At 53.0% G+C, this 57,671-nt stretch carries 49 protein-coding genes and 1 tRNA gene (2 of these 50 running past the window's edge); 34 read left to right on the top strand and 16 right to left on the bottom strand.

Annotated elements, in window-relative coordinates:
* A protein-coding gene (locus EP25_RS0109850; RefSeq protein ID WP_051906535.1) for a transglycosylase SLT domain-containing protein crosses the window boundary here: on the bottom strand, window positions 1-857 show its start. 1,312 nt of this gene lie to the left of the window's left edge; only the first 857 of its 2,169 coding nucleotides appear in the window; the start codon lies at window positions 855-857; the stop codon falls past the left edge of the window.
* Window positions 858-974: 117 nt separating this feature from the next.
* A complete protein-coding gene (gene putA, locus EP25_RS0109845; RefSeq protein WP_031433713.1) occupies window positions 975-4,073 on the bottom strand; it encodes a bifunctional proline dehydrogenase/L-glutamate gamma-semialdehyde dehydrogenase PutA in 3,099 nt (1,032 codons plus the stop codon).
* A 233-nt stretch (window positions 4,074-4,306) separates the two neighbouring features.
* Here putA and EP25_RS0109840 point away from each other — a divergent pair, with 233 nt between their 5' ends.
* Window positions 4,307-4,981, top strand: a complete 675-nt coding sequence (locus tag EP25_RS0109840) for a zinc ribbon domain-containing protein (RefSeq protein WP_031433712.1) — start codon at window positions 4,307-4,309, stop codon at window positions 4,979-4,981.
* Window positions 4,982-5,110: 129 nt separating this feature from the next.
* Here EP25_RS0109840 and EP25_RS0109835 read toward each other — a convergent pair whose 3' ends face one another.
* Both EP25_RS0109835 and EP25_RS0109830 read right to left on the bottom strand, forming a co-directional pair.
* Window positions 5,111-5,302: a hypothetical protein gene (locus tag EP25_RS0109835; protein WP_031433711.1), complete on the bottom strand. Its 192-nt coding sequence runs from the start codon at window positions 5,300-5,302 to the stop codon at window positions 5,111-5,113.
* A gap of 506 nt (window positions 5,303-5,808) precedes the next feature.
* Complete coding sequence (locus tag EP25_RS0109830; RefSeq protein WP_031433710.1) at window positions 5,809-6,591, bottom strand: enoyl-ACP reductase FabI; 783 nt, start codon at window positions 6,589-6,591, stop codon at window positions 5,809-5,811.
* 46 nt (window positions 6,592-6,637) lie between these two features.
* On the opposite strand from EP25_RS0109830, the gene EP25_RS0109825 reads away from it, so the two are divergent.
* From EP25_RS0109825 to EP25_RS21905, 6 genes are read left to right on the top strand one after another with little or no spacing between them, the layout of a single operon-like run.
* Window positions 6,638-8,806: an ABC transporter substrate-binding protein gene (locus EP25_RS0109825; RefSeq protein ID WP_235185876.1), complete on the top strand. Its 2,169-nt coding sequence runs from the start codon at window positions 6,638-6,640 to the stop codon at window positions 8,804-8,806.
* Window positions 8,803-9,780, top strand: coding sequence for an ABC transporter permease (locus EP25_RS0109820; protein ID WP_031433708.1), 978 nt, complete (start codon window positions 8,803-8,805; stop codon window positions 9,778-9,780). The genes EP25_RS0109825 and EP25_RS0109820 overlap by 4 nt, the downstream gene beginning before the upstream one ends.
* On the top strand, window positions 9,780-11,123 hold the full coding sequence (locus tag EP25_RS0109815) for an ABC transporter permease (protein WP_031433707.1): 1,344 nt from the start codon (window positions 9,780-9,782) through the stop codon (window positions 11,121-11,123). Before EP25_RS0109820 ends, EP25_RS0109815 begins: the two co-directional genes overlap by 1 nt.
* The gene (locus EP25_RS0109810) at window positions 11,116-12,723 is read left to right on the top strand and encodes an ABC transporter ATP-binding protein (protein ID WP_031433706.1); all 1,608 of its coding nucleotides are present in this window, start codon (window positions 11,116-11,118) and stop codon (window positions 12,721-12,723) included. Before EP25_RS0109815 ends, EP25_RS0109810 begins: the two co-directional genes overlap by 8 nt.
* Window positions 12,720-13,316, top strand: coding sequence for a DUF2780 domain-containing protein (locus EP25_RS0109805; protein ID WP_036300425.1), 597 nt, complete (start codon window positions 12,720-12,722; stop codon window positions 13,314-13,316). Before EP25_RS0109810 ends, EP25_RS0109805 begins: the two co-directional genes overlap by 4 nt.
* 37 nt (window positions 13,317-13,353) lie before the next feature.
* A complete protein-coding gene (locus EP25_RS21905; RefSeq protein ID WP_051906533.1) occupies window positions 13,354-14,481 on the top strand; it encodes a right-handed parallel beta-helix repeat-containing protein in 1,128 nt (375 codons plus the stop codon).
* Between the two features lie 16 nt (window positions 14,482-14,497).
* Here EP25_RS21905 and EP25_RS0109795 read toward each other — a convergent pair whose 3' ends face one another.
* Complete coding sequence (locus EP25_RS0109795; protein ID WP_051906531.1) at window positions 14,498-15,859, bottom strand: LysM peptidoglycan-binding domain-containing protein; 1,362 nt, start codon at window positions 15,857-15,859, stop codon at window positions 14,498-14,500.
* A gap of 150 nt (window positions 15,860-16,009) precedes the next feature.
* Between EP25_RS0109795 and EP25_RS0109790 the strand changes: the two genes are divergently transcribed.
* The 6 genes from EP25_RS0109790 (at window position 16,010) to EP25_RS0109755 (ending at window position 19,512) form a co-directional block, all read left to right on the top strand.
* Window positions 16,010-16,732 carry a class I SAM-dependent methyltransferase gene (locus tag EP25_RS0109790; RefSeq protein WP_031433702.1) on the top strand — a complete coding sequence of 241 codons (723 nt, stop codon included), beginning with the start codon at window positions 16,010-16,012 and terminating at the stop codon, window positions 16,730-16,732.
* Window positions 16,725-17,168 carry a ribonuclease HI gene (rnhA, locus tag EP25_RS0109785; protein WP_031433701.1) on the top strand — a complete coding sequence of 148 codons (444 nt, stop codon included), beginning with the start codon at window positions 16,725-16,727 and terminating at the stop codon, window positions 17,166-17,168. The genes EP25_RS0109790 and rnhA overlap by 8 nt, the downstream gene beginning before the upstream one ends.
* 8 nt (window positions 17,169-17,176) lie before the next feature.
* Window positions 17,177-17,620: a universal stress protein gene (locus EP25_RS0109780; RefSeq protein ID WP_031433700.1), complete on the top strand. Its 444-nt coding sequence runs from the start codon at window positions 17,177-17,179 to the stop codon at window positions 17,618-17,620.
* Window positions 17,621-18,237: 617 nt separating this feature from the next.
* On the top strand, window positions 18,238-18,519 hold the full coding sequence (locus EP25_RS0109765; RefSeq protein ID WP_031433698.1) for a hypothetical protein: 282 nt from the start codon (window positions 18,238-18,240) through the stop codon (window positions 18,517-18,519).
* Between the two features lie 18 nt (window positions 18,520-18,537).
* Window positions 18,538-18,804 carry a GIY-YIG nuclease family protein gene (locus EP25_RS0109760; protein WP_031433697.1) on the top strand — a complete coding sequence of 89 codons (267 nt, stop codon included), beginning with the start codon at window positions 18,538-18,540 and terminating at the stop codon, window positions 18,802-18,804.
* Window positions 18,805-18,837: 33 nt separating this feature from the next.
* Window positions 18,838-19,512, top strand: a complete 675-nt coding sequence (locus EP25_RS0109755; protein WP_327036925.1) for a metallophosphoesterase family protein — start codon at window positions 18,838-18,840, stop codon at window positions 19,510-19,512.
* Window positions 19,513-19,624: 112 nt separating this feature from the next.
* Here EP25_RS0109755 and EP25_RS0109750 read toward each other — a convergent pair whose 3' ends face one another.
* Window positions 19,625-20,983 carry an OprO/OprP family phosphate-selective porin gene (locus tag EP25_RS0109750; protein ID WP_051906529.1) on the bottom strand — a complete coding sequence of 453 codons (1,359 nt, stop codon included), beginning with the start codon at window positions 20,981-20,983 and terminating at the stop codon, window positions 19,625-19,627.
* 494 nt (window positions 20,984-21,477) lie between these two features.
* Between EP25_RS0109750 and EP25_RS0109735 the strand changes: the two genes are divergently transcribed.
* The 13 genes from EP25_RS0109735 (at window position 21,478) to greA (ending at window position 36,748) form a co-directional block, all read left to right on the top strand.
* Window positions 21,478-22,857 carry a hypothetical protein gene (locus EP25_RS0109735; RefSeq protein WP_031433693.1) on the top strand — a complete coding sequence of 460 codons (1,380 nt, stop codon included), beginning with the start codon at window positions 21,478-21,480 and terminating at the stop codon, window positions 22,855-22,857.
* 350 nt (window positions 22,858-23,207) lie between these two features.
* Entirely contained in the window at window positions 23,208-23,639 is a 432-nt protein-coding gene (gene tnpA, locus EP25_RS0109730; protein WP_031433692.1) for an IS200/IS605 family transposase, read from the top strand.
* A gap of 261 nt (window positions 23,640-23,900) precedes the next feature.
* The gene (locus EP25_RS0109725; RefSeq protein WP_031433691.1) at window positions 23,901-24,449 is read left to right on the top strand and encodes an FMN-binding protein; all 549 of its coding nucleotides are present in this window, start codon (window positions 23,901-23,903) and stop codon (window positions 24,447-24,449) included.
* Entirely contained in the window at window positions 24,449-24,958 is a 510-nt protein-coding gene (locus EP25_RS0109720; RefSeq protein ID WP_031433690.1) for a hypothetical protein, read from the top strand. The genes EP25_RS0109725 and EP25_RS0109720 overlap by 1 nt, the downstream gene beginning before the upstream one ends.
* A gap of 151 nt (window positions 24,959-25,109) precedes the next feature.
* A complete protein-coding gene (locus EP25_RS0109715) occupies window positions 25,110-25,745 on the top strand; it encodes a DUF3047 domain-containing protein (RefSeq protein ID WP_031433689.1) in 636 nt (211 codons plus the stop codon).
* A 117-nt stretch (window positions 25,746-25,862) separates the two neighbouring features.
* The gene (gene hrcA / locus EP25_RS0109710) at window positions 25,863-26,903 is read left to right on the top strand and encodes a heat-inducible transcriptional repressor HrcA (protein WP_031433688.1); all 1,041 of its coding nucleotides are present in this window, start codon (window positions 25,863-25,865) and stop codon (window positions 26,901-26,903) included.
* Window positions 26,904-26,953: 50 nt separating this feature from the next.
* A complete protein-coding gene (gene grpE / locus EP25_RS0109705) occupies window positions 26,954-27,610 on the top strand; it encodes a nucleotide exchange factor GrpE (RefSeq protein WP_031433687.1) in 657 nt (218 codons plus the stop codon).
* Between the two features lie 69 nt (window positions 27,611-27,679).
* Window positions 27,680-29,611: a molecular chaperone DnaK gene (gene dnaK, locus EP25_RS0109700; protein WP_031433686.1), complete on the top strand. Its 1,932-nt coding sequence runs from the start codon at window positions 27,680-27,682 to the stop codon at window positions 29,609-29,611.
* A gap of 94 nt (window positions 29,612-29,705) precedes the next feature.
* Window positions 29,706-30,848 carry a molecular chaperone DnaJ gene (gene dnaJ / locus EP25_RS0109695; protein ID WP_031433685.1) on the top strand — a complete coding sequence of 381 codons (1,143 nt, stop codon included), beginning with the start codon at window positions 29,706-29,708 and terminating at the stop codon, window positions 30,846-30,848.
* 2 nt (window positions 30,849-30,850) lie between these two features.
* Window positions 30,851-31,657: a 4-hydroxy-tetrahydrodipicolinate reductase gene (dapB, locus tag EP25_RS0109690; RefSeq protein WP_031433684.1), complete on the top strand. Its 807-nt coding sequence runs from the start codon at window positions 30,851-30,853 to the stop codon at window positions 31,655-31,657.
* 191 nt (window positions 31,658-31,848) lie between these two features.
* On the top strand, window positions 31,849-32,979 hold the full coding sequence (gene carA, locus EP25_RS0109685) for a glutamine-hydrolyzing carbamoyl-phosphate synthase small subunit (RefSeq protein ID WP_031433683.1): 1,131 nt from the start codon (window positions 31,849-31,851) through the stop codon (window positions 32,977-32,979).
* Between the two features lie 26 nt (window positions 32,980-33,005).
* Window positions 33,006-36,221 carry a carbamoyl-phosphate synthase large subunit gene (gene carB / locus EP25_RS0109680; protein ID WP_031433682.1) on the top strand — a complete coding sequence of 1,072 codons (3,216 nt, stop codon included), beginning with the start codon at window positions 33,006-33,008 and terminating at the stop codon, window positions 36,219-36,221.
* Between the two features lie 50 nt (window positions 36,222-36,271).
* Entirely contained in the window at window positions 36,272-36,748 is a 477-nt protein-coding gene (greA, locus tag EP25_RS0109675; RefSeq protein WP_031433681.1) for a transcription elongation factor GreA, read from the top strand.
* A 46-nt stretch (window positions 36,749-36,794) separates the two neighbouring features.
* Here greA and yhbY read toward each other — a convergent pair whose 3' ends face one another.
* Window positions 36,795-37,061 (bottom strand): ribosome assembly RNA-binding protein YhbY, encoded by a 267-nt coding sequence (gene yhbY, locus EP25_RS0109670; protein WP_031433680.1) that lies wholly within the window; start codon window positions 37,059-37,061, stop codon window positions 36,795-36,797.
* 49 nt (window positions 37,062-37,110) lie between these two features.
* Here yhbY and rlmE point away from each other — a divergent pair, with 49 nt between their 5' ends.
* The 6 genes from rlmE to EP25_RS0109640 all read left to right on the top strand — a co-directional run bounded on the left by rlmE (window position 37,111) and on the right by EP25_RS0109640 (window position 42,574).
* Window positions 37,111-37,728 carry a 23S rRNA (uridine(2552)-2'-O)-methyltransferase RlmE gene (gene rlmE / locus EP25_RS0109665; protein WP_031433679.1) on the top strand — a complete coding sequence of 206 codons (618 nt, stop codon included), beginning with the start codon at window positions 37,111-37,113 and terminating at the stop codon, window positions 37,726-37,728.
* A gap of 170 nt (window positions 37,729-37,898) precedes the next feature.
* Complete coding sequence (ftsH, locus tag EP25_RS0109660; RefSeq protein WP_031433678.1) at window positions 37,899-39,812, top strand: ATP-dependent zinc metalloprotease FtsH; 1,914 nt, start codon at window positions 37,899-37,901, stop codon at window positions 39,810-39,812.
* A 74-nt stretch (window positions 39,813-39,886) separates the two neighbouring features.
* Window positions 39,887-41,227, top strand: coding sequence for a phosphoglucosamine mutase (gene glmM, locus EP25_RS0109655; RefSeq protein WP_031433677.1), 1,341 nt, complete (start codon window positions 39,887-39,889; stop codon window positions 41,225-41,227).
* Window positions 41,228-41,283: 56 nt separating this feature from the next.
* Entirely contained in the window at window positions 41,284-42,030 is a 747-nt protein-coding gene (tpiA, locus tag EP25_RS0109650) for a triose-phosphate isomerase (RefSeq protein ID WP_031433676.1), read from the top strand.
* Between the two features lie 26 nt (window positions 42,031-42,056).
* Window positions 42,057-42,479, top strand: coding sequence for a preprotein translocase subunit SecG (secG, locus tag EP25_RS0109645; protein ID WP_051906525.1), 423 nt, complete (start codon window positions 42,057-42,059; stop codon window positions 42,477-42,479).
* A 10-nt stretch (window positions 42,480-42,489) separates the two neighbouring features.
* Window positions 42,490-42,574 (top strand) — tRNA-Leu (locus EP25_RS0109640).
* A gap of 458 nt (window positions 42,575-43,032) precedes the next feature.
* Here the strand turns inward: EP25_RS0109640 and EP25_RS0109635 are convergent.
* From EP25_RS0109635 to mgtE, 9 genes are all read right to left on the bottom strand, one after another.
* The gene (locus EP25_RS0109635; RefSeq protein ID WP_031433674.1) at window positions 43,033-44,382 is read right to left on the bottom strand and encodes a nicotinate phosphoribosyltransferase; all 1,350 of its coding nucleotides are present in this window, start codon (window positions 44,380-44,382) and stop codon (window positions 43,033-43,035) included.
* Window positions 44,382-44,966 (bottom strand): isochorismatase family protein, encoded by a 585-nt coding sequence (locus tag EP25_RS0109630; protein ID WP_031433673.1) that lies wholly within the window; start codon window positions 44,964-44,966, stop codon window positions 44,382-44,384. Before EP25_RS0109630 ends, EP25_RS0109635 begins: the two co-directional genes overlap by 1 nt.
* A gap of 117 nt (window positions 44,967-45,083) precedes the next feature.
* Window positions 45,084-45,407, bottom strand: coding sequence for a hypothetical protein (locus tag EP25_RS0109625; RefSeq protein WP_031433672.1), 324 nt, complete (start codon window positions 45,405-45,407; stop codon window positions 45,084-45,086).
* Between the two features lie 124 nt (window positions 45,408-45,531).
* Complete coding sequence (locus EP25_RS0109620) at window positions 45,532-46,176, bottom strand: PilZ domain-containing protein (RefSeq protein ID WP_031433671.1); 645 nt, start codon at window positions 46,174-46,176, stop codon at window positions 45,532-45,534.
* Between the two features lie 88 nt (window positions 46,177-46,264).
* Window positions 46,265-46,813 carry a DUF2937 family protein gene (locus tag EP25_RS0109615; RefSeq protein ID WP_031433670.1) on the bottom strand — a complete coding sequence of 183 codons (549 nt, stop codon included), beginning with the start codon at window positions 46,811-46,813 and terminating at the stop codon, window positions 46,265-46,267.
* A 21-nt stretch (window positions 46,814-46,834) separates the two neighbouring features.
* Complete coding sequence (mltF, locus tag EP25_RS0109610; protein ID WP_235185875.1) at window positions 46,835-48,184, bottom strand: membrane-bound lytic murein transglycosylase MltF; 1,350 nt, start codon at window positions 48,182-48,184, stop codon at window positions 46,835-46,837.
* Between the two features lie 24 nt (window positions 48,185-48,208).
* On the bottom strand, window positions 48,209-51,688 hold the full coding sequence (locus tag EP25_RS0109605) for a translocation/assembly module TamB domain-containing protein (protein ID WP_031433668.1): 3,480 nt from the start codon (window positions 51,686-51,688) through the stop codon (window positions 48,209-48,211).
* On the bottom strand, window positions 51,685-53,412 hold the full coding sequence (locus tag EP25_RS0109600; RefSeq protein WP_031433667.1) for an autotransporter assembly complex protein TamA: 1,728 nt from the start codon (window positions 53,410-53,412) through the stop codon (window positions 51,685-51,687). Before EP25_RS0109600 ends, EP25_RS0109605 begins: the two co-directional genes overlap by 4 nt.
* Window positions 53,413-53,420: 8 nt before the next feature.
* The gene (mgtE, locus tag EP25_RS0109595) at window positions 53,421-54,776 is read right to left on the bottom strand and encodes a magnesium transporter (RefSeq protein ID WP_031433666.1); all 1,356 of its coding nucleotides are present in this window, start codon (window positions 54,774-54,776) and stop codon (window positions 53,421-53,423) included.
* A gap of 176 nt (window positions 54,777-54,952) precedes the next feature.
* Here mgtE and EP25_RS0109590 point away from each other — a divergent pair, with 176 nt between their 5' ends.
* Together EP25_RS0109590 and EP25_RS0109585 are read left to right on the top strand one after the other, a co-directional pair.
* Window positions 54,953-55,993, top strand: a complete 1,041-nt coding sequence (locus EP25_RS0109590; protein ID WP_051906521.1) for a transporter substrate-binding domain-containing protein — start codon at window positions 54,953-54,955, stop codon at window positions 55,991-55,993.
* A gap of 87 nt (window positions 55,994-56,080) precedes the next feature.
* Window positions 56,081-57,671 carry the 5' portion of a TIGR00341 family protein gene (locus EP25_RS0109585; RefSeq protein WP_160172717.1) on the top strand. The gene runs 350 nt beyond the window's last position, so the window shows 1,591 of its 1,941 coding nt (coding positions 1-1,591); the start codon lies at window positions 56,081-56,083; the stop codon falls past the right edge of the window.

Genomic DNA, 57,671 nt, shown 5'->3' with positions numbered 1-57,671 from the left:
AGCGCCGTCACCAGGCGATAACGGGCATCCAGGAGGATATCGAACAAGGTTTGTCGGAGTTCCGCGAGTTCGGTGGCGGCCGCATAGTGTTTGATGGCATGGGTCAATAAAGCGTCCATACTTTGCCATTTTTGTTGCCATAGTAATTGTTCCTGCTCCGTTAGCGGTCGTTCGGGACGTTCCGGCAGCGCGATAGTTTCGATAGTGAAATTCAGGTCGCCGTGTATGCCATCGGCCATAACCTGGATATCGGATAACTGCAGCGAGGACAGCATGGCTTGTATTTGTTCTTGCGAATGCTTGGGCAAGAACAAGGGAATGAAGCGTTGCAGTTCATCGAGCGACGAGGTCAAGTCGAGGCGGAATCGATTGAACAGGGGATGGATATGTTCTCTGGCCCGGTCCCATAAGGGGCCGGAAGTCAGTATTTCATTGTCCGTACTGAGCAGATGGCTGTCGATGACTTGCAAATACACCATCCTGGGATTGTCGGCCTTGATCACCGGATCGCTGATGACTCTGGCATAGCCATCCCAGGTCATCAGCGGCATGCAACGATTCAGCATGTTGACCGCCAAACGCGCGTGAAGACGGCTGTCGATGCGTAAATGCCGGTCCGTTTCGCTCAATCGCGGATCGGACAGAACGATTTCGCTACAACCGCTGGGGTCGTGCAATAATTCCGTCGATTGCGTGTCGTTATTGAACAATTGGTTGACCAACAATTGCCTGAGCAATGGAAAATCGGCTTGCAACGGGACCTTGATGGTTTTCGCCTGAAGCAATTGCCCGGCCAATAATAATATGACCGTAGCGAGCAGGCGGCAAAGTTTAGGGTTGATGTTGTTTATGGGCATGGGCGTAGTGGGCTTGAGCCTAGTGGATATTGTCGTCTCTCTGGTTTCGACTATGGCAAGTATGAAACATAGTCGGAATCGGCGCTAAGTTTTCTGCGCGTTAGCAATTCGCTTAATTCAAAATAAATGGCGCGATAACAAACTGACATTGCCGCCCAGGGCTGCGCTATTGACCGTGACGGTCTGTTCCACGGCGAAACGCTGCAGATAATGGGGGCCGCCGCCTTTCGGTCCCGTGCCGGACAGCCCCATGCCGCCGAAGGGTTGTACGCCGACCACGGCGCCGATCATGTTGCGGTTGACGTAGATGTTGCCGACCCGCGCCCGAGTTTGAATCGTGTCGATGGTTCGCTGGATCCGGCTTTGTATGCCCAAGGTCAGGCCATAACCGCATCGGTTGACATCCTCGACGATCCGTTCCAGTTCTCTCGAACGAAAGCGGATGATATGCAGTATCGGGCCGAATACCTCCTCGTGGAGCTGTTTCAGCGAGGACAACTCAATCAGCGTCGGCGGAAAAAAACTGCCTTTGGTACAGGAATCAGGCAAGTCAATTTGTAACAAAATCTTGGCTTCCCTACGCATGCGTGCGACGTGCTGTTCGAGTCGATCGGCCGCTTGCCGGTCGATGACCGGGCCTATGTCGGTAGCATAATCGTTGGGATCGCCGATTCTGAGTTGTTGCATCGCCCCGCTGAGCATGTCGACGACCCTGTCGGCGATATCCTGTTGCACATATAACACGCGCAGCGCGGAACAGCGTTGACCGGCGCTGTTGAAGGCGGAAACGACGGCATCCTGCACCAATTGTTCGCAATGGGCCGAACTGTCGGCGATCATGACATTCTGGCCGCCGGTTTCGGCGATCAATGGCACGATGGCGGGATTGTCCTTGGCCAATTGCCGGTTGATGATTGCGGCCGTGGCCGTCGAACCGGTAAACGCCACGCCAACGATGCGCGGATCGCCGAGCAGAACGGAGCCGATCGCCGCGCCCTCGCCGGGCAGAAAATGCAATACATCGGCAGGAACGCCGGCGCGCTGCAGCAGGCGGATACAGAGCATGGCGGTCAACGGGGTTTGTTGGGCCGGCTTGGCGATGACGCAGTTGCCGGCGGCCAATGCCGCCGTGATCTGGCCGATGAAAATGGCGAGCGGAAAATTCCACGGGCTGATGCAGGCGAAAACGCCGCGGCCTTGGCACAGTAACACGTTCTTTTCGCCAGTCGGACCAGGCAATTGCGCCGGCCGGCCGAAGCATTCGAGGGCCATGGCGGCATAATAACGGCAAAAATCGACCGCCTCGCGGACTTCGTTCAAGGCATCCTTGATCGTGCGGCCTCCCTCGCGGACGCATAACGAAACCAGTTCCAGACGGTGGTTTTCCAATAGCTCGGCCGTCTTTTGCAGGGCCAGGGCGCGCTCCTCGACCGGCGTCGAACGCCAGCGGGGAAAAGCGGCGGCGGCTGAATCCAGGGCGGCCTGTATCGATTCCCGAGTTGCCTCGGTGACGTCTCCCAGCGTGCTATGGCGATCGGTCGGACTGTACGCGGTATAGTCGTTGCCGGCCCGTTCCTCGCCGTTCACCAACGGCGCGGCTTGCCATGGGCGTTCGGTCAGCTTTGCCAGTTCCTGTTCGATGACTCGTAATTGCCTTGGGTCGGCCAGATTCAAACCGGCCGAATTCAGGCGTTGTTCGCCGAACATGGCGCTGGGTAAGGCGATTTCGGGTTTCTCTGGCGAGCGGCTGTTATACACCGCGACCGGGTCGCGGATAATGGATTCTATAGGAATGTGCGGATTTTCGATCTGGTTGATGAACGACGTGTTGGCGCCGTTTTCCAATAGCCGCCTGACCAGATATGGCAATAAATCGCGGTAGTTGCCGACCGGTGCGTAAATACGGCAGTGAAGCGGACGCTGTTCGGTCTCCATTAATTGGCGATACAGGCTTTCTCCCATGCCGTGCAGGCGCTGGAATTCGAATTCCCGAGCGCCAGCCAGTTGGCGAATGGCGCATACGGTATGGGCATTATGGGTCGCGAATTGGGGATAGAACGCGTCGCCGTGGCGCAAAATGAGTTCGGCGCAGGCCAGATAGGAAATATCGGTGGCCGACTTGTGGGAGAACACGGGATAACCGCTGAGTCCGTTTTCCTGAGCGCGTTTGATCTCGCTGTCCCAGTAAGCGCCCTTGACCAGCCGCAGCGGAATCCGCTTACGTTCCGATTCGGCCAGCGCCGCCAACCATTCGATCAGCGGATAAGCCCTTTTTTGATAGGCTTGCACGGCCAGGCCGAGACCGTGCCAGCCTTGTAGTTCCGGATGGATAAACAGGGCCTGAAAGATATTCAGCGACATGTCCAGCCGTTCCGATTCCTCCGCGTCCAGCGTCAAGCCTATATTGGCGGTCCGGGCCAAGCGGGCCAATTCCAGCAATCGTTCGCTCAGCCGCGGTTCGGCCTGCCGATGTTGCAACGGTTCGTAACGGGGATACAGCGCGGACAGTTTGACCGAGATGCCCGGGTTGGCAAAGATGTCGTCGTGTCGGGCTTTTTCGGCCAAGGTTTCGATGGCGGCGCGATAAGCTGCAAAGTAGCGTTCCGCATGGTCCGCCGTAATGGCCGCCTCGCCGAGCATGTCGAAGGAGTAGCGATAACGTTCGTCGCAGTGCGCCAGGGCGCTGTCGATTCTTTCGGCGATGACGAACTGGTAGGCCATCAGCTGCATGGCGCGTTTTACGGCATTTCGGATCAATGGCGCGCCCAGACGAGATAATACGTGACGATAAACTTTGCCGGGATTGGTCAATTGCTGTTCGACTGCGCCCGCCAATTGCAGGGCATGATGGGAGAGACTGATCAACAGTGAATGAGGGTTGTCGTCGCTCTCTTCCCACAAGTTCGCCGTTAACTTGTCCTGCAGTAACAGGTCCTGGGTTTCTCGGTCGGGGATGCGCAGCAGGGCCTCGGCGATACTCATCAAGACCACGCCTTCGGCAGAATCGAGCCGGTATTCATGCAGAAAGCTGTCGAGCAGCGATTTCTGGTCTTTGTTGGATCTTATCGCCGTGACTAGCTTCCCGGCAGCGATACCGACATCGGCGGGACGGTAAAAGACTAGATTGGAGGCCAAACGTTCGCTGACGGCTGTTTCCTCGGCAAGATAAGAGGTATTGATGGCATGGCGTAGCGCAGTCAGTTTTTCTGAGTGCATGGGCATTCTCCTGGCGAGCCTGTCATCTCTTCGGCAAGAGTAAAATGAATAAAGTTCAGGGTTATTTTTGCATTGAATTCCTAGTGCTCACTATTTTTGTTCCAACAACTCGAAAAAATCGGATTCGATAACCTTCAAATGCTGAGGCATTGATTAAGCGCTTTACTATTGTTGCAATAATAATTTTGCGGGCGCATCATGCCTGTGTCTTTCGCTAAAGAGGGGAGGCCGTCATGAATTCATTGGCCGATCAAACAAGCAATAAATGTTATCGCGCGGCGCAATGGCTTATTGCGATGCTATCGGTATTGCTGCTTGGCCATTTAATCGCATTGGTGCCGGTGATGAGCCAGCTTGAATTGTTCAAAGCTTTAATGGCTGGGGAAGTCGTGCGGTTGTGTAGCGAAGCGGCCGCGCTGGTTTTGTTTTTCTATTTTGTTCGCTATGCGGGAGAGGCAATGCCCGATAAAGGCGGGGTCTTTGCTTTTTTCAAAGCGACAGCAGAGCCAATTGCCATACTCATTATCGCCATCCTCGGACAGGCTTTACTTTGGCGACTCATCGATCCTTTCGTCGGAACAACCGGCAGGACAGTCTACTATAGTGTGGCTGTTGTACTGATAGTTTCTGTCAGCGTTTGGCTGGTATGGGTGGCACACCGGAATGCGGGGTATCTTGTCGATGCGGCCGGTAAGACCGTGTCTTTCGCCAGGTTATTGTTTAGGCAGCCAGATCGACATATGACCTGCAAGCATTGCGGCGCCGAAATGTCCAAGGATGCCAATTATTGTAGCCGGTGCGGGCATAAACGCCCCGAAACGCTAAGTTGCAGCGCATGCGGCAAAGAAATAGCGGCCGGGCAAAACTATTGTCAATACTGCGGAGCAAAAACTCAATTTCATTCTTGAAAGAGTGCCGGGCTCTTACATGTCTATGAAGGCTGTTAAGAGGATTGAGTGCTCGGACCGCTGCAATCAACACAATAAGCGGTTCGAGCAGGATTTCGGGCGATTTTGGGGAGAAAAACTTACGCAAGTTTAACCGTAGTACCGTTTGAAAAATGCTTTAATGAAGACATCCGCCGGTTCGGATTGCTCGATAAAACGCTCGAATAAATTCACGCCATCACATGTCGATAGATAGGCATAGGCACCGTACCCAGTATTGGACAGGAATTCCTCGTTAAGCATTTCTATGAATGTCATTCTTGCGATTGCCAAATTATTCATTTTTGTTCTCCTTGAAAGTGATAAATAAAAGCATAATGATTTAGGTATGAAATTTCTGCGAACCGGGTGTAACAAGCACTATTCCGCTGGAGTTAGGCGGTCTGATTAACCTTAATCTGTGAGCCTTTTAACGGAATTCGTCAAGATCTCAAGCCGATAGCCAGATTACGCCTGCACCAGTTGCGCAATGAATCGACGATCGGAGTGGAAGTCAGCTCCCTTAATCGAGAACATTTGCTTGTTCCCTACAATAAAACGGCAGCTATGAAAGCCGCCGTCGGTAAGACCTCGTCGCTGAAATGGAGTTCCGCGCGTGTGACATTCTAGTCAGCGAATATTTCAAGGCAGCCTCTAGAAATAACGTTATGCGAATTTGGCTGTTCTACATTTTCAATAACTTACACACATCAAAATAGCCAAATTTTGAATTACTAGAGACTGCCTCAATAAGATGAAAGGGAGGGTATAACGAATAATTCGTCGCTTTAGGGCATGATTTTTCGAGATTAACCCGCCGCCAATCCGGCGATGTTGTAGCCGCAATCGACATAAGTGATCTCGCCGGTCACGCCGGAGGCCAAGTCGGAGCAGAGAAAGGCCGCGACGTTGCCGACTTCGTCGATGGAGACATTTCTTCTCAATGGGGCGGTGTCGGCCGCTTTGCTCAGCATGGACTTGAAGTTGTTGATGCCGGAAGCGGCCAGCGTTCTGATCGGGCCGGCCGAGACCGCGTTGACGCGAATACCTTCCGGTCCCAACGCGGCGGCCATGTAACGGACATTGGCTTCCAGGCTGGCCTTGGCGACCCCCATGACATTGTAATTGGGTATCGCTCTTTCCGCGCCCAGATAGCTCAAGGTCAGCAAAGAGCCATTACGGCCTTTCATCATTTCCCGCCCGGCTTTGGCCAACGCGGTGAAACTATATGAGCTGATGTCGTGGGCGGTGGCAAAATTCTCACGGGTGGTCGCGTCGACATAATCGCCGTCCAGCGCATCGCGCGGAGCAAAAGCGACCGAATGGACGATACAATCCAGGCCGTCCCAGTGATTGCTCAGTTCGGCGAAGACATTGGCGATTTGTTCATCGCTGCTGACATCCAGTTCGACAGTAATGTTGGAATCGCATTCTGCGGCCATCTCTTCGACGCGGCTTTGCAGTTTCTCGTTTTGGAAGGTAAACGCCAATTCGGCGCCTTCACGATGCATGGCTTGGGCGATGCCCCAGGCGATGGAACGATTACTGGCCAAGCCGACTATCAAGACACGTTTGCCCTGCATAAAACCCATTAGTATCTCCCATAGAATTTATTGTTTAGAATAGGCGCCAGTATCTATGACCCCATTAATGATGTCCAGTATTTTGTCAGTGAAAATCAGCAGAATCTCGGTTTTTGTCGTCTTGGCAACGCTAGTCTACGGTTGCAATCTATCGCAGTTGAATAATCCCTACCGGGAAAAAGATGAAAGCGCTAATATCTTGTATTCATATTTTTCCGAAAGGCCCAAGCATTTGGACCCCGCCAAGGCCTACAGTTCTAACGAATACAGCTTTATTGCTCAGATTTACGAACCGCCTTATCAATATCACTACTTGAAAAGGCCTTATCAATTGGTGCCATTGACGGCGAAGAGCATGCCGCGAATTTACTATTACGATCAACGGGGAAGGCGACTTGCGAAGGGGTTTTCCGCTGCCGATATCGCCTACAGCGATTATGTCATAGAAATTTCGCCCGGTATCATGTACCAACCCCACCCCGCATTCAGCCAAAATGAAGAAGGGCGATACCTGTACCATGATCTCACCAACACGCAAATCGCCCGGATCGAAAAGCTTAGCGATTTTTCAATCCATGCTAGCAGGGAATTGACGGCGGAAGACTATGTTTATCAGATTAAACGCCTGGCTCATCCCAAGGTGCAGTCGCCCATTGCCGAAATCATGAAGCAGCACATCGAGGGGTTTGCCGAATTTTCCCGCCAGGTTGCCCAAGTTGGTTTGGTGGACTTGAAGAATTATCCGATTAGCGGCGTCGAAGCGTTGGACCGTTATCGCTACAAAGTCCGAATCAAGGGCAAATATCCGCAGTTCAGGTTTTGGCTGGCGATGCCTTTTTTTGCGCCGATGCCCTGGGAAGCCGATGTGTTTTATCAACAGTCCGGGTTGAAGAAAAAAAATATCACGCTCGATTGGTATCCGATCGGGACCGGACCGTATTTTCTAGAGGAAAACAATCCCAACCGGCGCATGGTGCTGCGCAGAAACCCCAATTTCCATGATGAGTTTTACCCTGCCGAAGGCGAGGAATTCGATAAAGATAGCGGATTGTTGGACGATGCCGGCAAAAAACTGCCTTTTATCGAAAAAGTCATGTTCATGCTGGAAAAGGAAACGATCCCGTATTGGAACAAGTTCTTGCAAGGCTACTACGATGCCTCCGGGATTTCATCGGATAGTTTCGACCAGGCCGTTCAGTTTACCGGCGGCAGCGATGCGAAACTGACGCCGGCCATGTTGAAAAAAGGCATTCAATTGCAAACGGCGGTGACGACATCGATATTTTACATGGGATTCAACATGCTCGACCAAGTGATCGGCGGAGATTCCGAACGGGCGCGCAAGTTACGACTGGCCATCTCCATCGCCATCGATTACGAGGAATATATCGCCATTTTCATGAATGGCCGCGGCCTGGCGGCTCAAGGCGTATTGCCTCCGGGTATTTACGGCTATGAATCCGGTCAAGCGGGTATGAATCCCTATGTCTATGAATGGGTCGAAGGCCAGGCTAAACGCAAGGGGATTATCGTAGCGCGGCAATTGATGGAGGAAGCCGGTTATCCGATGGGAGTCGATCCGCAAACCGGCGAGGCACTGGTGTTGTATTTCGACACGACCTCGGTCAGCGTCGACGACCGCCCCCGCATGAACTGGTTCAGAAAACAATTCGAGAAATTGGGTATTAAGTTGATTATCAGGGCAACCGACTACAACCGTTTTCAGGAGAAGATGCGTAACGGCGACGGCCAATTGTTCCTGTGGGGATGGAACGCCGATTATCCCGATCCGGAGAATTTTTTCTTTTTATTGTATGGTCCGAACGGCAAGGTGAAACATGGCGGGGAAAATGCGGTCAATTACCACAACGATAAATACGACCGATTGTTCGAAAAAATGCGCAATATGGACGATGGCCCGGTTCGTTATCGCATCATTCAGAAAATGCAGGAAATACTGCGCCATGACGCGCCCTGGGTATTCGGATTGTATCCCAAGGATTTCGCGCTTTATCACAGCTGGTATAAGAACATTAAACCCAACCTCATGGCCAATAATCGATTGAAATACACCCGCATCGACGCGGAGGAAAGATTGCAGAAAAGGAAACAGTGGAATCATGCCGAATTCGGCCCTCTGATCATCGTGGCGGTAGTGATCGTGTCGTTGATCTTCCCCGCGCTGGTCGCTTACCGCCGCCGCTTACGGGAGCGTCTGCAATGATTCATTACATTATCCGGCGATGCCTTTATGCCGTGCCGTTGTTGTTAGGGGTCAACGTGTTGACCTTCGTGCTGTTCTTCGTCGTCAACAGTCCCGACGACATGGCGCGGATGCAATTGGGGCAGAAACATGTTACCGAGCAAGCGGTACAAAACTGGAAGCACCAACACGGTTACGACCGGCCGTTGCTGTGGAATGATGCGAAAAGCGGCCTGGAAAGGATCACCGACACCATTTTTTACCGTAAATCGGTGGGGCTGTTTTTATTCGATTTCGGCATCTCCGACAGCGGCCGCAATATCGGTGCCGATATCGGCCAGCGCATGTGGCCCAGTTTGGCTCTGGCCATACCGTCGTTGCTGGTGGGGTTGATGGTCAATATTACCGTTGCCTTGCTGATGGTGTTGTTCCGCAGTACTTATTTGGAATTCGGCAGTATCGTGTTGTGCGTGATCCTGATGTCGATATCCTCCCTGTTTTATATCATCGGCGGTCAATTCCTGATCGGTAAGCTGCTGAAACTGGTGCCGATCTCCGGTTACGATACCGGTCTGGAGGCGATCAAGTTTCTGATATTGCCGGTGCTGATCAGCGTTATCGCCGGCATCGGTTCCGGTGCGCGCTGGTATCGCACGCTGTTTCTCGAGGAAGTGGAAAAGGACTACGTGCGTACCGCGCGGGCGAAGGGGTTGAGCGAGCCGCGGGTATTGTTCAAGCATGTGCTCAACAATGCGATGATTCCCATTCTGACCGGCGTTGTCGTGATTCTGCCCTTGCTGTTTATGGGCAGTCTGATCATGGAGTCGTTTTTCAGCATACCGGGTTTGGGCAGCTATACGATCGATGCGATCAACCGGCAGGATTTCGCGATTGTCCGCTCCATGGTTTTCCTCGGTTCCGCCCTCTATATACTAGGGCTGCTGTTGACTGACATTTCCTATACCCTTGTTGATCCGCGAGTCAGGTTGTCGTAATGATTGTGCTATGGACCGACGCATTATTGTTCCTCCTGGTTCTGACATTGTCGGGCATGGTGGCCTATATGGGCCGCAAACCGCATATGCGCAGACCGTTGAAGAAAATCGCCCACAGTAAAAGCGGTATGGTATCGCTGGTCGTATTGCTGTTTTTTTTGTTAATCGGTTTGCTCGATTCGATTCATTTCAAGGATGAGGGCAGCCATCTTAACGATGTCATCAGCGTGCTGGATTATCTCGCCAGGCCGATACAGGAAAACAGCGAAAAAACCTATTCCGCTCCGTTTTCGGCTTATCAATATAGTAAAGAAAACATCATGATGGCCGACGGCAGCAAATTTTGGGGTTATCCTCGATTGAAATACGGCGGGGCCCATTTGGACCGGCCGGAAGAGCAATTGGCCGGCGATATCGCTTTGAAGGCATTTATCGGCTTCAGCAAGGGAGCGGCGCTGATGTTGTTTTTTCTATTGTTGCTATGGAGTTTCTACAAGGACCGGCATCGCCATTTATGGGTGCACGGAACCACTAAGGCGGTGTTGGCGACATTGTTCATCATAGTGACGAGCTTTTATACCTTGGTTTATTTGTCGGCTTTTTACCATGTTCTGGGTACCGATAAGGTCGGCGAGGATGTGTTTTACCAGGCGATCAAAAGCATCCGCACCGGCCTGGTGATCGGCACGTTGACGACCATGATCATGCTGCCCCTGGCGATCTTGTTCGGCATCATGGCCGGGTATTTTCGCGGTTGGGTCGACGATGTCATCCAATACGTCTATACCACCTTGAACTCGATTCCCAGCGTGCTATTGATCGCGGCATCGATATTGATGGTGCAGGTCTATATGGCCAACCATCCGGAACAGTTCAATAGTCTGTTGTTGCGCGCCGACATGCGTTTGCTGTTCTTGTGCATGATTCTCGGCGTCACCAACTGGACCGGTTTATGCCGGATGCTACGAGCGGAAACGCTGAAGCTGCGCGAGATGGAATATGTGCAGGCGGCCCAGGCGCTGGGCGTGACTCGGACGATGATACTGTTTCGCCATATCCTGCCCAATGTCATGCATATCGTATTGATTTCGGTGGTGCTGGATTTCAGTTCATTGGTGCTGGCGGAGGCGGTACTGTCTTATATCAATATCGGGGTCGATCCGACCACCTACAGTTGGGGCAACATGATTAACGGCGCGCGTCTGGAAATGGCGCGTGATCCGGTGGTCTGGTGGTCGTTGCTGGCGGCGTTTTTATTCATGTTTACCCTGGTGTTGGCCGCCAATTTGTTTGCCGATGCGGTTCGTAACGCTTTCGATCCACGGAGGGCCGAACATGGCTGAGCCGGTGCTGAGCGTGAACGATCTTAGCGTATCGTTCAAACAGAATGTCGTTGTCGACCAGGTCAGTTTTACTATCAACCAAGGGGAGACCTTCGCATTGGTCGGCGAATCAGGCTCCGGCAAATCGATAACCGCCCTGTCGGTGTTGCGGCTGTTGCCCAATGGCGCGCGCCTGCATGCCTCGTCGATCAACTTGCAGGACGAGAACCTGTTGTCGATACCGGAAATCGAATTCTGCCAGGTCCGCGGCAAGCGCATCGCCTTGATTTTTCAGGACCCGATGTCGTCGTTGAATCCGGTCATGACCGTCGGCGAGCAGATTGCCGAAGTGATGAGGATACATTTTAATTATCGGAAGAAGGAAATCCGGGCCCGCGTCCTGCGCTTGTTGGAACAGGTGGAGATACCGGAACCTCAGCGTCGCGTCAACGAATATCCCCATCAATTATCCGGCGGCCAGCGGCAACGGGTGATGATTGCGATAGCCCTGGCCGGCCAACCCGATTTGTTGATCGCCGACGAACCGACCACGGCGCTGGATGTGACGATACAGCAGCAGATACTGGATTTATTGAAGAATATTCAACGCCGCAACGGTATGGCGCTGTGGCTGATCAGTCATGACTTGGCACTGGTCGCGAGCATGGCCGACCGTATCGCCGTGATGCAAAACGGCCGGATCGTGGAAACGGCCGCGACGCAGATATTCTTTCAACAGGCCAATCATCCTTACAGCCTGAGATTGCTGGATGCGCTGCCGGATATGGACAGTTGCCGCGGCAAGAAAGCGCATGAAGGAAAAGCTTTATTGCAAGTGACGGATTTCAAGGTTTATTATCCGATCAGAAAGGGTGTGTTCAAACGGGTGGTCGATCACGTCAGAGCCGTCGACGGCGTCAGTTTTCAACTGCAAAAAGGCAAGACGTTGGCGCTGGTGGGCGAGTCGGGGTGCGGCAAAACCACGCTGGGCAAGGCGTTGTTGAACCTGACGCCGACCATGGCCGGGCAGGTGACGTTCAACGGCAAAGATTTGACCGCCTTGCGGGGCGAAGCGTTGCGCCGGCAACGGGCGGCGATGCAAATCATTTTCCAGGACCCGTTCGCGTCGATGAATCCGCGCATGCTGGTCGGCGATATCATCGCCGAGGGTATCAGGGCATTGCATCCGCGCATCGGTTCAGCGGAAAGTCAGGAACGGGTCGCTATGCTGCTGCGTCAGGTCGATTTGCCGGAGGATTCGGCGTTGCGCTATCCGCACGAGTTTTCCGGTGGACAGCGGCAACGGATTTGCATCGCCCGGGCGTTGGCGGTGGAGCCGGAACTGATCGTTTGCGACGAGCCCACCAGCGCATTGGATGTGTCGGTGCAGGCGCAGATTATCGAACTCTTGAAGTCGCTGCAGCGACAGCAGGGATTGAGTTATTTGTTCATCACCCACGACTTGGCAGTCGTGGCCGAAATCGCCGATGAAGTCGCCGTCATGTATCAAGGGAAGATCGTCGAACAGGGCGGAGTGGAGCAGGTGCTGACGCGGCCTGCCCACGAATACACACAAAAATTGTTAAACGCGGTACCTCGTCTCAGTAGGAGTCAATCATGAAAATCAAATCATCGTTATTGTTTTGTTCGTCGTTCACCGTCGCTTTGGTCATGAGCGCGTCCGCTCAAGCGGGCTGGCTGGATTTCTTGACGGGCACGGAGGAAGCGGCGGAGACCGTGCAGCAAGGGGCGCAAACGGTCGATAAGGTCAATCAGGCCGTGCAGACCGGTGCCGCGGCGACCCAATCCCTGCCGACGGCGCAACAGAGCCTGACGGGCATTTTGATGAATCGTCTCGGCGTTTCCCAGGCGCAGGCCGAGGGCGGCGCCGGTGCCCTGTTTCAGGTCGCCAAGCAGCGCATGACGGATAGCGCCTTCGGGCAAGTGCGGCAAGCCGTGCCGGGCATGGATGCACTGCTCGCGGCCGCGCCCCAGCAACCCTCCTCGGTCGATAGTCTGGCCGGCGGCTTGGCCACGGTCGTGGGTAAGGACAGCGCGGTCGGCAGTGCCGCGTCGTTGATTTCGGCGTTTCAGCAATTGGATTTGTCGCAAGGCATGATTTCCCAATTTACGCCGATAGTGGTCGACTATATCAAACAGCAAAGTGGGCCGGAATTGGCGAATCTGTTGCAAATCGCCCTGACCGGTTCTTAATTTTTATTCGGCGCAACCGGACGTTGGTGGTGAAGCCATGCGGGTAAAGAACACGCTGGTATCTTTGGTTTTACTGCTGCCTTTGTGCTCTTCCGCGGTATTCGGCAAGGTCTATAGGGTAGGGCCGAATGAGCGCTTTCAACGGCCGAGCGAATTGGTTAACCGGGTCGTTTCCGGCGATGTCGTGGAGATATTATCCGCTACCTATCTTAACGACGAGGCGGTTTGGCGCACCGACAATTTAACCATACGCGGCGTCGGCCAGCGGCCGCGCCTGCATATCGGCGAACGATACAAGATCGCCAATAGAAAGGCGATCTGGGTCATCGCCGGCGACAATATGCGGATCGAAAATATCGAATTTTCAGGAGCCCACGTCCCTGACCTGAACGGCGCCGGTTTAAGGGTCGAGGGCGGTAACCTGACCGTTGAGAATTGTTATTTTCACCACAACGAATTCGGCATCTTGACGGGGAAGCTGGCCGGTACCCTGTCGGTATTGAATTCGGAATTCGCCTATCAGCATAGAAAGGGGACCTTTGCCCATGGCGTCTATGTCGGTGATGTCGAGCATTTCATTTTTAGGGGCAATTACGTGCATCACTCCGACGGCGGCCATCACGTCAAAAGCCGGGCGAGGAGGTCGGAGATTCTCTACAATTTTCTATCCGATGGGGCGGACGGGCAATCCAGCTATGCAATCGATCTGCCAAATTGCGGAGACGCGCTGGTCATCGGTAATGTTTTGTTGCAAGGCGAAGGCTCCATCAATCATAGCGCGATAGCGTATGGCGCCGAAGGTTGCGCGGGGAAACCGGTGTCGCTGGCGGTCGTCCATAACAGTTTCGTCAACCGCTACCCGGAAGGCGGGTTTTTCGTCAATAACCATACCCGCCATAACGTCTTAATCGCGAATAATCTGGTCATGGGGCAGGGTAAATTGGCTTTTGGCCTGGCGCGCCCGCTTGGTAATCGGCAATGGCCATTATGCGGCGGTTCGGACGCCCATGTTATCGGATGCTTGTCGTCGCTGGATGCCGGTAATGGCGTGTCGTTACCGGAAGCCTTGCTGCCCGACTCTCAATATCGCCATCCCAGCTCAACCATTCCGAGGACCGGGCAGGGCAAGCTTAAAATAGGTTCTTTCGCGGCGGGCGGGTTTTGAAAAAATACCGAATCGATTAACCGCCCAAGGGCAATGTACGGCCGGCCGCGATTGCGGCTGCGCTTGTTTGTTTAATGATCAGCTTTTGTCCCGGATACAAGGGTTTGTTCAGAGAGAGCTGGTTCCAACGCGCGAGATCCTTGCTGCTGACGGAGAATTTGCGGGCAATTTGCCAGAACGTATCGCCTTTTTTAACCGTGTAAACCAGCCGGCCGCTATTTTGCTTCTTAGAGAAGGGGCGGCTGTTCAGCCCTCGTTGCGACACCGGAATCAATAAATATTTGCCGGCCCTGATCCTATTGCTGCTCAGGTGGTTGCTGGTTTTGATGGCGGGAATGCTGGAGTTGTGTTTTTGGGCGATGATGCTGAGATTTTCGCCCGGTTGTATTTTGTGACGCACCCATTTCATGCGCTCTTTTTCTGGCAAACTGTCCAGCTTTTGCTTGAACTGGTCGGCCTTGTCCACTGGAATCAGCAAACGATGGGGGCCATCGGGATCGGTGCTCCAACGGTTAAAGGCCGGATTCAGAACCAGGAAATCGTCGATCGGCGTCTGCGCCATTTCCACGGCTTTACTCAGGTCCAATTGGGACTTGATATTCACCACCTCGAAATAGGGTTGGTTAGGAATATCGTGCAAGGCGATGTCGTATTGGTCCGGATCGGCAAAGATTTTGGCGATGGCCAACAGGCGCGGGACATAGTCCATGGTTTCCCGGCGTAGATTCAATGACCAGTAGTCGGTGTTTCGCTGTTGCGCTTTGTTGTGATCGATGGCCTTGCGGATATTGCCCTTGCCGGCATTGTAGGAAGCCAGCGCCAAAAGCCAATCGTTATCGAATTCCTCGCTAAGCTCTTTTAAGTAGCGGGTAGCGGCCCGGGTCGAGGCAATGATATCGCGGCGGCCGTCGTACCACCAGTTTTGCTTCAGACCGAATAAGCGCCCGGTCGACGGAATGAATTGCCACAGGCCAGACGCGTGGCTGGAAGAATAAGCCGTGGGCCTGAACGCACTTTCCACCGCCGGCAACAGCGCCATTTCTCCGGGGATTTTTTTCGCTTCCACCTCGTCCAGAATGAAATATAAATAAGGCTCGGCCCGTTGTTGGATACGTTCGATATATTCCGGATGGCTTAAATACCACTGTAATTGTCTTTCGACTCGCTCGTTGTCGATGGTGGGGAGTGAATAGAGTGCCACTAGACGCTCCCAAACCGTATCATGTTGCGCTTTTTTGATGGCGGCCACTAAATCGTTTGCGGGCTCGTAGCGTTTGGCCGGTTTAGCGGGGTGCAATCGCTCGTAAGGAGATTGCAGGGTTGGCGGCATTTCACTGATAGCGATATGCGAAGGGGATTGTTGCGCGCAACCGCTCACTAATATAATGAACGAAAGAAATACGAAGCGAGTCGGAGAAATAAAGCCTGTCATTATTGAGCTAATCACATTACAGTTGCTAAGATGCTTTAATTATAGCCTGTTTTCCATTGATTCTCCTAGGTTGCAAGAATTCTGAGTGTTATCTGAATGAAAAGAAAATTTCTGTTTGCGTTGTATCAGTCGCCACGAGGGAAACTATTGCAAACGATGGAGGGGCAATTTTTAAAGCGCTCTATCACCGTCAGCTGTAAGCAACAACAGTTGCAAATTGGCGGCCTGGGCTGGGAAGAGGATTTTATCGATTGCTCCCTGTATCGGAATTATTGCATCCTGGACCTCGATGCGCTGGGTAATGACAAGGCTTTGCAGGTCAAGGGCAAAGCCTATACGCTGCCGATACAGACCGAATCGGTGGATTTGATCATCCTGCCTCATATGCTGGAATTCGATAAGCACCGTTTTCGAACGATCAGGGAAATCGAACGAGTGCTGAAACCGGGGGGCGAAATCATTATCCTCAATTTCAATCCATTAAGTTTTTCGGTACGGTATCAATATTTGTTGGACAAAAAGTTGGCCGATTCATGGGTGAGCCATTTTATTAGCCGGAGCAGGGTTGTTGACTGGCTGAAATTGATGAATTTCGAGGTGTTGTCCACGGCCGAGTTTTATGTCGACACCTTCAAGATCAGAACGGGCGGTTTTCAGCCTAATTTCCGCTCCCTTTTTGCCATAGCTTATGGTTTAAAAGCGGTGAAACGGCGTTACAAGCTGATTCCGGTGGGCTCCACTATTACGCAAAAGTCGCGTTTTGCCGCGGCAATCAACGGCATGAAATTTTCACTAAAGAAGGATGAGACAGATGACTGAATCGGTCGTAATCTATACGGACGGCGCATGCAGGGGCAACCCCGGTCCGGGCGGTTGGGGCGTGGTTTTGCGATATAAAGGTAAAACCAAGGAATTATTCGGCGGCGATCCTCAAACCACCAACAATCGGATGGAGTTGACGGCGGCCATCAAGGGGCTGGAGGCGCTGAACCGGCCCTGCAAAATAAAATTGCATACCGATTCCAAATATGTCTTGCAAGGGATTACCGAATGGATGTCGAACTGGAAAAAACGCGGCTGGAAGACCGCGAATAAACAGCCGGTCAAGAACGAGGAGTTATGGCGTCGTCTGGATGCCGCTTTGCAACGGCATGACGTGGAATGGATTTGGGTAAAAGGGCATTCCGGCGATCCCGGTAATGACAAAGCCGATCGTTTGGCGAATAAGGGCATCGATGCCCTGCAGGCGGCATAAGGGTACCCATGTCTCTCTATCGACATATTCTACTGGCGCTGGATTTTAGCGAACAGGCGCGGGCGCTGGCCGAAAAAGCATTGATGTTGTCCAGGCAGCACGGCGCGCGCCTGAGTGTCGTGCATGTGCTGGATAATATCGCTATGCCGGATACCTCTTACGGAACTTCCATTGCCTTAACTGAAAGGCGCGAAAATCCGGAGTTGGAGACCGAAAAGGCCAACTTCAAGCAACTTGTCGACGAGTTTAAGCTCGATCAGGAAAATGCTTGGTTAGTCTGGGGAAATCCAAAACAGGAAATCGTAGCGCTGGCCGATAAATTAAAGGCGGATTTAATCGTCGTCGGCTCGCATGGCCGGCATGGATTGCAGGTGTTGTTGGGTTCGACCGCCAATGCCGTGTTGCATCATGCCAATTGCGATGTCGTCGCGGTGAGAATCCGGGATGCTTGAGCGATATACTCATCGATAATGAAATTTCGGCACAGGAGCCTCTATCAGTGGACGGCGTTCACCCAGCACTTAAACGCCATAGGCTATTGGTTACGATTTATTTTCCGTTAATTTAGGTGCTGGGGGCTTTACGATAGCATCCCTGCTGTCGAAACCTCCGCTAAAAACCCCTTTGCCGTCTTGGATAAATGCCGAAATTCGAAGTGCGAACAGCATAATATCCATTCGACCGAAACAAGCCGGTTGCATTCGTATTTGGTGGCGGGAGGTTAAGCGGATATACTGATCACGTTTTTTGAAGGCATGGGCGCGGCTTGTTTTTATAGCCGTCGTTCTTCAAAATTCGGCGCCTCAATACCTTCTCTTTCCGGAGGTTATCGTAAAAGCTGTAGGTTGGGTTAGCGAAGCGTATCCCAACACAATTAAAACGATGGGTATAGCTACGCTCTACCCCTACAATCTTTTACGACGGCATCTTCCGGGAGAAGGGAGCGCAAAAGAAGCGAATTTTGCAGCGCGAACAGTATCATTCAAGTTGGCTTTTAGCTTTTTCGTCATCTGACTCGGATAATAAACGCGCCGTTGATTGCGTGATAACAATAAGTGAGGAGGAAAATATGATTGGTTCGATCGTTGCCGCCGGGGTGGCAATTTGGTTTTATTTCACCGCCAAGAATAGCGGACGCCAACCGATTTCCTGGGCCGTGGCCGGCCTGTTGGTTTATTTCATCGTCGCTCTGCTGTGGACCAAGTTGGTAACGCCGCCGATCAAGGACGCGGCGACGCATAGTCAAAGCGGCCTGTTGATCTTCCTGACGCGTTACGCCTATATTGTCGTCGGCTTGACCTGCGCCGCATTGTTCAATCTTAAATTCGGCCGCAGCAAGGTAGAGGACTGATTTCACCCGGGACGAGTGATGACATGGAGCGTGTATATCATTCTTTGCAGCGACGGCAGCTTGTATACCGGCATCAGCAATGATGTCGGCAGCCGCTTCAAGCAACACGCGAAGGGACTGGGCGCCAAATACTTTCGCGGGCGCCAGCCGGTCAAGCTGGTTTATCTGGAAGGCGAACATGATCGCAGTTCCGCCGGCAGGCGGGAACATGTAATCAAACAGATGAAGCGGGCGGAAAAGTGGCAACTGATCGACTCGCCAGACAATGAGCTGCAAACCGGGTGATTTCTTCCTTTACCGCATCCACGCGAAAATTCCATGATGGCCAACGAGCGCAGAATTTTATTTGCCGGCGATCCACATGGCGACTTTGCGCCGCTGATCGATGCGGTCAAATCCCATCACCCCGAGGCCGTCGTTATGCTGGGCGACTACGACCTGGAGAAGCCGTTACAACATTATTTGCGCCCCATTGCCGGCCTGACCGAAATTTGGTGGATTGCCGGCAATCATGAGTTTGAATGTTACAACCGGCATCGTTTTCTGTTCGACTCGGCCTTCGCCGACAATGGGTTGCACCTCAAGGTCAAGGAAATCGCCGGCCTGAGAATCGCCGGCTTGAGCGGTATATTTCTGGGCCGTGTCTGGTATCCGCCGCGGCAACCGAAGTGGCGGAGTAAAAAGCATTATTTAAGCCGGCAGCCCGCCAATATCCGTCGAGCCGGTTTATCCCTGAAATACCAGTCGGCCATTTGGCACGATGAATTGGAGCGCCTGAAAAGGCTTAATGCCGATATCCTGGTCACCCATGAGGCGCCGCGCAGCCACCGCCACGGCTTCATCGCCATCGATGAATTGGCCGTTGCCTTGGGCGTCCGTCAGGTGTTCCACGGTCATTTGCACGAACATTATTCCGCGCCGATCAAGCACGGCATCATGGTGCATGGGGTGGGCGACAGGATGGTCGTCGATTTAAACGGCGATGTTCTGTAAGCCGGTTGTCACAGCGGACGTAACCCGACCAGTTTTGCTTGTTCGATGGCATAAAAAAGGCCGACATATTGCCGGCCTTTCTCGAACTTAAATCAGAAGACTGAGCTTCGGATCAAAACGCCAATTGGGTTCTGAAGGTGAAGGCGTGTACGTCTTCGATGTCTCCACCGTTAGCGGCTGTGACGGGAGAGCCGCTGATGTCGAATGCCGTGCGGTAGTCCGCCATCAGACGCAGGTTTTCGTTCAGATACCAGTTCAAGGCAACGGTCACCGCTTTTTCGCTGCCGCCATTGTAGCCATCGGAATTCAGGTCATTTTGATCGTAACGTGCCGCCAATTCAACCGCGCCCCAGCCGCCGTTTCTCAGGCTGAAGTTCTGATCTGGTTTCAGACGTTTAAATTCGCCGTCGGAGCCTTTATAGGTGCGGGATTCACCGGTCAAAGTCCACCCCGCTTGCACATAGAAGGCGTTGAAGTCTAAAGTTGGCTCATTGCCTCTCAGGTCAGCCCACAAATGCGCATATTCGCCTTGAACAGAGAATGGGCCATACATGTAAGCGCTTTCGAAGCCGGCCATGGTGAAGTCTTTGGCGTTGTTAATCTTAAGCTTTGTCAGTTTAAGATTCGACATGTGAGTGGTTTCATAGCTCAACTCAACACTGCCTTTGTTACCTCTAAGGGCGCTGCCTTTGCTGTCCATGGTGCGGTAACCGCCATACGTACCCAAATGCAGAACCTGATCCTTTTCATTGATCGGCGCATAGGTCAAGCGAGATGCAATGCCATAGCCCTCGTCAAGATCATTTTTGTTCGGTTCCATCGATTCGCCATAGGCGCCAATTTGAGCAGACCAGTCATTACCTGAAGATTTGGCGTGGATACCGATAGCACGGTCAAACAGGTTGGCGGTCAGCGAGTTGACCAGTGAGCGCTCGGTAAACATGATGTCGTTCGAGCTTTCCTGCAATTCCATGCTGATCGGTTGCTTCTGGTGACCGACGGTCAGTTCCAGCCAGTCGATGCCCTTATAGGTTACGAACATGTCCTTGACGGCGGTGCTGTTGTCGGCGAAGTCGACTTCGGACATAAACTTGAAATCCCTCCAGAATTGGCCTTTAAAGAGCAGACGGCCGCGCCTGATTTCGGTTCCATCTTCGGCTGCACCGCTAACGGCTTGGTCGTTACTGTGGAATGTCGCATCAGCCTGAATACGCCCGCCGAACGCAAATTTAAAATCGCCGTCGCCGGTTTCAAACTGCAAGCCTTTTTTATTCAGTTTGATTTTGATGTCGTCGACATCCTTTTTGCTCAGCGTTTCCTTCTTGATCAGCGTGTCGTATTGAGTCTGGTTGATTGCGCCGTTTTGCAGCAGCATGTCCAATAACTCTTTGTCCGCCGCTTGCGCGGATAAGCTGCCCAGTGCCGTCGCGGTGCCCAGTAACAGCATTTTGGCTGTTTTGTTAGTTGCCATCAATTTTGTACCCAATGTTGTTAAAAAAAATCAATTTGTTGTAAAAACTGGACACAGCATAAAAAAACATTGTTACAAGAATATGACAGCGCTAAATTGTTTTTTGACGGGGTAGTCAAACTGGATAATTATTGCCCAGCTTGGTGGGTAATATTTTTAAGCGTTCGATAATTAAAGAAAAAAATTTTTTATGGCGCTGCAAATATAAAAAGTGGAATGATTTTTTTAACTTTAAAATCAATAAGTTATGTATTCTATGGCGCTACAGCCGCAAGGCTAAGTTTAAGGAAATGTTTTTAGTCATTGCAAATGAAATGTTGATTCGTGTCGAGGGGAAACTTTCTCGGGCGCTTGATTGATTTTCATGAAGTTGTCACATTAGTTGTAAAAAAACGACAGAGAGAAGCTGTTAACAATAAATATATATGAGAATGATTTGCATATAGTTTATGGGTCGGTTTAAAATCTAGCTTTAAAATTTATTGGAGTTGGAGATGAAACGATTTAACCGAACACTTTGTTCCGCCGCGGTGTTAGCGGCTCTTGGCGGCTCGGCCTCAGCTGCGGAAGGGGAAATGTCTAAACCGCAAACCATGGAGGAAATGTGGGAAATAATTCAGGCCCAGCAGCAGCAAATCAATCAAATGACGAAGAAGCTGGAGGAAGTCAGCAAAACCGCGAAAAACACTGAAGTACAGGCCCTGGATCACAAAACCAATGTGTTGGCTGAGGAAGTGGAAAAAATCCGCACCGAGATGTTTATTCCCGAAGACATCGAATATAAAAGCGCCTACGGCTTGGGCCCTGCCGCATCGAAGGTTTATCAGGTTGGCAAGGGCTTATCGATCGGCGGTTATGGCGAGGCCAATTATCAAGCCATCGTGAATGATGAAACCGGTAAAAACGATAACGCCGATTTCGAGCGATTGGTTTTATATGCCGGTTATAAGTTTACCGACAACATCCTATTTAACAGCGAAATCGAATTCGAACATGGTTCGACCGACAAAAATGGTTCGGTATCGGTCGAATTCGCGGCGCTGGATTTTTTTATCGATCCGATGGCTAATGTTAGAGCCGGTATGGTGCTGATGCCAATGGGCTTTATTAACCAGATTCACGAACCGCCGTTCTTTTTCGGTAACAATCGTCCGGAAGTCGAACGCAGGATCATTCCCAGCACATGGCGGGAAATCGGTGTCGGTTTGTTTGGTGAAGTGCTTCCAGGCTTGACCTATACCACTTATGTCGTTAATGGATTGGATGCAAGCGGCTTCAGTTCGTCAGGTATTCGCGGTGGCCGGCAAAAAGGTAGCCAGGCAAGGGCGGAAGATTTGGCATTCGTCGGTCGTGTCGATTACGCGCCGGCGCAATTGCCCGGCGTAACTTTTGGCGGTTCGGCTTATTTGGGTAACTCCGGGCAGAACCAGGTGTTTGCCGGCCGCCAGGTCGACGCGTTTACCCAATTGTACGAAGGCCATGTACAGGTGAAATACCGCGGCTTGGAATTTCGCGCCTTGGGATCCTGGGGACATATCGACGATGCGGCCGTCCTGAGCGCGGCCAACGGCTCTACCGTCGGCGAGGAAAACTACGGTTGGTATGCCGAAATCGGTTACGACGTAATCCCGCTGCTGTTTCCGGAAAGCGCGCAATACCTGGCGCCATTCTTCCGTTACGAGCAACTCGATACCGTCGCCAGTGCGCCGGCCGGTTTTATGGACGATTTGAGCAAGGATAAGGAAATCTTCCAGGTGGGCTTGCAATATAAACCGATTCCCAATGTCGTGATTAAGGCGGATTACCGCAACTGGGATTCCGAGGGCGGAGATTTGCCGGACGACTTCAATCTTGGTCTGGGCTTTATTTTCTAAATTTAAAGCGAAAAAGACGAAAGGTTCGAAATGGCTGTTCGGTCTTGAGCCTTTTGTCTAGACCCTTAGATATTAGTATGAAATGACTTCCACACCTCTGGTCCCCATGCTCCTCCGTGGGGATCGGTCTGTGTCGCACTGCGGCGCGGGACGCAAAGCGTCCCTGGAGGCGTTTCCACGCCAGAGCATGGAAACGACGAAGATGGAAGGAACCGGAAAGTTAACCCGGTCTTGCGGCTGTAGTGTCATAAGATACATAACTTATTGATTTTAATTATCCATCATAAGGTTTAAACCACCGGCTTTAGCCGGTCAGCTTTAGCTGCGATAATTTGCCCAAGGAGGTGGCGATGGACTATAGATACGGCAGCCATACGGTTTACCAAATTGAGTATCATTTTGTTTGGGTTACAAAGTATCGTTATAAAGTGCTGAAGGATGAAATAGCCGAACGAGTGAGAGACTTGGTGCGGCAGACATGCGAAGCCTTTGAGATACGGATTATCAAAGGTATCGTGAGCAAAGATCATGTGCACATATTGGTGAGTGCGCCGCCGACTATGGCCCCAAGCGAAATCATGAGGCGAATCAAGGGACGAACTTCGAGCTATCTGTTCGAAGAGTTCCCGCACTTGAAAAAGCGATATTGGGGTCGACATTTTTGGGCCCGCGGTTATTTTTGCGCCACAGTGGGGCAAATGACTGATGAGATGATAAAGCAATATTTGGAGCATCACTTTGAACCTAATCCAAACGATAATTTCAAGTTGGAGCCCGACTAAGACGCGTCGTTTAGTCGACGCGTATCCGGACTTTCAGTCCGTTATTGGAACCCACCCGCTTGAGCGGGTGGTTGTTTAGTTATAAACACTCATGCCGCTTTTCATGGTTGCAGTACCGCAAAATTTATTTTTCTTTAGTTGTCAAATGCTCAGAAATATAGCTTACAAAGCCGGGTTGATATTTGCCTGTCCTTGCTACTCGATTCGCGTTAATCAATCAAGTTGCATTATCATAAAGTCTTTTTAATTTTTCTCCCTACAATGCCCAGATCAAAGTTCGTACAGATAGCGTCCGTTTTGTTATTGCTGTCGCTGGCTTTTCCCGGTTTCGGGAAAATTTATTACAGCAAGAACGAGGCGATGGAGCTGGCCTTTGGTAAGGAGGCGACGGTCGAAGTGTTGTCGCTGTTTCCCAAAGCCGATGAAATCGAGCAAATCGAAAAGCTGGCGCGGGTGAAATTGGAATCGGCGCTGTTTTCGTTCTATGTCGGAAAAAAGGATGGCAAGGTGCTCGGTTACGCGGCGATCGAGAGCCATACCGTGCGCACCAAGCCCGAAACCTTGTTGGTGGTGTTGAATCCGGAAGGGAAAATCACCGCCATTCACACTTTGGCGTTTCACGAGCCTCCCGAATATCAACCGCCGCAACGCTGGTATGAACAGCTTTATCGGCGCGAGTTGGATCAGCTCAGTTTCAACGCCGATATACAAGGCATCACCGGCGCGACGCTCAGCACTCGCTCCGCGCTGAACATTTCCCGCAAGGTGATGGCGATTTTTCAAATCTTGGTCAAAGGCAAACCGAACTGATGCGTTTTTTCGTAACCGGCGAACAAAATCGTCAAATGCTGCTGAATGCCCTGGTTCTGATGTTCATGGGCTACGTTTTCTTGCTGTGGATCAGCAATGGCATGATGTATTTTCATAAAATGGACCTGACGGCGGACTCGGTGATCGCTTATTATCTTGGTTCGGAAGAGGATTTCACGCAGCCGAAAAGCTATCAAAGCCTGTTGGAAGTCACGCATTTTCATTTGTTCGCGATGGGGATGCTGATTTTGACCTTGACCCATCTGATGTTGATGATCGATGTGCCGACACTGGTGAAGGTCTGGGTCAGTGTTTTAGTATATTGTTCGGCGATCGCCGATGAGTTGGCGGGTTGGTTGGTGCGTTTCGTGCACCCTTATTTCGCCTATTTCAAGATCGCTTCCTTTGTGCTGCTGGAGTTTTCCCTGGCGTTGTTGATAGCCGTCGTCGTCATCGCCCTCATTCAATCGCGTCGTAAAGCGCTGCGCAAACATTCCTCTTACTATTAGAAGACCCGGAAGTGCCGAGCGGATGCGAACGCATCCCGCAACTGCCGGGCGCCAAACAAGGTTTTCGTGGGTGCGGCATGGCTTCGTCGGACGCGTTACCTATTGTCCTCGTTTGACTTTTGCGGCAAGCTCGATCTTTGGAGGAGGCATTATGTATCGGGTCATAATCTTATTGTTTATAAGTGCAATCGCATCGGCCGAACAACGCATCGAAATCGGTCGCTTTTCCGCGGGAGATTTGTCGGGATGGGAAAACAAAAGTTTCGCGGGAGAGACGCATTACCAACTGGCGGAGTTGGATGGTCGTTTGGTGTTAAAGGCGGAAAGCCGGGCCGCGGCTTCCGGGTTGTATAAGAAACAGCGTATCGATCTACTGGAGACGCCCTACCTGAATTGGTCTTGGCGCATAGACGAACGACTTGCCAAACTGAACGAACGGGAAAAATCCGGCGATGATTATGCCGTGCGGGTTTATGTCGTCGTGAGTGGCGGTTGGGCTTTTTGGCGAACCAGGGCGATCAACTATGTCTGGTCGGCCAGCCAGGAGAAAGGAAGTGTGTGGCCGAACGCCTTTGCCGGCGATCATGCGATGATGATCGCATTGCGCGACCGAGACGACGAATTGGCGACCTGGTATCGGGAAAAACGCAATGTGCTGGAGGACTTGAAGCAACAGTTCGGCGGAAACATCCGGTATATCGATGCCGTGGCGATCATGACCGATACCGATAACGGCGGTGGACAGGCGGAAAGTTATTACGGCGATATTTTTTTCAGTCGCAACTGACAGCGAAAGATTACATAGCGATCTGTAAGTTTATTGACAAGATTTTGCGATATTGATAGCTTCTGCAATTAGCACTCTGTTGGGTGGAGTGCTAATTGGACAAAATCAGGTGTCAATGTGAAATATGGCCATAGTTTAAACGACAGGTCGCTGCATTTGTTAAAGGCGTTGGTCGAACGCTATATACAAGACGGCCAGCCGGTAGGGTCGCGGGTATTGTCGAAAGATTCCGACTTGAAGCTCAGTCCCGCGACGATCCGCAATGTCATGGCGGACCTCGAGGATATGGGATTGATTCATTCCCCGCATACTTCGGCCGGCCGGGTGCCTACCGTCCGTGGTTACCGGTTGTTTGTCGACTCCCTGTTGACGGTCAGGCCGTTAGAGTCGCGGTTGTTGGATTACTTGGCCGAAGGGCTCGAAAATAACTGCGAAGAGGCGGCCGTGTTGTTGGAAAAAGCCTCGAAATTATTGTCCGATGCGACCCGCATGGCGGGGATCGTCACCTTGCCCCGGCGCGAAGTCGTCAGCCTGAATCATATCGAGTTTTTATCGTTATCCCATAATCGGATCCTAGTCATTTTTGTCACCAACGGCCAGGAAGTCCATAACAAAATCATTCATACCGACCGCGCGTTCGGCGCCTCCGAATTGCAGCAGGCGGCCAATTACCTGAATTCCGTTTATGCGGGCAAAAGCGTCGCTTCGGTGCGGGAGTCGTTAATTCAGGAATTGGAACAAGATCAAAAAAAATTGAATCAGGGCATGATAGATGCGGTTGCCATGGCCAGGCAGGCCTTCGAGCAAAAGCCGCGGGAAGATTATGTGCTGAGCGGGCAGACCAATTTGATGGAATTTTCCGAGCTGTCGAATATGGAGCGACTCCGGCAATTGTTCGATGCCTTCAATCAAAAACGCGGCGTTATTCATTTGCTGGATAAATGCCAGGCGGCCAATGGCGTGCAGATTTTTATCGGCGAGGAATCCGGCTATGAGGCCTTCGACCACTGTAGTCTGGTGACTTCCTCTTATACCGTCAACGATGAAGTGGTTGGGGTATTAGGGGTGATAGGGCCAACCCGCATGGCTTATGAAAAAGTGATTCCGTTTGTCGACATGACGGCAAAATTATTAAGTGCGGCCTTGAATCCTAAATGAAAACCCCCATCTTAACTAACACAAAAAATTTCAACATTCGGGAGTGATAAATGAGTAACGAGCAGGATAAGCCTGAAATTCAAGAACCTAAGCCAGACAACGAACTGGGCGAAGAAGTGCTTGAACAAGCCGGTGAAAATGACGAGGCGCCAGAAAGCGAGGCGGCGCCGGAAGTCGTGGAGCAACCGGAGCTGACCGTTGAAGAATTGCAAAAGCAACTGGCCGCGGCGGAAAAAAAGGCCGCCGAGAATTGGGAAAAAATGGTGCGCATGCAGGCGGAAATGGAAAATTTGAAACGCCGGACTCGCATCGATCTTGAAAACGCGCATAAATTCGCCTTGGAAAAGTTCGCCAAGGAGTTGTTGACTGTGATGGATAGTTTGGAGCTCGGTATTCAGGCGGCCAACGGAGACAGTCCGGAAGTGGTCAAGCTACGCGAAGGCAGCGAATTAACCTTGAAACAATTCGAAGCGGTCTTCGCAAAATTCAATATCGAAGTGATCGATCCTGTCGGGCAACCGTTCGATCCCGAAAAGCACCAGGCGATGAGCATGATGCCGTCTGCCGATGCCGAACCGAATACGGTGCTGAATGTTTTGCAAAAAGGCTATCTGCTGAACGGCCGTTTGATTCGTCCGGCCATGGTAGTGGTCTCCAAGGCGGAAGACAAACCGTCCGGCGAGACAAAAATTGATGAGCAGGCTTGAATTTAAAGCATTTAGCCGCATATCAGTATTAATTTTAAATTACTAAGTTAATCAAGTCTGGAGAATTCAATGGGTAAGATAATTGGAATTGATTTGGGCACCACAAACTCATGTGTTGCCATTCTGGAGCATGGGACCGCGCGCGTCATCGAAAACAGCGAAGGTGCCCGTACGACACCTTCGATCATTGCCTTTACCGGCGATAACGAAGTGTTGGTGGGCCAGTCGGCGAAGCGTCAGGCGGTAACCAACCCCGATAACACCTTGTTCGCCATTAAGCGTTTGATCGGTCGCCGTTTTAAGGACGAGGCCGTGCAAAAGGACATCAAGATGGTGCCTTATAAAATCGTCGAGGCGGAAAATGGCGATGCCTGGGTTGAATGCCACGGCAAAAAAATGGCGGCGCCGGAAGTGTCCGCCCGCGTGCTGATGAAACTGAAAAAAGACGCCGAAGCCTATTTGGGCGAGGAAGTCAAAGAAGCGGTCATCACGGTGCCGGCTTATTTCAACGACTCGCAACGCCAGGCAACCAAAGATGCCGGGCGCATCGCCGGTTTGGATGTCAAACGGATCATCAACGAGCCGACTGCGGCGGCGTTGGCCTTCGGTATGGACAAACCGAAAGGCGACTCGACTATCGCGGTTTATGATCTGGGCGGCGGTACCTTCGATATTTCCATCATCGAAATCGCCGAAATCGAAGGCGAGCACCAATTCGAAGTATTGGCGACCAATGGCGATACCTTCTTGGGCGGCGAGGACTTCGACCTGCGTATCATCGATTATTTGGCGGAAGAATTCAAAAAGGAAAACGGCATCGACCTGCATAACGACCCATTGGCGTTGCAGCGTTTGAAAGAAGCGGCGGAAAAAGCCAAGATCGAATTGTCGTCTTCGACTCAAACCGATATCAATCTGCCTTACGTGACCGCGGATGCGACCGGTCCCAAGCACTTGAATGTCAAGTTGACGCGGGCCAAATTGGAAGCGCTGGTCGAGGATTTGATCGAAAAAACCAAGCATCCTTGCGAATTGGCCTTGAAAGACGCCGGCCTGTCGGCTTCGCAAATAAACGACGTGATTTTGGTCGGCGGTCAGACCCGTATGCCGAAAGTTCAGCAGTTCGTTAAGGAACTGTTTGGCAAGGAACCGCGTAAGGACGTGAATCCGGATGAGGCGGTAGCCCTGGGCGCGGCAATTCAAGCCGGCGTTTTGGGCGGCGACGTTAAGGACGTGTTGTTGTTGGACGTAACGCCGTTGTCTTTGGGTATCGAAACCCTGGGCGGCGTGATGACCAAACTGATCGAGAAAAATACCACGATTCCGACCAATGCTTCGCAGGTTTTCTCGACGGCCGAAGACAATCAGACCGCCGTGACGGTTCATGTCTTGCAAGGCGAACGGGAAGTGGCGGCCGGCAACAAGTCGTTGGGCCGTTTCGATTTGACCGACATTCCGCCGGCGCCGCGCGGCGTGCCTCAGATCGAGGTGTCGTTCGATATCGATGCCAACGGTATTTTGAATGTGTCGGCGAAAGACAAGGCGACCGGCAAACAACAGTCCATCGTCATCAAGGCGTCCAGCGGCTTGTCCGACGATGAGGTCGAACGTATGGTCAAAGACGCCGAGGCGCATGCCGACGAGGATAAAAAAGTGACCGAGTTGGTCGCGGCGCGCAATACGGCGGAAAGCATGATTCATGCCACGGAAAAATCCATGCATGAATTGGGCGACCAAGTCGCGGCGGACGAGAAATCGTCGATCGAGACCGCTATCAATGAGCTGAAGGAAGCCATCAAAGGCAACGATAAAGAAGCGATCGACGCGAAAACAGCGGCATTGACCGAGTTGTCCGGCAAATTGGCCGAACGCGTCTATGCGCAAAAAGGAGGCGCCGAGGGCACCGCGCAAGGCGATGCCGGCCAGGCACAGCAAGAAAGTGCCGCCGACGACGGTGTCGTCGATGCCGAGTTCGAAGAAGTCAAAGACGATAAAAAATAAGTTGTTCCAAGCAGGGGCTGGTATCATACAGCCCCTTTCTTTCCTTTAAACAGGATTCAAAATACCGCCGCGCTTGTTGGCGGTTATTTACGTTATGGCAAAAGAAGATTATTACAAACTGCTGGGTGTTGATAAAAACGCTAGTGACGCCGAGATCAAAAAAAGTTACCGGCGCCTGGCGATGAAGTTCCATCCGGATAGAAACAAGGACGATCCCCAGCTGGCCGAAAAAAAATTCAAGGAAGTCAAGGAAGCTTACGAAGTGTTATCCGACCCGAAAATGCGTTCGGCCTACGACCAGTTCGGGCATGCCGGCGTCGATCCTTCCATGGGCGGCGGACAGGGCTTCGGCGGTTTCGGCGGCGCCGAAAGTTTCAGCGATATTTTCGGCGACGTATTCGGCGATATTTTCGGCGGCGGAGGCCGGCAACGCAGCAGCGTTCAGCGTGGCGCCGATTTGCGCTATAACCTGGAGCTGACGTTGGAAGAGGCGGTCGGCGGCACCGAAGCGACCGTCAAAGTGCCAGTGTTGGTTACCTGTAGCGAATGTAACGGGAGCGGCGCGCGGAAAGGCAGCAGCCCGGTGACTTGTTCGACCTGTCATGGCCAAGGCCAGGTCAGAATGCAACAAGGTTTTTTTTCCGTACAGCAAACCTGTCCGACATGCCGCGGAACCGGCAAGCAAATCAAGGACCCTTGTCCTAAATGTTACGGCCAGGGAAGGGTGCAGGAAACCAAAACGCTGTCGGTCAAAGTGCCCGCAGGAGTCGATAGCGGAGACCGCGTTCGTCTGGCCGGCGAAGGCGAGGCCGGAGTCAACGGCGGACCGGCCGGTGATTTATATGTGCAGGTGCATGTCAAGGAGCACCCGATTTTTACCCGCGATGGGGCCAATTTATATTGCGAAGTGCCGATCAATTTTCCTACCGCCTGCCTGGGCGGGGAATTGGAAGTGCCGACATTGAACGGAAAGGTCAAGCTGAAAATTCCGCCGGAAACCCAAACCGGCAAGTTGTTCCGCTTGCGCGGCAAAGGCGTCAAGCCGGTGCGCGGCGGCGGTGTCGGCGATTTACTGTGCCGGGTGCAAATCGAAACGCCGGTACATTTGACCAGGGAACAAAAAGAATTGGTGGAAAAGCTGCGTGACTCGCTGACCGGGGGCGGCAAGCAACACAGTCCGCAGGAACATTCCTGGATTGATGGCGTAAAAAGCTTTTTCGATAACTTGACGGGATAATTATGACGAGAATAGCGGTGGTCGGAGCGTCCGGCAGAATGGGGCTTTGTTTAATCAAGGCGGCCTTATTATCGAAACAGACCGAATTGACCGTAGCGGTTTCCCGTCCGGACAGCATCGCGTTAGGTCGCGATGCCGGTGAGTTGGCCGGCGTCGCCGAATCCGGCGTAAAGGTGATGGAAGACCTGGGAGCTGTGACCGATCGCTTCGATGTGCTGATCGATTTTACCCGTCCCGATGCGTCGCTGGACTATATCGAAATTTGCCGCCAGGCGGGTAAAAAAGTGGTCATCGGTACTACCGGCTACAGCGAAGCGCAAAAGGAGGTTATCGCGCGTGCGGCGGATGATATCGCTATCGTGATGGCGCCCAATATGAGTGTCGGCGTGAATTTGTCGTTGAAATTGCTGGAAATGACCGCCAGGGTGATGGGCGACTACACCGATATCGAGGTGATCGAAGCCCACCACCGGCATAAGGTGGACGCGCCTTCCGGCACCGCCTTGAGAATGGGCGAGGTGGTTGCGGCGACGCTGGGACGCGATTTGAAGGATTGCGCGATTTACGGGCGCGAAGGCAATACTGGCGAGCGCGATCGCAAGACCATCGGTTTTTCAACGATTCGGGCCGGCGATATCGTCGGCGAGCATACCGTCATGTTCGCCGATGAAGGCGAGCGGGTGGAAATCACCCACAAGGCCAGTAGCCGGATGACCTTCGCCAATGGCGCGGTGCGCGCCGCCGTTTGGTTGGCCGATAAAAGCAACGGATTGTTTGATATGCAGGATGTTCTTGGCTTGAAAGAATAAGCGTCTAGCGGAGTTTGTGGCCGATAATCCGTTCGATTGGCGTGTCGGATTGCTCTTGGCCTTTTGAATGTCGGCAAATTGTTAATGAATTCCTGGTCATAATTTCGTAGAATTACCCTTATTTTTTGTCTTAAACAACGGGATAGGCCTGCGTGGTTTATCCCGTTTTGCACATTTTAAGGTGGCTAATCTTGAACAAACCTGCATTGCTGGTATTGGAAGACGGAACGGTCTTCAATGGCGTGTCGATTGGTGCCGACGGCTGTTCCGTTGGAGAAGTGGTTTTTAATACTTCACTCACAGGGTACCAGGAAATCCTCAGTGATCCTTCCTATGCCCGGCAAATTGTGACGCTCACCTATCCACACATCGGTAATGTCGGCACCAATGCCGAGGATAACGAGTCCGCGGCGGTCTATGCCAGCGGCCTGGTAGTTCGTGACGTGCCGATGTTTTCCAGTAACTGGCGTTCGGAAAAAACCTTGAGCGACTATTTGCGCGACAATAATGTCGTCGCGATTGCCGATATCGATACCCGTAAGTTAACCCGTATTTTGCGCGACAAGGGGGCGCAGCGGGGTTGCGTGATGGCCGGAGAAACGGTCGACAGCGAACAGGCTTTGAAAGCGATCGACGGCTTTGCCGGGTTAAAAGGCATGGATTTGGCCAAGGAAGTGACGACTTCCGAACAGTATGTTTGGCGCGAAGATGTTTGGCGCTTGGGGAAAGGCCATGCCGAGGCGGAAAACCTGAACAAGCATGTCGTGGCTTATGATTTTGGAGTCAAGCGCAATATTCTGCGCCTGTTGGCCAATCGCGGCTGCAAGGTTACCGTCGTGCCGGCGACGACGGCGGCCGAAGAGGTTTTGGCGATGAATCCGGACGGGGTGTTTTTATCCAACGGCCCCGGCGATCCCGAGCCTTGCACGTATGCGATCGAGGCGATTAAAACGATTCTCGATAAGAAGGTTCCGGTGTTTGGAATTTGCCTGGGCCATCAACTGTTGGCATTGGCCAGCGGCGCTAAAACGGTAAAAATGAAATTCGGCCACCACGGCGCCAACCATCCGGTTCAGGAGAAAGCGAGCGGAAGAGTCATGATCAGTAGTCAAAATCATGGTTTCGCGGTGGATGAGGAGTCGTTGCCGGGCTATGTCAAGGCAACCTACCATTCTTTATTCGATGGCAGCTTGCAGGGCATCGAGCGGACCGATTGTCCGGCGATGAGTTTTCAGGGGCATCCAGAAGCCAGTCCGGGACCACACGACGTGGAATCCCTGTTCGATGATTTTATCGCCATGATGAATCAAGCCGCCCAATAATTTAGCTGAATAAAGTTAATCCAAAAATGCCAAAAAGAACTGACATACAATCCATTTTAATATTGGGCGCCGGTCCCATCGTTATCGGCCAGGCTTGTGAATTCGATTATTCCGGCACGCAAGCCTGTAAGGCGCTGCGCGAGGAAGGTTACCGCGTCATTTTGGTGAACTCCAATCCGGCGACGATCATGACCGATCCGGACATGGCCGATGCCATTTATATCGAGCCGATCGATTGGCAAACGGTCGAGAAAATCATCGAAAAAGAGCGTCCTGACGCCGTTCTGCCGACCATGGGCGGGCAGACCGCGTTGAATTGCGCATTGGATCTCGATGCCCACGGCGTGCTGGAAAAATACGGCGTCGAGATGATCGGCGCCAGCAAGGAGGCGATCAGAAAAGCGGAAGACCGTGATTTGTTCAACCAGGCGATGCGTAAGATCGGTTACCAGGTGGCCAAATCCCGGGTCGCCCATTCCATGGAGGAAGCATTCGCCGCGCAAGAGCAAGTGGGTTATCCGACCATTATTCGCCCTTCTTTCACGATGGGCGGCAGCGGCGGCGGAATTGCTTATAACCGCGAAGAATTCATCGAAATCTGCGAACGCGGCCTGTATTTGTCGCCGACCAATGAATTGCTGATCGAAGAATCGGTGCTGGGATGGAAGGAATTCGAGATGGAGGTCGTGCGCGACTCCAAGGACAATTGCATCATCGTCTGTTCGATCGAGAACTTCGATCCGATGGGGGTGCATACCGGCGATTCGATTACCGTCGCGCCGGCACAGACCCTGACCGACAAGGAGTATCAGATCCTGCGGAATCTATCCATCGACGTGCTGCGGGAAATCGGCGTCGATACCGGCGGTTCCAACGTGCAGGTGGCGATCAATCCGGAAGACGGCCGCTTGGTGGTGATCGAAATGAATCCGCGGGTATCCCGTTCCTCGGCCTTGGCCTCGAAGGCCACTGGTTTTCCGATCGCCAAGGTGGCGGCGAAACTGGCGGTCGGTTACACGCTGGATGAACTGCGGAATGAAATTACCGGCGGAAAGACGCCGGCCTCGTTCGAGCCGTCCATCGATTATGTGGTCACCAAGGTGCCGCGTTTCGCTTTCGAAAAATTCCCGCAGGCCGATGACCGCTTGACCACGCAAATGAAATCGGTCGGCGAGGTGATGGCGATAGGCCGCACCTTCCAGGAATCGTTGCAAAAAGCGCTGCGCGGTTTGGAAATCGGGGTCGACGGCCTGGACGAAATCGCCGACTTGGGCGAGGAAAATGCCCAGGAAATCATCCAGCGCGAGTTGCGCCACCCAGGGCCGCGCCGGCTGTGGTATTTGGCCGACGCGTTCCGTAGCGGCATGAGTTTTGCCGATATTCACGAAGCCTGTAAGATCGATCCTTGGTTCCTGTCCCAGGTCGAAGATTTGGTGTCGACCGAGAAAACGCTGGCGACCAAGACTTTGCCGACGCTGGCCGAGGGCGAACTGCTGCGGCTGAAACGCAAGGGTTTTTCCGATGCCCGCCTGGCCAAGTTGCTCGACACCAAGGAATCGGAAGTACGCAACGTGCGCCACAAACAAAATATCCATCCGGTTTACAAACGGATCGATTCCTGCGCCGCCGAATTCGCCTCGGATACGGCCTATTTGTATTCCACCTACGAGGAAGAATGCGAAGCCCGGGTTAGCGACAGGGAAAAGATTGTTATTTTGGGCGGCGGCCCGAACCGCATCGGCCAAGGGATCGAGTTCGATTATTGCTGCGTGCATGCAGCCCTGGCTTTGCGTGAAGACGGCTATGAAACCATCATGGTCAACTGCAACCCGGAGACGGTATCCACCGATTTCGATACGTCCGACCGGCTGTATTTCGAGCCGTTGACGTTGGAAGACGTATTGGAAATTATCACGCTGGAACAACCGAAGGGCGTCATCGTCCAGTACGGCGGGCAGACCCCTTTGAAGCTGGCGCGGGCGCTAGAAGCCGCCGGCGCGCCGATAATCGGCACCTCGCCGGATTCCATCGACCTGGCGGAAGACCGGGAGCGGTTCCAAAAATTGCTGGAGCGGTTGGACTTGTTGCAGCCGCCTAATGCGACTGCGCGCTCGGTCGAGGAGGCGGTCAATTCGGCCAAGGATTTGGGTTATCCGCTGGTGGTGAGGCCATCCTATGTCTTGGGCGGCAGGGCGATGGAAATCGTCACCAATGAAGAGGGCCTGCGCCGTTACATGAAAGAAGCGGTGACGGTTTCGAACGATTCGCCGGTATTGTTGGACCGGTTCCTGGACGACGCCGTGGAAATGGACGTTGACGCCATCTACGATGGCGAAACCTGTTTGATTGGCGGGCTGATGGAACATATCGAGCAGGCCGGTGTCCATTCCGGCGATTCGGCGTGTTCCATTCCGCCTTATGACCTGGCGCCGGCGATCCAGGACCAACTGCGGGAGCAGGTGGCGAAAATGGCGGAAGCCCTGGGCGTTTGCGGCTTGATGAACACGCAGTTCGCCATTCAGGGCGAAACCATTTATGTGCTGGAGGTCAATCCGCGCGCTTCCCGGACCGCGCCGTTCGTGTCCAAGGCGACCGGTTATCCGCTGGCCAAGATCGCCGCTCGCTGCATGACCGGGAAATCCTTGAAGGAGCAAGGAATTACCGAGGAACGTATTCCCGCGTATTACTCGGTTAAGGAAGCGGTGTTTCCGTTTATCAAATTCCCCGGAGTCGACCCGTTGCTGGGGCCGGAAATGAAATCGACCGGCGAGGTCATGGGGGTCGGCAAGACTTTCGGCGAAGCCTTCGCCAAATCGCAGCGGGCCGCCGGTATCGATTTGAGCCACAGCGGAAAAGTGCTGATGAGCATTCGTGATACCGATAAGCCGAAAGTGGCCGAGGTGGCGAGAATGTTGATCGAGAAAAATTATCAGATCGTGGCGACTCGCGGGACGGCGAGAGTCTTGAAGGAAGCCGGTATTCCTTGCGAAGAGGTCTTCAAGGTCAATGAAGGTCGCCCGAATACTGTGGATATGATCAAAAACGGACAATTCCAATTGATTGTCAATACCACTGAGGGGCTGAAATCTATTACCGACTCCTTTACCATGAGAAGGGAGGCTCTACAGCAACGCGTGACTTATTACACGACTATGGCCGGCGCCAGAGCGGCTTGTTACGCGTTGGGCGAGTTAAGCGCGGGTGACGTGAATTGCCTGCAGGATTTGCATAATTCTTTGTGAACGGAACTCGATTTCAATAGATCACAGCAAACATTAATTGGGAGTAGTCAATGAATAAAGTGCCTTTAACCGTAACGGGGGCAAATAAATTACGCGCGGAATTGGAAGAACTGAAAACCGTCGTTCGTCCAAGAATTATTGCCGCCATTGCCGAAGCGCGTGAACATGGTGATTTGAAAGAGAATGCCGAATATCATGCCGCGAGGGAGCAACAAAGCTTCGCCGAAGGCCGTATCGCCGAAATCGAAGCGAAACTATCCAATGCCAACATCATCGATGTGACCAAAATGGACGCCAACGGCAAGGTCATTTTTGGCGCGACGGTTGAAATCGAAGATTTGGATTCGGGTAAGGTCGTGACCTATCAAATCGTCGGCGAAGACGAGGCCGACATCAAGGAAGGGCGTATTTCGGTGGGCTCGCCGATCGCCCGCGCATTAATCGGCAAGGAAGTGGAGGATGTCGTGACGGTCAAGGCGCCTGGCGGCGATATAGAATACGAAATTCTGTCGATTCAATATATCTGACCGCGTTGGCGGCCTATATGGAAAAAAGGGGACATGCGTCCCTTTTTTATTTATCCGGATTTTTTCGGTAAATCACTACTATTTGGCCGATCGTCTGTATCAGTTCCGCGCCAGTTTCGGAACAAAGCCGGTCGCGGATTTGCATGCGTTCTTCACGTTCGGCGCGAATTTTGACTTTAATCAATTCGTGCGCGTCGAGAGCCAGTTCGGTTTCATTCAATACGGCCGGCGTGAGACCGGCTTGGCCGATAATAATAACGGGTTTTAACGGGTGAGCCTGGGCTTTCAGTTTCTTTTTGTCGGCGGGAGTCACTCTGCTTCCTTGAATATGAAAAACCAAACAATTTTACACTACAAAAAATATGGCGCGAAGTAAAAGTAGCAATCAATGGATGCAGGAACATTTCCTGGATGAGTATGTCAAAAAAGCTCAGGCCATGGGATACCGCTCGCGGGCCGTTTTCAAGCTGATGGAGATTCAGGAGAAGGATAAAATCATAAAACCCGGTATGAATGTGATCGATCTTGGCGCAGCACCGGGAGGATGGTCGGAATATGTCAGGAAGATCATCGGCAAAAAAGACAAAATCATCGCGCTGGATTTGTTGCCGATCGATCCAATCGAAGGGGTCGATTTTATTCAGGGCGATTTTCGAGAAAACGACGTGCTGGACGAATTGTACCGCGTTTTGAATGGCGAGCCGGTGCATCTGTTATTGTCCGATATGGCGCCCAATATGAGCGGTAACAAGGCAATGGATCAGCCGCGAGCCATCTATCTGGGAGAATTGGCGCTGGATACTGCGTTAACCGTGTTAGCTAAAGGCGGGACGTTTCTGATTAAAATGTTTCAAGGCGCCGGCTTCGACGAATATATCAATGAAGTCAGAAAACATTTCCACAGCGTTGTGATCAGGAAGCCCAAGTCGTCGCGATCGCGAAGCAACGAAGTTTATATTTTAGCCAAAGGGTTTAAATAATCCGATTGGGACTTATATCCCAACTTATGGGTTATTGCATTTATCGACGGGCAGGGCAAACAAGCGCGGCAATAGCCAAATAAAGCGTCAGGTCGAATCTTTCCTGATACAATGATTCAATATGTTTAAAGTAAGGACTAGAGCGGTCCGGAGCGTGTAACTTGAACGATATGATTAAAAATATAGTGTTATGGGTTGTCATTGCAGTCGTTTTGATGTCCATATTCAATAATTTTGGCGGGAGATCGAATCGCGCCGACGCCACGCTGTCCTATTCGCAGTTTATAGCTTCGGTGAAGGAAGGGCAGGTACAAGAAGTCGTTATCGACGAAAACTCGATCAAGGGTAAATTGCAGACAGGTCAGCAGTTCAAGACATTTGCCCCGAATGATCCGCACCTGGTCGACGATCTGTTGGCCAACGGTGTTGAAATTAAAGCGCAACCTCCGGAAGAGCCGTCGATGTTGATGCAGATTTTCGTTTCCTTCGGTCCGATTTTGTTGCTAATTGCCGTTTGGGTGTTTTTCATGCGGCAAATGCAGGGCGGGGGAGCCGGCGGTCGCGGCGGTGCCATGGGATTTGGCAAAAGTAAGGCGCGGATGCTGGACCAAGACCAGAACAAGGTCACCTTTGCCGACGTGGCCGGCTGCGACGAAGCCAAGGAAGAAGTCGAGGAAATGGTCGATTTCTTGAAAGACCCGGCAAAATATCAAAAACTGGGCGGCAAGGTGCCGCGCGGCGCGTTGATGGTGGGTCCGCCGGGGACCGGTAAAACCTTGTTGGCCCGGGCCATCGCCGGCGAAGCGAAAGTGCCGTTCTTTACCATTTCCGGGTCCGATTTCGTCGAGATGTTCGTCGGCGTGGGTGCGTCGCGCGTTCGCGATATGTTCGATCAAGCCCGTAAACATGCGCCATGTATCATCTTTATCGATGAGATCGATGCGGTGGGTCGTTCCCGTGGCGCCGGTCTCGGCGGAGGCAACGACGAACGCGAGCAGACCCTGAACCAGTTGTTGGTGGAAATGGACGGTTTCGAGGGGCATGAAGGCATCATCGTCATTGCGGCGACCAACCGCGCCGATGTACTGGATAAGGCCTTGTTGCGTCCCGGCCGTTTCGACCGCCAGGTCACGGTCGGCTTGCCCGATGTCAAAGGGCGCGAGCAGATTCTGAAAGTGCACATGAAGAAAGTGCCGTCAGCCGACGACGTGCAGATCAAATATATCGCGCAGGGTACGCCGGGCTTTTCCGGCGCGGATTTGGCCAATTTGGTCAACGAAGCGGCTCTGTTGGCGGCACGCCAGAACAAGCGCTTGGTCAGCATGGCCGATCTGGAAAAAGCCAAGGATAAGTTGATCATGGGCGCGGAAAGACGGTCCATGGTGATGAGCGAGAAGGAAAAGAAAATGACCGCTTACCACGAGGCCGGCCATGCCATCGTCGGTCGCTTGGTGCCCGACCACGATCCGGTGTACAAGGTCAGCATCATGCCGCGCGGCCGCGCCTTGGGCATCACGATGTTCTTGCCGGAAACGGACCAATACAGCGCCAGCAAGCGTAAACTGGACAGCATGATTTCCAGTTTGTACGGCGGCCGCATTGCCGAAGAATTGATTTTTGGTTGGGAGGAAGTTTCAACCGGCGCCGCCAACGATATCGAGAGGGCCACCGAGTTGGCCAGGAACATGGTGACCAAATGGGGGCTGTCGCAACGCCTTGGGCCCCTGGCTTACAGCGAGGAGGAAGGCGAGGTGTTTTTGGGGCGTTCCGTTACCCAGCATAAAACAGTCGCGGAAGAGACCTCGCACACCATCGACGAGGAAATTCGCTCCATCATCGACAAAAACTACGAGCGGGCGGAGAAAATTCTGAAGGATAACAGCGATATCTTGCATACGATGGCCGAAGCCCTGATGAAATATGAGACCATCGATAAAAACCAAATCGATGATTTGATGGAAAGAAAACCGGTCAGAACGCCAGAGGGCTGGGACGATACTCCGCCTAGTGGCGGCGTTAAAGCGTCAGAAGCGGAAAAAAATGCGAAAGGATCTCCAATCGGCGGCGCGGCGGAACAAAATTAAAATTTTGCTAGAATGTTAAGGAGAGGTTCACCGCCTCTCCTTTTTTTTGGCTGAAAGAAAATAGGGATTGAGTAATGGCAAAAAAATATTTCGGAACCGACGGTATCAGAGGAAAAGTTGGTGATTATCCGATTACGCCTGATTTTATGTTGAAATTGGGCTGGGCGACCGGCCGCGTTTTTGCAAACGAAGGTAATGGTTTTGTGTTGGTCGGCAAAGACACGCGCATATCCGGGTACATGTTCGAAGCGGCTCTGGAAGCCGGTTTGTCCGCAGCCGGCGTGGATACCAAAATGTTAGGTCCGATGCCGACGCCGGGTATTGCCTATTTGACCAGGACTCTGCGCGCCAAAGCCGGTATCGTTATCAGCGCATCGCATAACCCTTATTACGACAACGGTATTAAGTTTTTTTCCGTAGAAGGGACCAAGTTGCCGGATGAAGTCGAATATAAGATAGAACAATATATCGACTCGCCGATGACGACGGTTGAATCTTCAAAGCTGGGAAAGGTGAAAAGAGTTGTCGACGCTGCCGGCCGCTATATCGAATTTTGCAAAGCCACCGTGCCGACCAAGCTCGATTTTAAAGGCATGCGCATCGTTATCGACTGTGCCCATGGGGCAACCTACCATATTGCCCCGCATGTGTTCAGCGAAGTGGGCGCCGAAGTCGTCACGATCGGTGCCGAACCGAACGGCTTGAATATCAATGACGAATGCGGAGCCACCAAGCCTGAAATTCTGGCCGCCAAGGTTCTGGAATATCGGGCCGACTTGGGGATCGCGCTTGATGGCGACGGCGACAGAGTGATCATGGTAGATCAGAAAGGAGAAATCGTCGATGGCGACGAGCTGATCTATATTATCGCCAAATCCCGCCTGAAGAGCGGAAAATTGAACGGACCGGTAGTGGGGACCTTGATGACCAATTTAGGCATGGAGCATGCCTTGCAAAAAGAAGGCGTTAAATTGCTGCGCGCCAAAGTCGGCGACCGTTATGTCATGGAAATGCTGACGGCGGAAAACGGCATACTGGGCGGGGAAGGGTCCGGGCATATCATTTGCCTCGACCGGACGACCACGGGCGATGGCATCATATCGGCATTACAGGTCTTGGCGGAAATGCGCGATACCGGTAAAAGCCTGCATGAATTGAAATCCGGCATGGAAAAATACCCGCAAGTGTTGATCAATGTCAGGGTCGGTAGGAAGGTCGATATCGACAAGGTGGATAGCGTGCAGAAGGCGGTTGCCGCCGTGGAGAAAAAATTGGGAGATAGCGGCCGCGTGTTGTTGCGGGCATCCGGAACCGAACCGTTGATCAGAGTCATGGTGGAAGGTTCCAACAGGGAAGATGTGGAAAAGTATGCCCAGCAATTAGCCAATGATGTTAAGAAGGCAATCGTTGCTTGATTTGCTCGGCCTTAAAATATATTATACCGGGTTTATTTTTTTGCCTGGAGTGAGTAATGCGACAATCTTTGGTTATGGGAAATTGGAAAATGAATGGTTCTCGTTCCGAGAGCCAAGCATTGGCGCAAGCAATCGTTGACGGGTTGAATGCCGGTGATCAAGGAATTGCGGTGTGTGTACCATTTGTCTACTTATCCGATGTGCGAGGCATTATTGAATCCACTCCAGTGGCTTTGGGCGCGCAAAATGTTGCCGACCAGGAAAAAGGCGCTTTTACCGGTGAGATTTCGGCGGCAATGTTGAAAGACTGCGGTTGTACCTACGCGTTGGTTGGCCACTCCGAACGCCGCACCTGTTACGGCGATACCGATCAATCCGTGGCGGCAAGATTCTGCCAGGCGCAAAAGCAAGGTATCGTTCCCGTTCTGTGTATCGGCGAAACCTTGGAAGAGCGCGAACAAGACAAAACCTTTGCGGTGATCGACGAGCAATTGAATGCGGTTATCGATATGGCCGGAATCGAAGCTTTGGCCAATTCCGTGATTGCTTACGAACCGGTTTGGGCAATCGGCACAGGCAAAACGGCTACCGACGAACAAGCGCAGGAAGTCCATAAATACATTCGTGGCCTTATCGCCGAAAAAAACCAGGATATCGCCGATAAAATTCAAATCCTGTACGGCGGCAGTGTAAAACCTGACAATGCCAAGGCGTTGTTCGCAATGCCGGACATCGATGGCGGACTAATCGGCGGCGCTTCCTTAGACGCCGAATCCTTCTTGAGCATATATCGCTCGGTTTAATTAGTAGTAATATAAAAATAAAATTTATGTATCAGTTTATTATTGTCATCCATGTATTGTTAGGCTTGGGCATCATCGGTTTGGTCATGATGCAGCGAGGCAAGGGAGCCGACGCGGGGGCCGCTTTCGGCAGCGCTTCATCCGGTTCGGTGTTCGGTGCGCAAGGCGCCGCCTCCTTTTTGTCCAGAACCACGGCGATTTTTGCCACACTGTTTTTTATCAGCAGCTTGGGGTTGGCGATGCTGGGCGGTTACCAAAACGAAAAAGTCGACGTGATGGATGCCCCGGCAGTCGAAGACGTTAAGGAGGATGTTCCTTTAGTAGATGGCAGCGGTAGCGACGCGCCTCCCGTTGGTCAGGACAGCCCCCAACAAGTCATTGATAATGCACCGGCAGCCGGACCGGCAATCGATACCGTCGAGGCGCCTGCTACTGATACAACTGAGTAACGCTAAACTAGCCGATGTGGTGAAATTGGTAGACACGCCATCTTGAGGGGGTGGTGACTTCGGTCGTGCCGGTTCAAGTCCGGCCATCGGCACCAATTACAAGTCCTGTGTGATCCATAGGCATCCGAAAAGCCCAGAGTTTACGAGACTCTGGGCTTTTTTATTGTCCGGAGTAATCCCATAGAATGGTGCACTTGTATATCCCTGTGCGGCGGCAGCTTACAGCTCCTGCTTCGCGCTGCACTTGCACATCCCTGTGCGGCGGCAACTGACAGCTCCTGCATTTTCTACATTTCCGGTTTTCTTGGCGGTCAGAGCGAAATTCCACCTTGTTGTAGACGCTTTTTCCGCAAGCAACTGATAGGCAAGGAAATATTTTCTTGATGCCAGGCCGAATAGTTACTAAGGGGCAAACTGGTCAAGGTAGCCTGCGGCTGATATTTAGAGAATCATTGCCAGATGTTCAGATGTCAAAAGAATAATCTATAAGTTCATCCGGCCAAGCCGGGCATACGAATACGTGCCGACCGTGGTAACTCAATTGCCGGCGCCGTTACGCCTCATTATGATAATGCGCTTCCTTCATGGTCGTTGCCAGGTTTTGCAAAACCTCGGAAATCGCTACTCGGTAAGGCGTTTTCGCTTGTTTCAGCTTGCAATACTCAGGCGGAAGCCATTGTAATTGCATCTTAAGCCTCGTCCGGATTTGCTCGAGAGATTCCGCCGGCTCCGTACGCTGTCCGTTGCGCATGACTGGTATGAGCAATGCCTCGCCTTTTTGCCGGTCCTGTTCCAGAGTCAAGATGTCGTGCAGCATCCTGCTGTCGGCACCGCGCCGGCGATACACCTGTTTTCGGCCGGGCCAGGTAGCTTTGCCATCGGAATATTTTCGGCGCGGAATGCCGGCGTACTCTTCCAGCTTATAGGCGCAATTGAGATAGGGATGGTCGGCAGAAGTAATCATGCGCGTGCCAATGCCAAAGCCGTCTATCGGAGCACCGTCCTTGACTAGGTTAGCCAACACATATTCGTCGAGGTCGCCGCTGGCGAAGATACGCGTCGATTGCAAGCCGCCCGCATCGAGAATCTCGCGAACCCGGAAAGCGAGCGCACCCAGATCACCACTGTCCAGACGGACGGCTTCGATCGCTATGCCTTCCATCTCGAGCTTTGGGGCCAGGCGAACCACTTCGCTTGCGCCTTTTTCGGTATCGTAGGTATCGACCAGAAGCACTATGTTGTCCGGCTGGCTGCGGGCGAAATGCTCAAACGCCATGCCCTCGTCGTCATGGGCCATGACGAAGGAGTGAGCCATGGTGCCGGACATCGGAATACCGAATGCCCGGCATGCGAGTACATTGGAACTGCCGCCGAAGCCGGCGATATAAGCGGCGCGCGCCGCCAACAGTCCGGCTTCGGCGCCATGGGCGCGCCGCAACCCGAAATCCACCAGCAGACGATCCGGCGCCGCCAGCATCGAACGGACCGCCTTGGACGCAATCATGGATTGGAATTGCAGCAGATTGATCACTCGTGTCTCGATGATTTGGGCTTCCGGCAACGGCGCTGTCACGCGCAGAATCGGTTCGTCGGGAAAAAACAGGGTACCTTCGGGCATCGCGTCGATCTCGCCGGTGAAGCGCAGCGATCTGAGATAATTGATGAACTCGCTATCGAAACGGCCGCAGGATGCAAGCCAGTCGCATTCGTCATCGCTGAAACAGAAACCTTCGAGAAAATCGAGCAACTGTTCGAGCCCCGCGGCGACGAGGAAATTACGGTGTGGCGGAAGCTTGCGTACAAACAGTTCGAAGGTGGCCGGAGCGTACATTCGCTCATGAAAATAGCCTTGCAACATGGTCAGCTGATACAGATCGGTCAGGAGCGCGCTGTTGCCGTTCATCACGAAAAGCCATGCCTGGTCATCAAGCGGACGCCTCGCCGTTTCATCTCGTCGATCGCCTTTTGTCCGTCATCCGGTTCAAGGTCGACGGCGGCGATCGCATCTTGGAGAAGCACGACCCGGTAGCCGAACCCGACCGCGTCCATCACGGTATGATAGACGCAATAGTCGGTCGCGAGTCCGCAGACGAACAGGCGAGTCACCCCGAGTGTGCGTAAACGGTCGTTGAGGTCGGTATTCTCGAAACCGGAATACCCTTCGCTTTGCTTGTCCACCCCGGCATCGATCACTACGACCTCGCCGGGAACGTGTGATTCAAAGACGAATTCAGCGCCGGCCGTGCCCGCGATACAATGCGGCGGCCACGGCCCGCCTTGCCCGGTAAAGGAACAATGATCTTGAGGATGCCAGTCGCGCGTGGCGAAGACGCTGCAACCGGCATCAAGAAATAGCGCGATATAGCTTTCGGCTATTTTTACGATCTCATCGCCACCGGACACCGCCAATGCCCCCCCTGTAACAAAATCACGCTGCAGGTCGACGACGATCAGCGCGTCATTTTTATGCGGCTGGAAACTGTTCATCACATCTTCCTCGAGTCAGAGGTTATTATCGGTGCGGGCGTCTCCGCTTCCCTGCGGAGTTTAATATCCTTTGCTCATGACCCGGCGAATCCAGAAATGAGACGGGGCCTGGGAAAGCTAGGGAAGCGCATATTCAACGCCTTCTGGGGTTCTCCAGTTGGTTAAGGAAAAAGGCTTTTCCTTGAAGCTATAAAATACCGATCTATTCCCAAGCACATCATTTCTGGCCATGGCACCCCAGCCGCTATTTTCGATCGCGTTGCATCCCATACCCCGTCCTCCGGCAATTGTAACACCGATCAGTTTCTCAATTTGACGCCGCGCATCGTTTTCTTCACTGGGAATAAAAGACAGCGGGAGTGCCGTCCAACCCGCTTTGACGGAACGGCCGATCCGATGCACGTATTCGGCGAAGGAACGTGGCAATTCATCATTTACCACGATAGGTAACCTGGCGAGATGGAAACCGCGCGCAGCGGATTTAGAGGCTGCCTGAGACCGAAGCCATCCGCAATTGGCCGGCTTAAGCTGTTTATGAAAATTTATCGATAGCTGGAAATCTCACTCATTTCGCAAAAACTAACGACTTCTGAGTTTTAAGTAAATAGTTACCTAACAGTTGATTCATTTTATCGAATTTTATTCCGTAATGGTATTTGGTGATTTTTTGAAAATGCTTTAATTTGGCGTTTCTTTCTATCGTTTCTCCATTACGAAATTCGAAGACCAAGGTTATTTTTTCTTTTTTATTGATTTCTTGGTAAGTCAATATTTGGACGCCATTAAAAGTGATGTTGCGGTATTTGGTTTTGAAACGATTGCCGGCAACGCGCATATATACTCTGCTGAAAGTTGAGTGTTGGCTGTTAATGTAGTCGTTAAGCGTATTGAATTCGAGGTCGTAGAGAAATAAATGTTTTTCTTTGATACGAACTATTTTCGAGTTGATTTCAAATTTATAACCATCTAAAAAACAAATATTGACACAGACTTTTTTATTGACGCGTAGCTTCTTCGAACTGGCAAGTTTAAGGCCTCCGGAACTAATATCGATAAGTTTTGTTTTGATGGGGGCGGCGTTAAACAGGCTATATTTTGTTAAATAAGTCTTTAGGTCATTTCTAATATATCGGATCGATGATCTTTGATGAATGAATTCAGAAGAACATTGCTTGCCGGATATTATTTTTTCATCAGTCAGCAGAAGCATAAATCAACAAGTTATTTTATTTTTTATCAATTCACCACGACTATAATTTGGATACAACTCTTTGACAGTGTAAACCTTGTATCCAAGCTTAACCGGTATAGTTATTCCGGGTTGAATCATGCCCGAGACGTTTGGGCCCCATTATTCGTGATATGACGAATAAAACGATGTGCAGGGCAACGTTCATAATCATAGCCAAAGTCAGGCCGGCGATGAGCGCATCCGAAGTCAAAGGAACGGACGGGTTATAACCCCGGTACACTTCTTCGGCGATTGCCAGATCCGGGTGTTTCATTAAGTGTAGCAATTGTTGATACAAATGCTTGTTCGTTAAGGCGTTCAATTGGGACTTCAGGTAAATATTTCGTTGCAGCAGGCGCTCGAGGATGTCGGCTTCGGCGCGGATGGCCGCCACGTTATTGCTTCTATGGACGTCGAGTAATTGCTCGAGGTCGCCGCCATAATAGCGGTCGGCGAGGGTTTGATATTGTTGTAACTGCTGTTGTGCCTCCCGGTAGTGGGCCGCGAGAATTTGTTGATATTGCAGCACCAAGGCGGGAATCTGCATGCCCATAACCAGCAGCGCGGCGAATAGCAGCTTGTCCAGCAATTGCAGAAGCGAACGGAACAGGAACATGGCGGCGTCAGGTGAATAGTTTCATTTGAGTGCATTGACCAATACATCCTGGTAATAGCGTATCCGGTCGATATAGCGGACCGGCTCGGTGCCCCTGGCGTAACCGTGCTTAAGATGTTTGTAATGCGTTTTTTGACTGAGTAACGGCAATACCTGTTTCATGTCGTTCCAGACATTCGGATTTTTGCCCAATTTTTCTGCCAATTGTCTGGCGTCCTGCAGATGGGCGTAGCCTATATTGTAGGCCGCCAGCGCGAACCAAATTTTGTCGTCGTCATCGATTTGCTCCGGCATTTTCCGCAGCATGCGGTCCAAATAGCGGGCGCCGCCGCGGATGCTCTGCAGCGGGTCGGCGCGATCCTCGACGCCCATCGCTTGAGCGGTATTCTTGGTCAGCATCATCATGCCCCTGCCCCCGGTGGGACTGCGTGCGTCGGGATTCCAGCCCGATTCCTGATAAGCCTGGGCGGCAAGCAGTGTCCAAGGCAGTTGATAATAATCGGCTATCTGTTGGAAATAGCGTCGATATTTAGGGAGCCTTTTCTCGATGCGTCGCTGATAGACGTGGTTGTCATAATAATCGAAGATATCGGCGTAGCCGTAATAGCGTTCGTTGATGACATCGAGCATGGAATTGTCTTCGATTTGTTCGAACCAGTCGGCGACGTATTGCTTGAATTGACCGCTATCGTTCGGCAATAGCCAGGCCAGTTCCTGCGGTTCCGACAGCGCAAAGGCGACCACCAATTCCGGATAATAGCGCCGGTTCAGCGAAACGATGTTGGAATCAACCACGGTACAGTCGACTTGTCGCTCAGCCACTTTTTCCAATACCTGTTCGGTGGAAAGGTCGTTCGTGGTTTCCCAGTTTAAAGCGGGATGCTGTCGTTGTAATTCGTTCAACGTCTCCTGATAACTACTTTCGGCAATAATCAGAAGGGAGTGGTTTTTTAGTTCCTCGACATTTTCCGGCAGTCGTGACCGGCGATGGCAAACCACCTGTTGCTGTATGGTCTTGTAGGGAGGGCCGAACACATAGTTTTCGCTGCGGAGTTCGGTCCGTGTCAGGCCCGCGGCGGCGATATGGCCTTCGCTGTTCTGGATCGCGCGAAGGATTTCCTCGATAGTGTCGTAGAGCTTGTATTCGACTTTGACGCCCAGTGAATCGGCCAGCGCCTTGCTTAGGTCGTATTCGAAGCCGGCCGGGGCATCATCCGGCCCCAAATAATAAATGGTGGGTGCATTTCGGGTCAGCACGACCAGCCGTTCTTGTTGGCGTATGTCTTGCAGTACCGGGTCTTTTTCACCGCAGCCGAACAGGCCGAAACAAAGCAGAAAAACCCAAACGAATATCAAATGTGTTCGATGCATCATGATCCACAGTGTCGAGAAAGGTTATTCGGTTTCCAAATGATACTTCAAATCGATGCGCTGGGTTTCTCCGGCGCTGGTATTGATGCTGAAATGTTTGCTCAGGCGGTAGCGGACATCGGCCGCGTATTTGTTCGAGAACAGGCCCATCGTGACGCCGAGATACAGATCCGGATTTATATATTCTCCTAGTCTGATGGCACTGTCTTCGATCGTATCGCCTTCTTCGAACTCAAATTCATCGATGCCGAGTCTATCGCTGAGCCAGGACAATTGTCCCACGCCGTAATTGAACGCCGCGCTGGCCACTGCGTTACCTTCGCCTTTTCCCAGCCATTGCGTCGACTTGCCGGTCACGAGATAGGACAGCGCCTCCGATTCCGGCAGCGCCGGCTCGGTAAACACCTTGGTTTGCGGCGATTTTAGCGGACCGGTGACGCTCAATACAGCGGTGACGTCGTCTTTAATGGCCTTGCGGATTGCCTCGACCGTCAACCACGGATTGTCGGCCGGGCCGTTAAAGACGAATTCTCCCTTGCGAATGGTCAGGTCCTGGCCGTAGGAACGGTAGGTTGCGTCCTGCATCAACGCGCGGCCGAGCATGCTTTGCCGTTCGTCGTCGATAATATAATTCAGCTTTCCGCTCAGGCGTGTTTTCAGGCCGAAGCCTTCGAAGCGGGAGTCTTCGCCAAAATCGATGGCGAGGTTGGCATGCAGACGGGAGGGATCGATGACTTTGCGGTGAGGTTGTTCGGCATTGACGATGACTTCATCGCTACTGGGGGCGATCGCGCTTTCCGGCAAGGTTTTCAACTCGACTTTGGCCTTGTCGATCTTGACCAGGCCGTCGATTTCGGTCAAGTTGCCCTGTTTGTTGATGTTTATGTTAGGAGACACTTCGATTTCGGCTTCAGGCAAGCGAGCGATCTGAAATTGCTTGCCGTTCAAGGTAAATTGAAACGGGAAGCCTTGTTTCGGACTCAGATCGAGATGGCCGCTACCGTTCAATTGGCCCTGACCGGATTCGAGTTTGGCATGCAGCAGCAAGCGTTCCGGCACGGCGGAACTGCTTTCGGCCTTGACTTGGATGTTACGGAACTCCGTGCCCAAACGGGGAACCGTGAAGCTTCCGCCATTCCATTGCGTATTGCCGGAGAGCAAAGGGCTTGCGCTGCTGCCCGCCATGGTCAGATCGGCGGTGATCAGGCCTTGCAGCCGGTTAATGTCCGGCAGCAGTCCGTCCAACAGTTTCAGGTTGCCGATTCTGGCTGACAGTGTGCCGTCTAAGTAGCGATCGCCGCCGCGCCCGGCTTTTCCGGCGCCGAGTTCGGCCGCGATGTAATCTTCCGCCCCGAGGCCGAGACGCAAGTGTGCCGCCAATTCATCCCGGTGGTAGCCAACCCGAGCGTCGCTGATACTGAAAGTCTGTTCATGGTTGACATTGTCCTCATCCTGGTAACGGGCCCTGCCTTGCGGCAAATCGATGGCGAGATCGGCGTCCACGTCGCCGCCCGTCGAGCTGAATTGTCCTTGCGCCGATAACGGCCCGTCCAGCGTCACATCTTGCGGCAGCCAGGGCTGGAATGCGGCCAGCGGCCAGTCGGTTAAACCAAGGCTGCCGTTTAGTTGTTGTTCCGGATTCCCCTTTGCCGCAAGGCACAGGCGGGACTTATCTTGTAGCCAGCAACTCGTGGGCAGGTCGAGGAACAAAGGTTCCCCGGCCAGTGTTACGAGCAACGGTGCCTGCAGCCGCCAGGATTTCAACTGCGGATGATCGATAGCGAATTGGCCGAATTTTCCCCGCCATTGCTTGCCGTCCCAGTGTCCTTCCGCGCGCATCCGTAAATTGACCAGGGATGAATCCAGGTCCAGCCGAACCTGGTGGCGATCCGGAATGCCGTGGCCCTGCAAGCTGATGCGCTCGATTTTGTTGTCCCTAAATTCCGCCCCGCTAGCGGAAAAATTCAAGCGCGAAGGACGGGAGGAGAGAGGCTCATAATCGGCTGACAGCGCCAGCTTGGCGATGCGGTTGTCGTTGAAGCGGAGATTGTGTCCTTGCAACTCGGCGGTCACGGCAGGTTTTGGCAAGGAGCCTTTGATCGCGGCTTTACCGTTCAAGCTCCCGGCCAATTTCGGCCAGGCTGAACGTAAGTCCGGCGCGGCGATGTCCAATGCGATATCGGCCCGCTGTTCGTTGAGATAGCCTGAGGCAGATAGCTTGTTGCGTCCGGCGTTGACATGAAAACGGTCGATATCCAGCCGCCCGGAGTCCAGGCGGAGACTGCCGCCGGCGGACAAGGGTTGCTCATAGAGAGTGCCTTGCAACTGCTCGATATTGAGCTTCGCCCGGTATTGTTCGCCGACGATGCTGCCTTGGGCTTGGGCTTTCAGGTCCAGCCTGCCCGGGACGCCTGTGCCGAAGTCGGTCGGATTGAGTCGCTGCGCCGCCAGCGCCAGGTCGAAGGCGACAGCCCGGCCCCAGGACAACGAACCTTGCAGTTCGATTTGGCCTTGGGCCGGTTTCAACAGTAGCCGTTCGATGGCGATGCTTTCGCTGCCGCCATGGCCTGTGAAAGCGGCATTGAATTCCGGTTGGTCCAGGGCGGCGATCAAGGCGTTAAGTTCGGCGCGGTATTGCTGCGGGCTGCCTTCGATATGGAATTCGCCGTGCCGGCTGCTGACTTGCGCGGCGCCGCTCAGCGGCCAGCGCAGTCGTTGCCAATCGCCGGCGAAGGAAAATTCGGGGGACGGTCCGCTCAGCGAGACATAACCGCTTTGCCGGCTTTGCGCGGCCCCCTCGACTAGGCTGGCGATGTCGTAACGCTTCAGGCTGCCGCTGACGGTGATTTTTCCGTTTAAAGCGGCTTGATCCTCAAAGTAGTTCCATTCCAGTTCGGCCGAGAGCGGCCAATCGGCTTGGAGTGTTACGTTGCTTTGACTTTTGACCTGCCAGTGGGGCATGGCCAGGGCAAGATCGGACAGGGTCAGCCTGTTCCGGTCCAGTTTTGCTTGCAATGCCAAGCTGTTAATTGCTTGCCGCCGGTCGCCGTCCGACCAGCGTAATTGCTCGAGGACGAATCGATCGACGCTGATCGTCAGCGGAATATGGGGTATTTCATTGTTGGATTGCTCTTCCTCGGTCGCCGCCGGAGTGCCGAGTATGGTCACGTTGCGCAACTGTACAGCGCGGATATGCAGATGCCCCCGCAATAAATCGGCCGCTTGCCACTGGAGCCTGAGCAGGTCGGTAGTAACGCTGAAATCTTGCTCGTCGCGATAGCGCAGTTGGCGTAGCGTGATTTGGTCCAGCAGCGTGCCTTGGATGGTAGCGACGCCGATCCGGTCGTTGTTCGATAACGCCGTTTGCAGCAGCCAACGGCTGCCTGTTTCGGTGGCCAGCAACCAACCCAGGACCGGAACTAACAACATGAAAAGCAGGAGCGGCACTATCATGCCAACCTTGAGCAAGCCGACGAGCCATTTTAGCGTGGTTGGCCTGGTCATAACTGGGCTCCGGCGGCGAAATGGAATTGGAACGAGGAGTCGGATTCGTTCAGCGGCACGGCGAAATCCAGCCGGATCGGGCCGATCGGCGATACCCAGCGCAGTCCCAGGCCGACGCCGGTTTTGATCGTGATGTCTTCGATATTGTAGGCATTGCCGGCATCGACGAAGGCGGCGATTCCCCAGGATTCGCTGAGGAATTGTTCGTATTCGAAGCTGGCGACCGTTAGCATTTTGCCGCCTATCACATCGCCTTGAGCGTTTGTCGGTCCCAGTTCTTTATATTGATAACCGCGTATCGTTTCGGTGCCGCCGGCATAAAAGCGGTAGGAGGTCGGAAGGCGGTCGAAGTTATCCGTCAACGTCGCTCCCAGGCTGGCGCGCGTGATTAGGCGTGCCGACCAGGGTAGGCTGTTGATCAATTTACCGTAAGCGGTGGCCTGGACGAAATTGGCGTCGGAAATAAAGGTCTCCGGCGCGGCCGCAAAGGAAAAATTGACATGATACCCCTGGGTCGGGCGCAAGGCGTTGTTGGAGCGGGTAAATTGCCAACGTCCACCCGGCACCAGCAACGTGGTACTCTGGGTGACATCGCCGATCGTGAAAGTCTCGTAACTGAGATCGAGAAAAAGGTTCTGCCGCCACCCGTTCTCATAGACATGTTGCTGTTGCAGTGACAACTTGGCTTCTTCAGATTCGAACGAATTGGGTTGTTCCAATTTGTAACCCGCGCCCAACGAAACATAGTCGTTACGATAATGCTTGTAAGGGATCATGTATTGGCCCTCGGCACTGGAAAGTACCGGCGATGCGGCAAGATCCAAGGAAAAATGATGGCCCCGGCGATTGATGCGACGGTTCTGATAGCCCAAACTGCCCAACGGACCGATATCGGTGGCGAAACCGACGCCGACGCTGTAGGCATGCCTTTTCGCCGGAGTCAGGTCGATAGCCACCGGCACCCGGTTGTCTTCCGCCAAGTCCATTTGCGGCTTGATTTCGACATTGCGGAAATACAGGCTGTCGACCAGGGCGTTATAGGTTTTCGCCAGCTGTTTACTGGAATAATAGTCGTCGCTTGCAATGCTGAGATAGCGATGAACAAAAACCGGGTCGAGGATGTCCTGATTGATCTTGATGTCGCCGAATTGAAAACGGGGGCCGGAATCGAATATGAGTTCGATATCGGCCTGACTGGTATCGGTGTTGACCCGCAGCGACTTTTTAATGAATTTGTGACGTAAATAGCCATGTTCCAACGCCAGAGATTCTAGGTCTTGTTTGATTTTTTCATAGCGGCCGTGATTGAGAGTATCGCCCCTTTGAAGAGGGAGGTTTTGCAAGTATCTTTGGAAAATAGTGTCTTGTTCGGCTTCGCCCCGTATGGTTACGTTGATCTTGGCGACCTTGACCGGCTCGCCGGCCTTTATGTCGAATTCGGCTTGCCAGCATGCTTCGCCGAAATGCAACTGTTTGCTGATTTCGGGCCGGTAATAACCCAATGCCTTGAGCGCTTTTTTGATTTCGCTGTCGGACTTGGCGAACAGCTTTTCAATCCGCCAGGCGGGCGATTGGCATTTTTCCTGTAGCAATGACAGAAAAGCGCGGACGTTGCCTTGTTGTTCGTCGTTCAAGCCGCGGATGGCGATATCGGGCTCCTCGGCCCGAGCGATCGCGGGGCTCAGCAACAAAGCAATCAGCGTGGCGGCGACCCATTGAAGCATAATATCGATTAAAGCAAAAATTGCGTGGCCAGTCCCAGGAAACTCATGAAACCGACCACATCGGTAACTGTGGTCAGTATCACCGCGCCGGATAGGGCGGGGTCTATGCGCAGGCGCTGCAATAGCAGCGGGATGGCGATTCCGGCCGCCGCCGCAGCCACCAGGTTGATGATAATGGCGGCGGCGATGATCACGCTGATGCCGCTGTCGCCGAACCACAGCCAGGCGATTCCGGCGACGACTAACGCCCATAATAGACCATTGATGACGCCGATCAACACTTCCTTGCGCGCCAGCCAAGCGCTGTTGCCGCTGCCGATCTGTTCCAGCGCCAAGCCTCTGATGGTCAATGTGAGCGTCTGGCTGCCGGCGATGCCGCCCATGCTGGCGACGATCGGCATCAGTACGGCCAAGGCGACGATTTTTTCCAGCGTGTCGGCATATAAACCGATGACCCAGGCGGCCAGGAAAGCCGTGACCAAATTGATCGCCAGCCATACGGTACGGCGTTTGGCGCTACTGATAATCGGGGCGAACAAGTCTGCCTCTTCGTCGAGGCCGGCGCGCCCCATAAGGGCGTGATCGGCTTCGGCACGTAAGATCGCGACGACGTAGTCCATCGTGATGCGGCCGAGCAGGCGGTTGTTTTCGTCGACCACGGCGGCCGAGACGAAATTGGCTTGTTCGAAAAACAGGGCGATGTCGTGTTCGCTGGTGGAGGCGGGGATCGGATGATGTTGACTGTTCATGGCGTCCCTAACCAGCATGTCGTCATGGCCGGTCAGTACCTTATTCAACAGCAATTTGCCCTGGTAAATGCCGCCGCGATCGACCACCATCAGACCATCGGTATAATCGGGGAGTTCTTCGTGCAGTTGCAAATAGCGTTTGACCGCGCCGAGCGAGACATCGCTGCGCACCGTGATGACGTCGGGACTCATCAAACGGCCCGCAGTGCCTTCCTCGAAAGACAGCGTATTTTCCAAATGCTCGAGAATTTCGTCCGACAGGTTTTCTTCCAGGGTTTGCCTGACCGGTACCGGCAGCTCCTCAATGATATAAGCCAGGTCGTTGACTTCCATTTGCTCGGCGGCCGCGACCAATTCCTCGGTCGGCATTTTGGCAATCAGACTGTTGCGCACCTCGTCGTGCAGGAAGGTCAACGTGTCGGCGCTCAGTGTTTCCGGAATCAGTTCCCACAACTGTTTGCGTTCGCTGGGCGGCATCGCTTCCAACAGGATGGCTATTTGTCCCGGGTGCAGGCCGCTTAATGAGGTCTTTAATTGGTCAAAATCCTGTTGTTCCAGTAGGATAAAAACCTGCTGTAGCGTCAATTCCGGGTTTTCGGGCGTCGTTTGTTCCATGATTGTCAAGGCTAAGGCGTTGCGGTAAAAGGAGTCCGTTCCTACGTTATAACAAGGGAGGCGGACGGGATGGAAGTCTCTGGCATGATTTTCCGCCAGAACCGTCAGTCTGTCATTTTTTTCCGAATAAAGTCATGGCCATGCACACTCTACCTATCCAGCGAAAAATAAGCGTAATGTTTTGCTTTTGTTTGTTGTTCGTGTCCGCTACGGCGCAGGCGGACAAAGCGTTGCAAGTCGGCGTCAGAGTGGCGCCGCCGTTCGTCGTGCGCAATGTCGACGGTTCCTTGTCCGGTCTCAGCATGGAACTGTGGGAACGAATCGCCGCCGACCTGCAATTGAATTACCAAGTGCGGGAAATGACTTTGCCCGAATTGTTGCAAGGCCTGGAGAACAGACAGATCGACGTAGCCGTAGCGGCGATTACGGTGACCGCCGAGCGCGAAGCCCGCATGGATTTTACGCATCCCTTCTATAGCTCCGGACTCGGCATCGCGGTCAACGCCGAACAGAGTGGAACGTTCGCGAGCGTGTTGAAGGCCGTATTCTCGTTGCAGTTCGTGCATGCCTTATTGGCGCTGGGTTTGGTGTTGGCGCTCATCGCCTTGTTGATCTGGCTTTTCGAGCGCAAGGCCAATCCGCAACAGTTCGGCGGATCGGCGATCAAGGGGCTGGGCGCGGGATTCTGGTGGTCGGCGGTGACGATGACCACGGTCGGCTATGGCGACAAGGCGCCGGTGACCGCCTGGGGACGCCTGCTGGCGATCGTCTGGATGTTCGCCAGCGTGATCAGCATTTCCGGATTCACGGCGACGATCGCTTCGGTATTCACGTTGCAGCAAATTCAGGGCCGTATTAAGGGGCCGCAAGACCTGCCGGGCAATCTGCTCGGCACCGTCAGCGGGTCGACCGGCGCCCAGTTCGCAAAGAAAAACAATCTGCAGCAGCAGAGCTATGACAGCCCGGCCGCCGCGGTCAAGGCGCTGGCCGAGGGGAAGGTCGATGCGGTCGTCTATGACCAGCCGATATTGCGTTATCTGGCCCGAGCGGAGACGGCCGGTCGGGTGAATGTGCTGCCGGGCAGCTTCGAACGGCAGGATTATGCCTTCGGCCTGCCGGCCGGCAGCAGTCTGAGGGAACCGATCAACAAGGCCTTGTTGATGCAGGTTCGCAGCGAAGCCTGGCAGCGAACCCTGAGCCAATATTTGGGCGAATAGGACGGCCAACGGAATGTTTTATCCTCTTCTAAGGTAGGGCGGATATGCCCAGCCTACCCTCGATATCACTGATTACCGACCATAATGATGAGCAGAAAAGTCTATTTGATTCATTCGCCCAAGGTAGAGCAACAACTGGAACGGATCACCCGGCATCCCCTGGTCTTGAATGCCGGCATTCAGCTTAGCGCGGTGAAGCTGGCCGACTTGAATGCGATTCATACCCATGATTCTATGAACCATGCCTTGGTATGGGTCGAACAGCGGGATTATCCGGCATTGTTGGCGCTGGCCAGGCAAAAGCGGCTCTCGCTGGGTTTTTTGCCTATCGATGGCGACCGGCCTTGCCAGTTTTTCAAAAACCTGGAGCTACCCGGCGATTTCGATGCCTGCCTTGCGATCGCGTTGGATGAGCAGCCGCTGTTTATCGATTTGGTCGTTTGCAACGACGTCATCGTGACCAACGGGGTCAATTTGGAGAACCAAACCACGATGGCCGAGTTCATCGGCGATAGCCGGGAATATCGCGGCTTCGATAAGCTGATCTTCACAATCAAACGTTTTCTGCATGCCTTCGCCCTGACGCCGCATCCGGTTACGCTGAGCACGGCCAAGGGCAAGACCGTGACGACGGCGCTAACCGGCATGGTCTTGCTGGATTTCCATGGCAGCGGCGCGTTGACGCAGCTGTTCCGCGAGTCGGTGTCGCTGAGGGACCGGCGTATTTCGGTGGCCCTGTTCGCGCCGCAATCGGTTTTGTCTTATCTGCAGTTATCATCGGCGGCCTTGCTGGCGATGCGAAATAACCGCCTGCCGCAGCAAGTGGGCTATATCCGCACCGAAACCTTGACGATCAAATCGCCGTTCGACACCCATTACCTGGTCAATGACGAGGTGCTGACCACGCGGGAATTATGCATCACGACGCTCGGCGAAGGCATACGCGTCAATGCCGGCGCCGAATTTCGCGAACGCCAGGGTTACGGCGACGACAAGGAGAATGTCAGTTGCGATCAACTGCCGCAACAGGAAGAGCGTATTCGTTACCTGGGCAAGACGTTGCCGTTTTTCACTCATGCCTTGGAAGCCGACTTCAAGGACTTGTTTCTGACCTTGAAGGAAAATGCCAGCACCAGCAATTCCTTCGTGTTGTTGATGGTGTTGAGTTCCTTGCTGGCGTCGTTGGGCTTGTTCTTGAACAGCCCGTCGATCGTCATCGGAGCGATGGTGCTGGCGCCGTTGATGGCGCCGATAATTTCCCTGGCCATGGGCTTGTTGCGTTCCGATGCGGAGTTGAGCCGGCGTTCGTTTGCAACGCTGAGCATCGGCATGAGTATTGCCGTACTGTTAGCGGCAGCGACGGCGGCGGTGATGCCGTTCCACGAGTTGACCGCGGAAATTGAAGGGCGCCTGCATCCGTCGACCCTGGATTTGCTGGTCGCGGTGATTTCCGGCGTGGCCGGCGCTTTCGCTCACGCCCGGGAAAATATCGCCAAGAGCCTGCCTGGCGTGGCGATCGCGGTCGCGTTGGTGCCGCCGTTGTGCGTCTGCGGCATTGGCCTGGGATGGTTGCAATGGCCGGTTTTTTATGGCGCGATCTTGTTGTTTCTGACCAACTTGACCGGGATCATCCTGGCGGCCGGCCTGACCTTCATGGTGATCGGTTTCGCACCGTTCT

This window comes from Methylomarinum vadi (assembly GCF_000733935.1).
Lineage (GTDB): Bacteria > Pseudomonadota > Gammaproteobacteria > Methylococcales > Methylomonadaceae > Methylomarinum > Methylomarinum vadi.
Note: the sequence above shows the minus strand (reverse complement) of the source record. Positions and strands in the feature narration are given on the sequence as shown.

What these genes read in the sequence shown, in the direction of transcription:
- EP25_RS0109755 (WP_327036925.1), top strand. Translation starts at nt 18,838, where the DNA reads ATGATGGCCAACGAGCGCAGAATTTTATTTGCCGGCGATCCACATGGC.
- EP25_RS0109600 (WP_031433667.1), bottom strand. Translation starts at nt 53,412, where the DNA reads ATGCTTCAATGGGTCGCCGCCACGCTGATTGCTTTGTTGCTGAGCCCC.
- EP25_RS21905 (WP_051906533.1), top strand. Translation starts at nt 13,354, where the DNA reads ATGCGGGTAAAGAACACGCTGGTATCTTTGGTTTTACTGCTGCCTTTG.
- tpiA (WP_031433676.1), top strand. Translation starts at nt 41,284, where the DNA reads ATGCGACAATCTTTGGTTATGGGAAATTGGAAAATGAATGGTTCTCGT.
- EP25_RS0109630 (WP_031433673.1), bottom strand. Translation starts at nt 44,966, where the DNA reads ATGAACAGTTTCCAGCCGCATAAAAATGACGCGCTGATCGTCGTCGAC.
- EP25_RS0109760 (WP_031433697.1), top strand. Translation starts at nt 18,538, where the DNA reads ATGACATGGAGCGTGTATATCATTCTTTGCAGCGACGGCAGCTTGTAT.
- EP25_RS0109815 (WP_031433707.1), top strand. Translation starts at nt 9,780, where the DNA reads ATGATTGTGCTATGGACCGACGCATTATTGTTCCTCCTGGTTCTGACA.
- dnaK (WP_031433686.1), top strand. Translation starts at nt 27,680, where the DNA reads ATGGGTAAGATAATTGGAATTGATTTGGGCACCACAAACTCATGTGTT.
- dnaJ (WP_031433685.1), top strand. Translation starts at nt 29,706, where the DNA reads ATGGCAAAAGAAGATTATTACAAACTGCTGGGTGTTGATAAAAACGCT.
- EP25_RS0109780 (WP_031433700.1), top strand. Translation starts at nt 17,177, where the DNA reads ATGTCTCTCTATCGACATATTCTACTGGCGCTGGATTTTAGCGAACAG.
- putA (WP_031433713.1), bottom strand. Translation starts at nt 4,073, where the DNA reads ATGCACTCAGAAAAACTGACTGCGCTACGCCATGCCATCAATACCTCT.
- EP25_RS0109825 (WP_235185876.1), top strand. Translation starts at nt 6,638, where the DNA reads ATGACCCCATTAATGATGTCCAGTATTTTGTCAGTGAAAATCAGCAGA.
- mgtE (WP_031433666.1), bottom strand. Translation starts at nt 54,776, where the DNA reads ATGGAACAAACGACGCCCGAAAACCCGGAATTGACGCTACAGCAGGTT.
- glmM (WP_031433677.1), top strand. Translation starts at nt 39,887, where the DNA reads ATGGCAAAAAAATATTTCGGAACCGACGGTATCAGAGGAAAAGTTGGT.
- EP25_RS0109765 (WP_031433698.1), top strand. Translation starts at nt 18,238, where the DNA reads ATGATTGGTTCGATCGTTGCCGCCGGGGTGGCAATTTGGTTTTATTTC.
- EP25_RS0109835 (WP_031433711.1), bottom strand. Translation starts at nt 5,302, where the DNA reads ATGAATAATTTGGCAATCGCAAGAATGACATTCATAGAAATGCTTAAC.
- EP25_RS0109720 (WP_031433690.1), top strand. Translation starts at nt 24,449, where the DNA reads ATGCGTTTTTTCGTAACCGGCGAACAAAATCGTCAAATGCTGCTGAAT.
- EP25_RS0109805 (WP_036300425.1), top strand. Translation starts at nt 12,720, where the DNA reads ATGAAAATCAAATCATCGTTATTGTTTTGTTCGTCGTTCACCGTCGCT.
- EP25_RS0109750 (WP_051906529.1), bottom strand. Translation starts at nt 20,983, where the DNA reads ATGGCAACTAACAAAACAGCCAAAATGCTGTTACTGGGCACCGCGACG.
- EP25_RS0109635 (WP_031433674.1), bottom strand. Translation starts at nt 44,382, where the DNA reads ATGAACGGCAACAGCGCGCTCCTGACCGATCTGTATCAGCTGACCATG.
- EP25_RS0109830 (WP_031433710.1), bottom strand. Translation starts at nt 6,591, where the DNA reads ATGGGTTTTATGCAGGGCAAACGTGTCTTGATAGTCGGCTTGGCCAGT.
- carB (WP_031433682.1), top strand. Translation starts at nt 33,006, where the DNA reads ATGCCAAAAAGAACTGACATACAATCCATTTTAATATTGGGCGCCGGT.
- EP25_RS0109725 (WP_031433691.1), top strand. Translation starts at nt 23,901, where the DNA reads ATGCCCAGATCAAAGTTCGTACAGATAGCGTCCGTTTTGTTATTGCTG.
- EP25_RS0109620 (WP_031433671.1), bottom strand. Translation starts at nt 46,176, where the DNA reads ATGCTTCTGCTGACTGATGAAAAAATAATATCCGGCAAGCAATGTTCT.
- EP25_RS0109790 (WP_031433702.1), top strand. Translation starts at nt 16,010, where the DNA reads ATGAAAAGAAAATTTCTGTTTGCGTTGTATCAGTCGCCACGAGGGAAA.
- EP25_RS0109840 (WP_031433712.1), top strand. Translation starts at nt 4,307, where the DNA reads ATGAATTCATTGGCCGATCAAACAAGCAATAAATGTTATCGCGCGGCG.
- tnpA (WP_031433692.1), top strand. Translation starts at nt 23,208, where the DNA reads ATGGACTATAGATACGGCAGCCATACGGTTTACCAAATTGAGTATCAT.
- ftsH (WP_031433678.1), top strand. Translation starts at nt 37,899, where the DNA reads ATGATTAAAAATATAGTGTTATGGGTTGTCATTGCAGTCGTTTTGATG.
- EP25_RS0109715 (WP_031433689.1), top strand. Translation starts at nt 25,110, where the DNA reads ATGTATCGGGTCATAATCTTATTGTTTATAAGTGCAATCGCATCGGCC.
- EP25_RS0109810 (WP_031433706.1), top strand. Translation starts at nt 11,116, where the DNA reads ATGGCTGAGCCGGTGCTGAGCGTGAACGATCTTAGCGTATCGTTCAAA.
- EP25_RS0109590 (WP_051906521.1), top strand. Translation starts at nt 54,953, where the DNA reads ATGTTTTGCTTTTGTTTGTTGTTCGTGTCCGCTACGGCGCAGGCGGAC.
- grpE (WP_031433687.1), top strand. Translation starts at nt 26,954, where the DNA reads ATGAGTAACGAGCAGGATAAGCCTGAAATTCAAGAACCTAAGCCAGAC.
- EP25_RS0109605 (WP_031433668.1), bottom strand. Translation starts at nt 51,688, where the DNA reads ATGACCAGGCCAACCACGCTAAAATGGCTCGTCGGCTTGCTCAAGGTT.
- mltF (WP_235185875.1), bottom strand. Translation starts at nt 48,184, where the DNA reads ATGCATCGAACACATTTGATATTCGTTTGGGTTTTTCTGCTTTGTTTC.
- EP25_RS0109615 (WP_031433670.1), bottom strand. Translation starts at nt 46,813, where the DNA reads ATGTTCCTGTTCCGTTCGCTTCTGCAATTGCTGGACAAGCTGCTATTC.
- rlmE (WP_031433679.1), top strand. Translation starts at nt 37,111, where the DNA reads ATGGCGCGAAGTAAAAGTAGCAATCAATGGATGCAGGAACATTTCCTG.
- EP25_RS0109820 (WP_031433708.1), top strand. Translation starts at nt 8,803, where the DNA reads ATGATTCATTACATTATCCGGCGATGCCTTTATGCCGTGCCGTTGTTG.
- dapB (WP_031433684.1), top strand. Translation starts at nt 30,851, where the DNA reads ATGACGAGAATAGCGGTGGTCGGAGCGTCCGGCAGAATGGGGCTTTGT.
- secG (WP_051906525.1), top strand. Translation starts at nt 42,057, where the DNA reads ATGTATCAGTTTATTATTGTCATCCATGTATTGTTAGGCTTGGGCATC.
- greA (WP_031433681.1), top strand. Translation starts at nt 36,272, where the DNA reads ATGAATAAAGTGCCTTTAACCGTAACGGGGGCAAATAAATTACGCGCG.
- rnhA (WP_031433701.1), top strand. Translation starts at nt 16,725, where the DNA reads ATGACTGAATCGGTCGTAATCTATACGGACGGCGCATGCAGGGGCAAC.
- EP25_RS0109735 (WP_031433693.1), top strand. Translation starts at nt 21,478, where the DNA reads ATGAAACGATTTAACCGAACACTTTGTTCCGCCGCGGTGTTAGCGGCT.